Annotated in this window: 49 protein-coding genes (1 of these 49 running past the window's edge); 25 read left to right on the top strand and 24 right to left on the bottom strand. The window is 62.6% G+C overall.

Annotated features, from left to right (window positions below; all coding sequences use genetic code 11):
• Nucleotides 1-92: 92 nt before the first annotated feature.
• Complete coding sequence (locus tag MKZ87_RS08545) at nt 93-1,304, bottom strand: MFS transporter (protein WP_085697662.1); 1,212 nt, start codon at nt 1,302-1,304, stop codon at nt 93-95.
• Between the two features lie 319 nt (nt 1,305-1,623).
• Between MKZ87_RS08545 and MKZ87_RS08550 the strand changes: the two genes are divergently transcribed.
• Nucleotides 1,624-3,729 carry a mechanosensitive ion channel family protein gene (locus MKZ87_RS08550; RefSeq protein WP_234206049.1) on the top strand — a complete coding sequence of 702 codons (2,106 nt, stop codon included), beginning with the start codon at nt 1,624-1,626 and terminating at the stop codon, nt 3,727-3,729.
• Here the strand turns inward: MKZ87_RS08550 and MKZ87_RS08555 are convergent.
• Nucleotides 3,723-8,018: a DEAD/DEAH box helicase gene (locus tag MKZ87_RS08555; protein ID WP_085705111.1), complete on the bottom strand. Its 4,296-nt coding sequence runs from the start codon at nt 8,016-8,018 to the stop codon at nt 3,723-3,725. The genes MKZ87_RS08550 and MKZ87_RS08555 overlap by 7 nt on opposite strands.
• A gap of 178 nt (nt 8,019-8,196) precedes the next feature.
• Here MKZ87_RS08555 and MKZ87_RS08560 point away from each other — a divergent pair, with 178 nt between their 5' ends.
• Together MKZ87_RS08560 and MKZ87_RS08565 are read left to right on the top strand one after the other, a co-directional pair.
• Nucleotides 8,197-9,081, top strand: a complete 885-nt coding sequence (locus MKZ87_RS08560; protein WP_085697659.1) for a sugar nucleotide-binding protein — start codon at nt 8,197-8,199, stop codon at nt 9,079-9,081.
• On the top strand, nt 9,074-10,003 hold the full coding sequence (locus MKZ87_RS08565; protein WP_085697658.1) for an NAD-dependent epimerase/dehydratase family protein: 930 nt from the start codon (nt 9,074-9,076) through the stop codon (nt 10,001-10,003). The genes MKZ87_RS08560 and MKZ87_RS08565 overlap by 8 nt, the downstream gene beginning before the upstream one ends.
• Before the next feature lie 177 nt (nt 10,004-10,180).
• Here MKZ87_RS08565 and MKZ87_RS08570 read toward each other — a convergent pair whose 3' ends face one another.
• The 5 genes from MKZ87_RS08570 to MKZ87_RS08590 form a co-directional block, all read right to left on the bottom strand.
• On the bottom strand, nt 10,181-10,879 hold the full coding sequence (locus MKZ87_RS08570) for an OmpW/AlkL family protein (RefSeq protein ID WP_085697657.1): 699 nt from the start codon (nt 10,877-10,879) through the stop codon (nt 10,181-10,183).
• Between the two features lie 222 nt (nt 10,880-11,101).
• Nucleotides 11,102-11,620, bottom strand: coding sequence for a DUF3299 domain-containing protein (locus MKZ87_RS08575; RefSeq protein WP_085705132.1), 519 nt, complete (start codon nt 11,618-11,620; stop codon nt 11,102-11,104).
• Nucleotides 11,621-11,631: 11 nt separating this feature from the next.
• The gene (locus MKZ87_RS08580) at nt 11,632-12,897 is read right to left on the bottom strand and encodes an ABC transporter permease (protein ID WP_085697656.1); all 1,266 of its coding nucleotides are present in this window, start codon (nt 12,895-12,897) and stop codon (nt 11,632-11,634) included.
• Between the two features lies 1 nt (nt 12,898).
• A complete protein-coding gene (locus tag MKZ87_RS08585; RefSeq protein ID WP_085705109.1) occupies nt 12,899-13,609 on the bottom strand; it encodes an ABC transporter ATP-binding protein in 711 nt (236 codons plus the stop codon).
• Between the two features lie 14 nt (nt 13,610-13,623).
• Nucleotides 13,624-14,220, bottom strand: a complete 597-nt coding sequence (locus MKZ87_RS08590; RefSeq protein WP_085705107.1) for a DUF2796 domain-containing protein — start codon at nt 14,218-14,220, stop codon at nt 13,624-13,626.
• A gap of 134 nt (nt 14,221-14,354) precedes the next feature.
• Between MKZ87_RS08590 and MKZ87_RS08595 the strand changes: the two genes are divergently transcribed.
• Nucleotides 14,355-14,711 (top strand): hypothetical protein, encoded by a 357-nt coding sequence (locus MKZ87_RS08595; protein ID WP_234206046.1) that lies wholly within the window; start codon nt 14,355-14,357, stop codon nt 14,709-14,711.
• A 4-nt stretch (nt 14,712-14,715) separates the two neighbouring features.
• On the opposite strand, the gene trxA is transcribed toward MKZ87_RS08595, so the two are convergent.
• From trxA to MKZ87_RS08610, 3 genes are read right to left on the bottom strand one after another with little or no spacing between them, the layout of a single operon-like run.
• The gene (gene trxA, locus MKZ87_RS08600) at nt 14,716-15,588 is read right to left on the bottom strand and encodes a thioredoxin (RefSeq protein WP_085697653.1); all 873 of its coding nucleotides are present in this window, start codon (nt 15,586-15,588) and stop codon (nt 14,716-14,718) included.
• 39 nt (nt 15,589-15,627) lie between these two features.
• Nucleotides 15,628-16,284 carry a class I SAM-dependent methyltransferase gene (locus tag MKZ87_RS08605; RefSeq protein ID WP_085705102.1) on the bottom strand — a complete coding sequence of 219 codons (657 nt, stop codon included), beginning with the start codon at nt 16,282-16,284 and terminating at the stop codon, nt 15,628-15,630.
• Complete coding sequence (locus MKZ87_RS08610) at nt 16,281-16,745, bottom strand: YbaY family lipoprotein (protein ID WP_007955577.1); 465 nt, start codon at nt 16,743-16,745, stop codon at nt 16,281-16,283. The genes MKZ87_RS08605 and MKZ87_RS08610 overlap by 4 nt, the downstream gene beginning before the upstream one ends.
• A 128-nt stretch (nt 16,746-16,873) precedes the next feature.
• On the opposite strand from MKZ87_RS08610, the gene nrdR reads away from it, so the two are divergent.
• The 12 genes from nrdR (at nt 16,874) to MKZ87_RS08670 (ending at nt 25,564) form a co-directional block, all read left to right on the top strand.
• Nucleotides 16,874-17,338 (top strand): transcriptional regulator NrdR, encoded by a 465-nt coding sequence (gene nrdR / locus MKZ87_RS08615; RefSeq protein WP_007906838.1) that lies wholly within the window; start codon nt 16,874-16,876, stop codon nt 17,336-17,338.
• Complete coding sequence (gene ribD / locus MKZ87_RS08620) at nt 17,335-18,453, top strand: bifunctional diaminohydroxyphosphoribosylaminopyrimidine deaminase/5-amino-6-(5-phosphoribosylamino)uracil reductase RibD (protein WP_227233667.1); 1,119 nt, start codon at nt 17,335-17,337, stop codon at nt 18,451-18,453. The genes nrdR and ribD overlap by 4 nt, the downstream gene beginning before the upstream one ends.
• 62 nt (nt 18,454-18,515) lie before the next feature.
• Complete coding sequence (locus MKZ87_RS08625; RefSeq protein WP_085697650.1) at nt 18,516-19,178, top strand: riboflavin synthase; 663 nt, start codon at nt 18,516-18,518, stop codon at nt 19,176-19,178.
• A gap of 16 nt (nt 19,179-19,194) precedes the next feature.
• Nucleotides 19,195-20,286 (top strand): bifunctional 3,4-dihydroxy-2-butanone-4-phosphate synthase/GTP cyclohydrolase II, encoded by a 1,092-nt coding sequence (gene ribBA, locus MKZ87_RS08630; protein ID WP_085697649.1) that lies wholly within the window; start codon nt 19,195-19,197, stop codon nt 20,284-20,286.
• 91 nt (nt 20,287-20,377) lie between these two features.
• Complete coding sequence (gene ribE / locus MKZ87_RS08635) at nt 20,378-20,854, top strand: 6,7-dimethyl-8-ribityllumazine synthase (protein ID WP_003228649.1); 477 nt, start codon at nt 20,378-20,380, stop codon at nt 20,852-20,854.
• Nucleotides 20,851-21,351: a transcription antitermination factor NusB gene (nusB, locus tag MKZ87_RS08640; protein ID WP_007955566.1), complete on the top strand. Its 501-nt coding sequence runs from the start codon at nt 20,851-20,853 to the stop codon at nt 21,349-21,351. The genes ribE and nusB overlap by 4 nt, the downstream gene beginning before the upstream one ends.
• Before the next feature lie 27 nt (nt 21,352-21,378).
• Nucleotides 21,379-22,344, top strand: coding sequence for a thiamine-phosphate kinase (thiL, locus tag MKZ87_RS08645; RefSeq protein ID WP_085705098.1), 966 nt, complete (start codon nt 21,379-21,381; stop codon nt 22,342-22,344).
• Nucleotides 22,341-22,844, top strand: a complete 504-nt coding sequence (locus MKZ87_RS08650) for a phosphatidylglycerophosphatase A (protein ID WP_085697647.1) — start codon at nt 22,341-22,343, stop codon at nt 22,842-22,844. The genes thiL and MKZ87_RS08650 overlap by 4 nt, the downstream gene beginning before the upstream one ends.
• Before the next feature lie 28 nt (nt 22,845-22,872).
• Nucleotides 22,873-23,598, top strand: coding sequence for a substrate-binding periplasmic protein (locus MKZ87_RS08655; protein ID WP_085705096.1), 726 nt, complete (start codon nt 22,873-22,875; stop codon nt 23,596-23,598).
• Nucleotides 23,599-23,730: 132 nt separating this feature from the next.
• Nucleotides 23,731-24,348, top strand: coding sequence for a GTP cyclohydrolase II (gene ribA / locus MKZ87_RS08660; protein WP_007955551.1), 618 nt, complete (start codon nt 23,731-23,733; stop codon nt 24,346-24,348).
• A complete protein-coding gene (locus MKZ87_RS08665) occupies nt 24,345-24,764 on the top strand; it encodes an MFS transporter (RefSeq protein WP_085697645.1) in 420 nt (139 codons plus the stop codon). The genes ribA and MKZ87_RS08665 overlap by 4 nt, the downstream gene beginning before the upstream one ends.
• On the top strand, nt 24,764-25,564 hold the full coding sequence (locus MKZ87_RS08670) for a cobalamin-binding protein (RefSeq protein WP_085705094.1): 801 nt from the start codon (nt 24,764-24,766) through the stop codon (nt 25,562-25,564). Before MKZ87_RS08665 ends, MKZ87_RS08670 begins: the two co-directional genes overlap by 1 nt.
• Before the next feature lie 124 nt (nt 25,565-25,688).
• On the opposite strand, the gene MKZ87_RS08675 is transcribed toward MKZ87_RS08670, so the two are convergent.
• The 5 genes from MKZ87_RS08675 to MKZ87_RS08695 all read right to left on the bottom strand — a co-directional run bounded on the left by MKZ87_RS08675 (nt 25,689) and on the right by MKZ87_RS08695 (nt 32,087).
• Entirely contained in the window at nt 25,689-27,572 is a 1,884-nt protein-coding gene (locus MKZ87_RS08675) for a TonB-dependent receptor domain-containing protein (RefSeq protein ID WP_085705092.1), read from the bottom strand.
• Between the two features lie 164 nt (nt 27,573-27,736).
• Nucleotides 27,737-29,635, bottom strand: a complete 1,899-nt coding sequence (gene dxs, locus MKZ87_RS08680; protein ID WP_085703087.1) for a 1-deoxy-D-xylulose-5-phosphate synthase — start codon at nt 29,633-29,635, stop codon at nt 27,737-27,739.
• A gap of 91 nt (nt 29,636-29,726) precedes the next feature.
• Nucleotides 29,727-30,614 (bottom strand): (2E,6E)-farnesyl diphosphate synthase, encoded by an 888-nt coding sequence (gene ispA, locus MKZ87_RS08685; protein WP_085703088.1) that lies wholly within the window; start codon nt 30,612-30,614, stop codon nt 29,727-29,729.
• Nucleotides 30,611-30,853: an exodeoxyribonuclease VII small subunit gene (locus MKZ87_RS08690; RefSeq protein ID WP_007894317.1), complete on the bottom strand. Its 243-nt coding sequence runs from the start codon at nt 30,851-30,853 to the stop codon at nt 30,611-30,613. Before MKZ87_RS08690 ends, ispA begins: the two co-directional genes overlap by 4 nt.
• An 88-nt stretch (nt 30,854-30,941) precedes the next feature.
• Nucleotides 30,942-32,087 (bottom strand): Fic family protein, encoded by a 1,146-nt coding sequence (locus tag MKZ87_RS08695; protein ID WP_266200621.1) that lies wholly within the window; start codon nt 32,085-32,087, stop codon nt 30,942-30,944.
• Nucleotides 32,088-32,364: 277 nt separating this feature from the next.
• On the opposite strand from MKZ87_RS08695, the gene MKZ87_RS08700 reads away from it, so the two are divergent.
• Genes MKZ87_RS08700 through MKZ87_RS08725 form a run of 6 tightly spaced genes read left to right on the top strand, consistent with a single transcriptional unit; the run spans nt 32,365 to nt 42,554 of the window.
• Nucleotides 32,365-33,156: a YfaP family protein gene (locus tag MKZ87_RS08700; protein ID WP_234206043.1), complete on the top strand. Its 792-nt coding sequence runs from the start codon at nt 32,365-32,367 to the stop codon at nt 33,154-33,156.
• A gap of 51 nt (nt 33,157-33,207) precedes the next feature.
• Nucleotides 33,208-34,920 (top strand): DUF2138 domain-containing protein, encoded by a 1,713-nt coding sequence (locus MKZ87_RS08705; RefSeq protein ID WP_234206041.1) that lies wholly within the window; start codon nt 33,208-33,210, stop codon nt 34,918-34,920.
• A complete protein-coding gene (locus tag MKZ87_RS08710; RefSeq protein WP_234206040.1) occupies nt 34,890-35,555 on the top strand; it encodes a DUF1175 domain-containing protein in 666 nt (221 codons plus the stop codon). Before MKZ87_RS08705 ends, MKZ87_RS08710 begins: the two co-directional genes overlap by 31 nt.
• Nucleotides 35,552-40,117, top strand: a complete 4,566-nt coding sequence (locus MKZ87_RS08715; RefSeq protein WP_234206038.1) for an alpha-2-macroglobulin family protein — start codon at nt 35,552-35,554, stop codon at nt 40,115-40,117. Before MKZ87_RS08710 ends, MKZ87_RS08715 begins: the two co-directional genes overlap by 4 nt.
• A 1-nt stretch (nt 40,118) precedes the next feature.
• The gene (locus MKZ87_RS08720; protein WP_085703094.1) at nt 40,119-41,738 is read left to right on the top strand and encodes a DUF2300 domain-containing protein; all 1,620 of its coding nucleotides are present in this window, start codon (nt 40,119-40,121) and stop codon (nt 41,736-41,738) included.
• A gap of 3 nt (nt 41,739-41,741) precedes the next feature.
• Complete coding sequence (locus MKZ87_RS08725; RefSeq protein ID WP_085697634.1) at nt 41,742-42,554, top strand: YfaP family protein; 813 nt, start codon at nt 41,742-41,744, stop codon at nt 42,552-42,554.
• Nucleotides 42,555-43,225: 671 nt separating this feature from the next.
• On the opposite strand, the gene MKZ87_RS08730 is transcribed toward MKZ87_RS08725, so the two are convergent.
• From MKZ87_RS08730 to MKZ87_RS08770, 9 genes are all read right to left on the bottom strand, one after another.
• Nucleotides 43,226-43,966, bottom strand: a complete 741-nt coding sequence (locus tag MKZ87_RS08730) for a S24 family peptidase (protein WP_085697633.1) — start codon at nt 43,964-43,966, stop codon at nt 43,226-43,228.
• A gap of 221 nt (nt 43,967-44,187) precedes the next feature.
• Complete coding sequence (gene ppa / locus MKZ87_RS08735; protein ID WP_007933577.1) at nt 44,188-44,715, bottom strand: inorganic diphosphatase; 528 nt, start codon at nt 44,713-44,715, stop codon at nt 44,188-44,190.
• A gap of 114 nt (nt 44,716-44,829) precedes the next feature.
• Nucleotides 44,830-45,642, bottom strand: coding sequence for a zinc-dependent peptidase (locus MKZ87_RS08740; RefSeq protein ID WP_085703095.1), 813 nt, complete (start codon nt 45,640-45,642; stop codon nt 44,830-44,832).
• Nucleotides 45,643-45,646: 4 nt separating this feature from the next.
• The gene (locus MKZ87_RS08745; RefSeq protein WP_085697631.1) at nt 45,647-46,297 is read right to left on the bottom strand and encodes a DedA family protein; all 651 of its coding nucleotides are present in this window, start codon (nt 46,295-46,297) and stop codon (nt 45,647-45,649) included.
• Nucleotides 46,298-46,524: 227 nt separating this feature from the next.
• The gene (locus MKZ87_RS08750) at nt 46,525-46,986 is read right to left on the bottom strand and encodes a GNAT family N-acetyltransferase (protein WP_007958617.1); all 462 of its coding nucleotides are present in this window, start codon (nt 46,984-46,986) and stop codon (nt 46,525-46,527) included.
• A gap of 116 nt (nt 46,987-47,102) precedes the next feature.
• Entirely contained in the window at nt 47,103-47,936 is an 834-nt protein-coding gene (gene eutC / locus MKZ87_RS08755; RefSeq protein WP_371917917.1) for an ethanolamine ammonia-lyase subunit EutC, read from the bottom strand.
• Nucleotides 47,933-49,327 carry an ethanolamine ammonia-lyase subunit EutB gene (locus tag MKZ87_RS08760; protein WP_234206034.1) on the bottom strand — a complete coding sequence of 465 codons (1,395 nt, stop codon included), beginning with the start codon at nt 49,325-49,327 and terminating at the stop codon, nt 47,933-47,935. The genes eutC and MKZ87_RS08760 overlap by 4 nt, the downstream gene beginning before the upstream one ends.
• Nucleotides 49,328-49,407: 80 nt before the next feature.
• The gene (gene eat / locus MKZ87_RS08765) at nt 49,408-50,778 is read right to left on the bottom strand and encodes an ethanolamine permease (protein WP_085703097.1); all 1,371 of its coding nucleotides are present in this window, start codon (nt 50,776-50,778) and stop codon (nt 49,408-49,410) included.
• 297 nt (nt 50,779-51,075) lie between these two features.
• Nucleotides 51,076-52,596: an aldehyde dehydrogenase family protein gene (locus MKZ87_RS08770; protein ID WP_085703098.1), complete on the bottom strand. Its 1,521-nt coding sequence runs from the start codon at nt 52,594-52,596 to the stop codon at nt 51,076-51,078.
• 299 nt (nt 52,597-52,895) lie between these two features.
• Between MKZ87_RS08770 and MKZ87_RS08775 the strand changes: the two genes are divergently transcribed.
• From MKZ87_RS08775 to ubiX, 3 genes are all read left to right on the top strand, one after another.
• The gene (locus MKZ87_RS08775) at nt 52,896-54,812 is read left to right on the top strand and encodes a sigma-54-dependent Fis family transcriptional regulator (protein ID WP_266200630.1); all 1,917 of its coding nucleotides are present in this window, start codon (nt 52,896-52,898) and stop codon (nt 54,810-54,812) included.
• Nucleotides 54,813-55,004: 192 nt separating this feature from the next.
• Entirely contained in the window at nt 55,005-56,354 is a 1,350-nt protein-coding gene (gene mpl / locus MKZ87_RS08780; RefSeq protein ID WP_227233645.1) for a UDP-N-acetylmuramate:L-alanyl-gamma-D-glutamyl-meso-diaminopimelate ligase, read from the top strand.
• Nucleotides 56,351-56,739: the 5' portion of a flavin prenyltransferase UbiX gene (gene ubiX, locus MKZ87_RS08785; protein WP_266200632.1), read on the top strand. 259 nt of this gene lie beyond the right edge of the window; only the first 389 of its 648 coding nucleotides appear in the window; it begins with the start codon at nt 56,351-56,353; its stop codon lies beyond the right edge, outside the window. The genes mpl and ubiX overlap by 4 nt, the downstream gene beginning before the upstream one ends.

The following is a 56,739-nucleotide window of genomic DNA, read 5'->3' on the forward strand; positions in this document are numbered from 1 at the left end:
GTCGAAAGTCCCCATACGGCCTCTGTCTGTGGATGACTGTGGGCGGTTCGGGAAAGTTTCGACGGGATTACGGACGGTCGGGCTGTGCCGGATCAGTGCCCGGTGACGATCCGGGCCGAGCCTTCGGCAGGTTCGGCGTACACCGGGCCCAGGCGATCGAGGCGTCCGCTCAACGCCGTCAGAGCCAATGCCACCAGCACCACCAGGCCGCCGATCCACGCCGTATGGATCAGGCCGATGTGTTCGACGATCAAGCCGCCACCCCACGCACCGCCGGCAATTCCGAGGTTGAACGCGGCGATGTTCAGGCCCGATGCCACATCCACTGCGTGCGGTGTGTGATGTTCAGCCTGACGCACCACATACACCTGCAAGCCCGGCACGTTGCCGAAGGCGACTGCGCCCCAGACGAGCACGGTGGCCAGCGCCAGCCAGGGATTGCCGGCGGTGAAGGTGAGCGCGAACAGCACGGCGGCGAGCAGGGCAAAGATGATTTTCAGCGCGCTGATCGGCCCGCGTTTGTCCGCCAGTTTGCCGCCCCAGATGTTGCCGACCGCCACCGACACGCCATACACCAGCAACACCAGGCTGACGGTGCTGGCGCTGAAACCGGAGATGTCCTGAAGGATCGGCGCCAGGAACGTGAAGGCGATGAACGAGCCGCCGTAACCGATGGCGGTCATGGCGTACACCAGCAACAGGCGCGGTTGCTTGAGCACCTGCAATTGCTGCAACAGTGATGCGGGTTTGCTGTGGGCGATGTTGTTCGGCACATACAGCAGGCTGCCAATGAACGCGATGACGCCAAGTGCCGATACCGCGAGGAAGGTTTCACGCCAGCCGAAATGCTGACCGATGAACGTGCCCAGCGGCACGCCGGTGACCAGCGCCACGGTCAGGCCGGTGAACATGATCGCGATCGCACTGGCGGCTTTTTCCTTGGGGACCAGGCTGGTGGCGATGGTCGAACCGATGGAGAAGAACACGCCGTGGGCCAGACCGGTGACGATCCGCGCCAGCACCAGCGATTCATAACTCGGCGCCAGCCAGGCCAGCAGATTGCCGAGGGTGAACAGCACCATCAGCGACAGCAGCAACAGTTTGCGCGGGACCTTGCCGGTGAGGGCGGTCAGCACCGGCGCACCGATGGCTACGCCCAGAGCGTAGAGACTGACCAGCAGACCGGCGGACGGCAGACTGACGCCGAGATCGGCGCCGATGGTGGGAAGCAGGCCAACGATGACGAACTCGGTCGTCCCGATGGCGAAAGCGCTGAGAGTCAGCGCGAGCAGGGCAATGGGCATGACGGCACTCCGGTGGGGGATTGAATGGAGCGCAGTGTCGGGGTTTGGTGGGGGTGGAAAAATACAGGGAGGGGCATTTGATATTTGCGTGCGACGCAAATATCCCCCCTAAAGGTGTTCGTTTCCACGCTCTACGTGGGAATGCCTCCGTGGACGCTCTGCGTCCGCTCTTTGAGACGCGGAGCGCCTCTCGCTGTATTTCCACGCGGAGCTTGGGGACGATCAGTGAAGGGGAGTGGGCGGGGGAACGATCAAAACCGAACTTGCCGGGCCAAAACCGATCAGTTCTTTACAGGTTCAACCAAGGGAGCTCTGCGTTTTGACCAGGTTCAGGATCGCGATTCTATTGGGGACATTGCTGTTGTTCGGCGGCAATGCAGTGCAAGCCGCCAGCCTGCCGGGTGTTCCGGCGACCAGTGAAGAGCCGGCCAAACCGGAACCGATCGTGCAGGGCGGACTGCTCGGCGCCATCAGTTCCAGCATCGACGACGTGCAGGACAAACTCGATCTCAACGAGCATCTGGTCGACGCCTGGCGCCTGCGCGCCGACCGGGCGGCAGATGAAGTCGACAGGCTAGTCAATCAACCTTCGAACCGCTCCGGCTGGGGCGTGGCGGGAGATTTCCTGATGCTCTCCGGCGTTTGGCTGGGCACGTTTGCCGTATTGACGGTGCTCGGCAGCCTGCTGGCCAAGCGTCTGCAGGAAGGGCGTTGGTTGCGCACCCGGCAACGCAGTCAGGACCTGCTCGGTTACCTGTTGCCCTACACGTTGCCCGCGCTGATCTGCCTGCCGTTGACCCTGTACGTCAGCCATTTTCTGTCGGCCTCGATCGGCCGGGCGCTGGCGCTGTGTCTAGCCTATGCCACCAGCAGCGGGATATTTTCCACGTCGATGCTGTTGTGCGTGGTGATGATGTTCAACGTCGGCCACAAACGTCGCGCCGTGCAGATCATCCGCGACTACTGCCCGAAGCCGCTGTTCCTGATCGGCTTTCTCGCCGCATTGAGTGACGCGCTCACCAGCCCGCAGATCGCCCGGCAACTGGGCGGCAACATCACCAGCAGCATCGCGGTGTTCACCGGTCTGCTGGCATCGATCATCTTCGGTCTGCTGGTGATTCGCCTGCGTCGGCCGGTGGCGCACCTGATCCGCAATCGCTCGCTGGCCCAGCGCTTGAAACAGCCGTCGCTGCAGGAGTCGCTGCGGATTTTTTCCGGGCTCTGGTACTGGCCGATCGTGCTGATGGTGCTGGTCTCGGCGGTCAATCTGATCGGCATCGGCGAGGACAACCAGAAAGCCCTGCGCTGCGCGTTGTTCACCACCGTGCTGTTGATCGGGACGGTGTTTCTCAGCACCGTCCTCCAGCATCTGTTCAAGTCGCGCAAGGCCGAGGCGATCCAGCGTAGCAGCGCCTACAAGGAACGCTTTCTCAGCCTGTTGCACGCCTTGCTGCGGATCGTCATCGCGATTGTGTTCATCGACATTCTCGGGCGGATCTGGGGTGTGTCGCTGCTCGACTTCGCGCAGAGCAGCACGGTCGGTCGGGCGATCAGCAATGCTCTGAGCAGCATCGGCCTGATCTTCCTCGTGACGTGGCTGCTGTGGGTGGTGCTCGACACGGCGATTCAGGAAGCGCTGAAACCACCGGTCAGCAAGCGCTCGGCGCGCCAGCCCAGCACCCGGGTGAAAACCATCCTGCCGCTGCTGCGCAACGCGATCAAAATCATCCTGGTGGTGATCTGCGCGATCACCACCATGGCCAATCTCGGGATCAACGTCGCGCCACTGCTGGCCGGCGCCGGGGTGGTCGGCCTGGCTATCGGTTTCGGCTCGCAGCAACTGGTGCAGGACGTCATCACCGGGTTGTTCATCATCATCGAAGACACCCTGTCGATCGGCGATTGGGTGGTGCTCGATTCCGGGCACGCCGGCACGGTCGAAGGCCTGACCATTCGCACCCTGCGCCTGCGCGACGGCAAGGGCTTCGTGCATTCGGTGCCGTTCGGTCAGATCAAGGCGGTGACCAATCAATCGAGGCAGTTTGCGTTCGCGTTTTTCTCGGTGCAGTTCACCTATGACACCGATGTCGACAAGGCCATCGAACTGATCCGCGAGGCGGGGGATTCGATCCGCGAAGACCCGTTCCTCAAGTACAACCTGCAAGGGCCGCTGGATGTGTTCGGCGTGGACAAAATGGACCTGAACGGCGTGGTGCTGACTGCGCAATTCCGCACGGTGTCGGGCGGGCAATACGCGGTAAGCCGCGCCTTCAACCAGCGTCTGAAAAAGCTTGTGGATAACAGCCCGTGGGTGCATTTCGCGCAGACTTATCCACAGCAGGTTTTGTTGCCCAATCGCCAGGAGGAAGAGGCGGCTGCGGCGCATTCATCGGTGGTGTTGCCGGAGCAGGCGCGGACTCAGTGACGGGTCAGCTTGTTGCGGATTTCGCTCATGGCGGCGAAGTCCAGCTCCACCCAGAACTGCTGCTTGCCCGCGACCTCGGCAGCGACCGGCAACCCGTCGCGATACACCAGCCGATTGCTCGCCAGCGCCGGCACTTTCGCCCCCGGCAGCAAGGTGCCGGCGAGGTTCAGCGGATCGACGCCGCACACCGCGACCAGGCTGCCGTCATGTGGGCGACGGCGGACTTCGCGCAGCAGGGGAATCGCCTCGGGCAGGGCGAATTGCTCGCCCGCCAGACCGCTGACAAACCGCCCGCCACGAATCTCGCCCCGTGCTTCCAGTCGATGGAATGTACGCAGCAGTTCGCGCCAGCTCGGCAACCAGTCGGCCTCGCGCTCCAGCAGGCGCCAGAACACCACGCCATAGCGCCGCAACAAGGTCATGGCGACGTGCTCGAGGGTTTCGGGCGACGCTGTTTGACGGTTTTCCACAACCGGCCCGCGACGCAGTAGCGCCCAGCGTCCGGCATCGTCCATGCCACCGACAAACGCCCCACGCCCGCGTCGACTGCTGCGCTGCTGGCGCTTGCTCGCCGGGGTGATCAGTGCCCGCAACCCGGCAAAACTGTCGGCATTCACCAGACCGGCGCCGACCAGTTCCTGCAAGGCGATTTCCAGTTCGGTGCGCAGCAGGTGCGCTTCATGAATCAGCTCATCGAAGAACAGCGCGCCGTGCTGGCTCAGCGCGTCGAAAACCTTTCGGGTCTTGGGCGACAGTTCGCTGAGCGGCGTCTGTTCGGCCAGTGCACTCCACAAGCCGACCTGACTGCGCGGCAGCAACACGATTGGTGTGCTGCGCAATGCCGTGCCGCTGATGTTTTGCCGGGCGCTGAGGCGCGTCCATACCAGTTTGCCGCTGCGGCACAGATCGTCCAGCCAGCTCGGTGAATAGTCCTTGAGCCGCGCCGGAAGGAGGTCGCTATCCCACGCCGATGCGGCAGCCGGATAGCCTTCGAACTGACCGACAATCGCCGGCAACACGGTGCTGCCCTGACCCCGAGTGGACGCGGATAAATGCTGCCAGTCGAACAGAAACCGCGTGAAATCCTGCAACGCCACCGGCTCGATTTCCCGGCGCAGACGCTTGACCGTGTAGCGGTGAATGCGTGCCAGCAGGTGTCGTTCGCACCACTCCTCAACGGTCGATCCCGGCGTGAAATGGCCCCGCAGCACATAACCCTCGTGCTCCAGTTGAGCGAGGGCTTGATGAACAGAGGCCGGCATCAAGGCCAGCGGCTTGGCAATCGCCGCCAGTGGTAAAGGACCGAATGCGCCGAGCCGCGCGCGGATCACTTCGACCAGTGCGTCATCGGCCGTCCATGCTTTGTCGAAACCGGGTAATGCGGGGAGTGCCGATTGCGCCTGTGGATAAAGCGCTTGCAGACACGTCAGGCGTTCTCTCGCCAGCCACAGTGAATGCTTGGGATTGATCTGCAACTGGCAGGCTCGCCCGGTATCGGCCAGAGCATTCAGCCAACCGCGCCACGGCGGATTGGCCTCGACTTCGCGGTCGCTGATGCAGGCCAGGCTCATCAATGTTTCGTGCATTTCATCGGCGCTGTCTGGCGTCGGCCACGCCTCTTCGCGCACGGCTTCGATCGCATCGGCGTCCAGTGCGCCGAGGTCATCGGTGGATTGCGGATCGCTCCAGCGGCGGTTGAGCACGGCCTGGGTGCGACGTTCTTCCAGCGGCGCATCGTCGAGAAAGGTGTAGGGCCGGGCGCTGAGGATTTCCGCCGCCAGCGGCGAGGGCGCCGGCAGGTCGCGGGCGATCAGACGCACTTCGCCGCGCTCCATGCGCCGCAGGAGTTCGAGCCAGCCTTCACTGTCCATCGCTTCATGCAGGCAATCGTCGAGGGTCTGTTCCACCAGCGGATGCGCGGGGATTTCCCGTTCGCCGGCGAGGTTTTCCAGGCAGGCGATCTGATCGGGAAACACGCTGGCGATCAGGTCTTCGCTTTTCATCCGCTGCAATTGCGGCGCGACTTTGCGCCCGCCCGTGTAGCGCGGCAGGGCCAGCGCCACCCCGGCATTCCAGCGCCAGCGCACACCGAACAGCGGCGCATCCAGTACCGCCTGAATCAGGATGTGCTCGGCGCTGTTGCTGTGCAGGTAACGCCAGACCTCGTCGAGTTCGAAACTGTGGCTGGTGGATAGCGACAGCACGATCGCGTCTTCGCTGGCGGCGGCCTGCAATTCGAAGTTGAAGGTGCGGCAGAAGCGCTTGCGCAAGGCCAGGCCCCAGGCGCGATTGATACGGCTGCCGAACGGCGAATGGATGATCAGTTGGGTGCCGCCGGACTCGTCGAAAAACCGTTCCATCAGCAGCGTGTCTCGCGACGGTAAGGCGCCGAGGGCGAGGCGGGCACGGGCCAGGTAATCGACCAGCTGTTCGGCGCTGGCCAGGTTCAGGCCGAGGGTGTCGATCAGCCAGTCGAGGGCCGGTTGCAGATTGCCGGGGCTGGCGCTGAGCAATTGATCGAGCTGCGCGTGCAGGCGCGCCACGGCCGCCGACAATTCATCGCTGCGCCCCGGTGCTTCGCCGAGCCAGAACGGAATGGTCGGCGGCTGACCCTGGGCGTCCTCGACCCGTACCTTGCCGGTTTCCACCCGCAGGATGCGATAGGAGGCGTTGCCGAGCTGGAACACGTCGCCGGCGATGCTCTCCACGGCGAAGTCTTCGTTGACGCTGCCGATGTTCAGGCTCTGGGGTTCGAGCAATACGCTGTAGTCGGCGTTGTCGGGGATGGTGCCGCCGCTGGTGACGGCGGTCAGCCGGGCGCCGCGTCGTCCGCGCAGGGTTCGGCTGACGGCGTCGTGGTGCAGGTAGGCGCTGCGCATGCCCTGACGGCCGTTGTAGCCCTCGGCGAGCATCGCCAGCAGCGCCTGATAATGTTTTTCGTCGAGGCGGGCGTAGGGCTCGGCCCGGCGCAACAGCGCAAGCAAATCGTCCTCGGCCCATTCCTGGCAACTGACCTCGGCGATGATCTGCTGCGCCAGCACATCCAGCGGCGCTTCGGGGATGTGCAGCGTATCGAGTTCACCCCGGCGCACGCAGTCGAGCAGGGCGGCGCACTCGATCAAATCGTCACGGGTGGTGGCAAACAGGCGGCCCTTGGGCGTGCCGCCGACCTGGTGTCCGGAGCGGCCAACTCGCTGCAGAAAACCGGCAATCGAACGTGGCGAGGCGATCTGGCAGACAAGGTCGACTTCGCCGATGTCGATCCCCAGTTCCAGCGACGCGGTGGCGATCAGCACTTGCAGCTCGCCGCGCTTGAGCCGCTGTTCCGCATCGAGGCGAAACTCCTTGGCCAGACTGCCGTGGTGCGCGGCCACCGCCCGTTTGCCGAGGCGTTCGCTGAGGTGCCGGCTCAGGCGTTCGGCCAGGCGCCGGGTGTTGACGAAAATCAGCGTGGTGCGGTGTTCGCGGGCCAGCGTGGCGAGGCGGTCGTAGACCCGTTCCCAGACATCATTGGCCATCACTGCCGACAACGGCACCGGCGGCACTTCGATGCCCAAGTCCCGTGGGCGGGCGTGGCCGATGTCGATGATTTCGCAGGGGCGCTCATGACCGACCAGAAACCGCGCCACCGCATCGATCGGTTTTTGCGTGGCTGACAGGCCGATGCGGGTCAGCGGTTCGGCGCACAGGGCCTGCAAGCGTTCGAGGCTCAAGGCCAGGTGGCTGCCTCGTTTACCGGCAGCGATGGCATGGATTTCATCGACGATCACCGTGCGCGTGGTGCCGAGCATCTTTCGCCCCGAATCCGAACCCAGCAGCACGTAGAGCGATTCCGGGGTGGTCACCAGAATGTGCGGCGCGCTCTTGCGCATGGCGGCGCGCTCTTTCTGCGGGGTGTCGCCGGTGCGCACGGCGGTGGTGATTTCCAGCGGCGGCAGATCCATTTGGCGCAACTGCTCGGTTATCCCGGCCAGCGGGTTCTGCAGGTTGATGCGGATGTCGTTGGACAGCGCCTTGAGCGGCGAAACGTAGACCACCAGGGTTTCGTCCGGCAGACCGTCCGGGGTTTCCAGACCACGGTGGACCAGATCGTCGAGCACGGCGAGGAACGCGGTGAGGGTCTTGCCGGAGCCGGTGGGCGCGGCGATCAGCGTCGAGCGGCGCTGGCGGATCAACGGCCATGCGCGGGCCTGGGCGGCCGTCACCGTCGGGAAGGTGCTGCTGAACCAGGCGCTGACGGCGGGGTGAAAGCCTGCCAGCGCCGCGTCCGTGGGAAGGGGCAAATTCATGGTTTCAGTTATGCGGGTGGGCGGGCGAAGTTGCAAGTACCGCTCGGGATCTACACTTTACGGGTGACGGTTGCGCACTAAACCCGCAAAATGCAACGATTCCGGCAATTATCGACGACGCTGCCACAGGCATCGTCGCCAAAGCCATCGTTCCAATCAGACTGGGCCTGCTGACTCTATGCGAATGCGCCTTATGTTACTGGGCGGCGGAAATGCCCTTGGGCAGGCGCTGATTCGCCTCGGTGCAGAGGAAGACATCGGTTTCCTCGCCCCCCGCCCGCCCGAAGACGGCTGGGATGCCGCGAGCCTGACCCAATTGCTCGACGACACCCGTCCCGATGCATTGATCAACCTTGCCTACTATTTCGACTGGTTCCAGGCCGAGACCGTCAGCGAAACCCGTCTGGCCGGGCAGGAACGCGCCATCGAGCGACTGGCCGAACTGTGCCAGCACCACAACATTGTGCTGGTGCAGCCTTCCAGCTATCGGGTGTTCGACGGTTCCCGCGCCACCGCCTACAGCGAAAAGGACGAGCCGGTGCCGTTGGGCCTGCGCGGTCAGGCGTTGTGGCGAATCGAGCAAAGCGTACGGGCCACTTGCCCGCAACACGTGCTGCTGCGCTTCGGCTGGCTGCTCGACGACAGCCCGGAAGGCATCCTCGGGCGCTTCCTGGCCCGGGCCGAACAGCCGGAAGAATTGCTGCTGGCCGATGACCGTCGTGGCAATCCGACCCCGGTCGACGATGCGGCCCGAGTGATCATCTCGGTGCTCAAACAACTCGATTGCGCCGCGCCGCTGTGGGGCACTTACCACTACGCCGGCCACGAGGCGACCACACCGCTGGCGCTGGGCCAGGCGATTCTCACCGAAGCGCGCAGCCTGCACCCGCTGGCCATCGAATCCCCGACCGCCCAGGCCCACGCCGCGCGTCCGGACGCTGCCGAAGAGCCGCAACACGCGGTGCTCGCCTGCAAGAAAATTCTGCACACCTTCGGGATCAAGCCGCGCGCCTGGCGTGCCGCGCTCCCGGGCTTACTGGATAGGTTTTATCGTCATGGCTGAAGGCCCTGTTTTAATCACCGGCGGTGCCGGTTTCATCGGCTCGCACCTGACTGACGCGCTGCTTGCCAAGGGCCATTCGGTGCGGATCCTCGATGATCTGTCGACCGGCAAGCGCAGCAATCTGCCGCTGGACAATCCCAGGGTCGAGCTGATCGTCGGCGACGTCGCCGATGCGGCGCTGGTCGCCAGGGCGATGGAAGGTTGCAGCGCAGTCGCGCACCTGGCTGCCGTGGCATCGGTGCAGGCGTCGGTGGATGATCCGGTGAAGACTCATCAGAGCAATTTCATCGGCACGCTGAACGTCTGCGAAGCCATGCGCGAGGCCGGCGTCAAACGTGTGCTGTATGCCTCCAGCGCAGCGGTCTACGGCAACAATGGCGAAGGCGAGTCGATTGACGAAGACACGCCCAAGGCGCCGTTGACGCCTTACGCGTCGGACAAACTGGCCGGCGAGCAGTACTTCGATTTCTACCGCCGTCAGCACGGTCTGGAACCGGCAATCTTCCGCTTCTTCAACATCTTCGGTCCGCGCCAGGATCCGTCCTCGCCGTACTCCGGGGTGATCAGCATCTTCAGCGAGCGCGCGCAGAAAGGCCTGCCGATCACCGTATTCGGCGATGGCGAGCAGACCCGGGATTTCATGTACGTCGAAGACCTGGTCGATGTGCTGGTGCAGGCAATCGAAAAGCCGCAAGTGGATGTCGGTGCGGTGAACGTCGGCTGGAATCAGGCGACCAATCTCAAGCAGATGCTGGCCGCGCTCGAAGCGGTGGTCGGCGAGTTGCCGCCCGTCAGCTACGGCCCGGCGCGCTCCGGTGACATCCGCCATTCGCGGGCGAACAACCGCCGGTTGCTTGAGCGATTCAACTGCCCGACACCAACGCCGATGAACGTCGGCCTGGCCCGTCTGCTCGGCCGCTGAGCTTCTTGCAGACATGAAAAAGGCGCCTTTTGACAGGCGCCTTTTTCACGGCCGGAATTCGGGTTTCAAACCTGTTTCCTGTAGCGAGGGAGCTTGCTCCCCGGTCGATGGCGTAACATCGCCGTCAGTTCTGAGCTGCCCGCCACCAAGCCTCATTCACCACCACGTGAACGTTCTTCAGAACTTGTAGCCTAGACCAACCATGTAGATGAAGGGATCAACGTCCACATTCACCCGTGCACGGGTGCCCGGAGCCACGGCGTTGTTCTCGACGGTGGCGCGGGTGTCGATGTCGATGTAGCGCACCTGGGCGTTGAGCATGATGTTGTCAGTCAGCATGTAGTCGGCGCCGACCTGCCAGGCCAAGCCCCAGGAGTTTTTCGCCTTGAAGTTGCTGAAGCCGTTGGACTGGGCTTCGCTGCCGACGTGCTCGTCGTAGATCCAGGTGTAGTTGATGCCGCCGCCGATGTACGGCTGGAAGGCCGACTTCGCATCCAGCGGGTAGTAGACGACGCTCAGGGTTGGCGGCAGGTGTTTCAGGGTCCCGAGCTTGCCATTGGCGGCCGGCAGGGCAGTGCCCTTGATCTTCACGTCATGCTCGAAGGGCGATGCGGCCAACAGCTCGATACCGATGTTGTTGGTCAGCATGTAGGCGAAGTTCAGACCCAGTTGGGTGTCGCTGCTCATGGTCGCCTTGCCGCCCAGGTTGGCGCCGCTCAGTGGACCCTGATCGACCTTGACGCTGGAGCTGTCGGCCTTCGGGTTGACGGTGATCGCACCGGCGCGAACGATGATGTCGCCGGCTTCGTGGGCGTGGGCGAGCGGGGCTGCGAGCGCGAGGGCAAACAGCGAGGCGCTGAGCAAGGACTTGTTCATGGAAGCTCCCAAAGGACGTTAAAAATGTTTGATGTCCTATGGTACGAATCCGTCTGATACGGTCTTTTGACTCAGCTCAATGAAACAGTGATGGGCGTTTTTTTTGTGGAACCTTTGCCGACCCCTTCGCGAGCAAGCTCGCTCCCACATTAGAGCTCGGTCAACTGTGGGAGCGAGCTTGCTCGCGAAGACAATGGGCCAAACAGTACAGAATGACCGGATTTACTCCGGCAGCTCATAGACGTAAATCTTGTCCGCATCCATCTGATAGCCGGCATCCGCCAGCTCGCTGGTGGACGGTTTGACCTGCAACGGCCCTTCGACCCAGTACGGCTGATACAGCTCATCGAGCTTCACGCCGAGTTCGCTTTTCACGTGCACGATCTGGTTCGACGGCGGTGGCGGCACGTGGATGCAGGCGCCGAAATACGGCACCAGCAGGAAGTCCGTGGTGCGACCTTCTTCGCTGACTTCCAGCGGCACGATGTAGCCCGGCAGGCGAATGTTCTGGCCGTCGAGGCTTTGCACTACCGGGGCGTTGGGCATGTCCTGTTTCGCCGCTGGCGCGGACTCGGCCGACAGCGCATCGCCCATCTTCGACAGGTCATGCAGCGGCGTCATGTTCGGCACTTCGGGCGCCGCGTCCGGCGGGATCATCTCCGACCAGGTCAGGTCTTTCGGTGCCGCCGCCCAGACGGGCAGGGCAACCAGCATCAGCAGCGCAAGGGCGGCGCGGGGCATGGTGAACATCCTCATAAACGGATCGACAGGCCATCGGCCAAGGATTGGCGATACGCGCGCCAGGCCGGCACGCTGCCCATCAGCAGCGCGGCAGCCAGAATGCCACCGAGCAGCGTCCATTCATACTCGCTTGGCCAGGCCAGCGGCAGATACAAGCCGTAATTGGCCTGCACATAACCCTGAGCGGCGGCGATGCCGAGGTACAGCAACGCCAGCCCGGCGATCACCCCGGTCAGCGCCAGAGCGAACGCTTCCAGCACCAAAAGGCTCGCGATATGCCACGGTCGCGCGCCCACCGAGCGCAGAATCGCCATTTCGCGGCGACGTTCGTTGAGGCTGGTGAGAATCGCCGTGAGCATGCCGATCAACCCGGTCAGCACCACGAACAGCGAGACCACGAACAACGCTTTTTCGGCGGTGCTCATCAGGCTCCACAATTCCTGCAAGGCCACGCCCGGCAGGATCGCCAGCATCGGCTCGCCACGGAATTCGTTGATTTCCCGTTGCAGCGCGAAGGTGGAGATCTTGCTGTTGAGGCCGAGCATGAACGCGGTGATTGCTTGCGGCGTCAGGTCCATGTTGCGTGCCTGATCGGCGCTGATCCGACCGTTACCACGGGCCGGCACGCCGTTGTGCCAGTCGATGTGGATAGCCTCCATGCCACCGAGGCTGATGTGCAACGTGCGATCCACCGGGGTGCCGGTGCGCTTGAGAATCCCGACCACGGTGAACGGCTTGTCGTCGTGCTTGACCAGGCTGATCGCCGCCACGCCGTGGGCCAGCACCAGCTTGTCGCCGAGCTTGTAATGCAGGGCCTCGGCCACTTCGGCACCGAGCACCACTTCGAACGGATCGGTGGCGAAGGCGCGGCCGTCGGCCAGTTCCAGGTGTTGCTGGCGACCGTACTGGTAATGCTCGAAATAGGCTTGGGTGGTGCCCATCACCCGGTAACCGCGATGGGAATCGCCGAGGGACATCGGGATCGCCCACTTCACCTTCGGGTTGCTGGCGAAGTGTTCGAAGCTGTCCCAGCGGATGTTGTTGGTGGCGTTGCCGATGCGAAATACCGAGTACAGAAGCAAGTTCACCGACCCCGAGCGGGCGCCGACGATCAGGTCGGTGCCGCTGATGGTGCTGGCGAAACTGGCCTTGGCTTCGGTGCGCACCCGCTCGACGGCCAGCAGCAGGCAGACGGAAAGCGCGATGGCGAAAGCAGTGAGCAGAGCGGTGAAACGCCGGTTGGCGAGGCTGGCCATGGCCAGACGGAACAGATACATCTCAGACCTCGGCAGACGTGGCGGCGCGATTGAGTTCGGCCAGGGACAGATGACGGTCGAACAGCGGCGCCAGGCTCTGGTCGTGGCTGACGAACAACAGACTTGATCCCGCTTCGCGGCACTCGGCGAACAGCAGGCGAATGAAGTTTTCCCGGGCGTCGTAATCCAGCGCCGAGGTCGGTTCGTCGGCGATCACCAGTTCCGGCTGACCGATCAACGCTCGGGCCGCGGCGACCCGCTGTTGCTGACCGATCGACAGCGAATCGGCGCGGCGGCTCAGGATGCTTTCGTCCTTCAGGCCCAAGTGGGCGAGCAGGGTGGCGGCAGCCTGATCGACGCTGCCGTGGCGCTGCTTCGCACGCTCGGCACGCAGCCTTGAGAAGTGGCACGGCAGCTCGACGTTCTCGCGCACCGAGAGAAACGGCAGCAGGTTGAACTGCTGGAAAATGTAGCCGGTGTGATCGACGCGAAAACGATCGCGGGCGCCGGCACCCAGTTCGGTCAGCTCTTGGCCGAGCAGCCGAATGCTGCCGCGACCGGGTTTCTGCACCCCGCCGAGCAGGCCGAGCAGGGTGGTCTTGCCGCTGCCGCTGGGGCCCTTGAGGAACAGGGTTTCGCCGGCTTCCAGGCGAAATGCCGGGATATCCAGCAGCGGCGGGTGACCGGGCCAGTTGAAGCCCAGGTCAGACAGTTCGATGAGTGCTTGGGTCATGGCGCCGTTTCGTATCAGAACTTCAGGGCGGCGGCCTTGGCCGTCACTTCCGTGCCTTGCTGGCCGCTCGGGCCGATCAGTTGTACCTGAATTTTCTGGGTGGCCGGGAAGGTATTGAAAAGGTTTGCCAGATCGAGGGTTTTCAACGCACCCGGCGCTGCACAGCTGAACTGGTAGTGGGCGTGGATTTCACTGTGGTCATGATGATGCTCGTGACCATCCTTGCCGGCTTCTTCTTCGTCGTCGTGGTCGTCGGCATCCGGCTTGTCGCCGAACAGCGGGCTTTCCAGTTCCTGGCTGGTGACTTTGCAACCGGCGGCGGCCGGCAGACTGAACAGCGCCAGCGGTTTTTCCAGCTGCGCACGAGCGGCGGCGACTTTGGCCTTGTCGGCATCGCTGGTGGCGACGTGTTCAAAACCCACGAGGTTCATCGCCGGGCTTTCCAGCTCCAGCTCCAGGGTCTGGCCGTCGAGGGCGGCGTTCAGACGACCGACGCCATGTTCGTGGGCACCGAGGCTGCCGTGCTCATGGTCGTGATCATGCTCATCGGCGGCATGGGCGATGGCCAGCGGCAACAGGGCAAACGGCAAAGCGAGCAGCAGACGACGCATGGCGGTCTCCGGGAAGTAAAGTGAAGAGTTTGTTATGTAATCTTATAACGAAAGTGCGCAGAGTTTGCCCGCCCGCTTGGCGTTATACAAGTCCCATGGGAGCATGCAGGTCAGAAATGTGCGGGAGCGAAGTTATGGTGCGGATACGCGGAACCGTCGGTGCGTTGCCGGTGGATTTGACCCTGGAACTGGATGAAAGCGACTGGGCGCGGCTCGGTGCGCAGTTGGGTATGCCGGTGCAGGCCGCCCAGCCGCAAGCTGCTGCAGCGTCTGCGGCGAAACCGGTGAATCAGGATGACGCGTTGTGGCAGGTCGCCAGGGATTTGCTGCGCAAGGCCGGGCAACTCAGCGGGCCGGAGTTGCTGGATCAGCTCGAAGGACTGACCGGCAGCGCAGCGGCGGGCAAGCGCTTGCTGGTGCGCCTGCGTCATTCGGCCGATGTGAAAGTGCTGAGCGGCGGTGATACGCCGCTCTACAGCTGGATCGAATAAGCGCTTAGTACAGCGCGGCAAACACCTTGCGCCGGTAAGCGGTCACCAGTGGGTGATCGTTGCCCAGCAGCTCGAAGACTTGCAGCAAGGTCTTGTGCGGCAGACCTTCGCTGTAGCTGCGGTTGCGGATGAACAGCTTGAGCAGTGCGTCCAGCGCCGCTTCGTATTGCTGACGGGCCAGTTGCTGGATCGCCAGTTGATACACCGCTTCATCGTCCTGCGGGTTCTGCGCCAGACGGCTTTTCAGGTCGGCGGCATCCGGCAGGTCACGGGCCAGGCCGAGGAACTTGATCTGCGCCTTGGCACCGGCCAGTGCAGCCTTGTGTTCGTCGCTCTTGACCGCGTCGAGCACGGTTTGCGCCTCACCCAGTTCACCGCGTTCAGTCAGGCAGCGAGCGTAGAGAATCAGTGCCTTGGCGTTGGTGTTGTCTTCGCCCAGCAGCGTCACCAGTGTCGCTTCCGCGTCGGCGTAACGGCCTTCGTCAAACAGTGCCTGAGCCTGTTCGAACGGATCGGCGGCGGACGGTGCCGGCATCTGCACATGCGGTTCAAGCAGGGCGCGCACCGCGGATTCCGGTTGCGCACCGGCAAAGCCGTCCACCGGTTGGCCGTCCTTGAACAGCACCACGGTCGGCAGGCTGCGGATGCCGAAACGGGCGACGATGTCCTGCTCGATATCGCAATTGACCTTGGCCAGCAGCAACTCGCCCTGATAGCTCTCGGCGATGCCTTGCAACATCGGCATCAGCGCCTTGCATGGCGCACACCATTCGGCCCAGAAGTCCACCAGCACCGGTTTTTGAAAGGAGGCCTCGATCACCGACTGGTCGAAGTCGGCCGTCGTGGCGTCGAAGATGTACGGCGTTTGCTGACTCATGGGGTCTCTCGTGAAAGCGTGAATGGGGCAACTATACGGTCAGGCACGGGCCGCATGGTAGAGGCTGACATGGCGAAACTCTTCGGGCTCGGCCAGATCCGGCAGGGTCATGGCTTCGAGCATTTCGATGCGCCGGTACAGCGGATGCCGGAAATCCCGAACCCGCGAATCCGCCACCAGCGCTTCGCGGCCACGGCTCAGGAAGGCGTCGAGCAGCGGCAGGTTTTCCCTGTCATACAGAACGTCGGCCACCAGGATCAGATCGAAGCGATCCGCTTCGGCGAAGAAATCCGTGGAATAACTCATCTGCACATCATTGAGTTCGGCATTCGCCCGACAGGCGGCAATCGCCAGCGGATCCAGGTCGCAGGCCACGACTTCCAGTGCGCCGGCCTTCACCGCCGCGATCCCGGCGATCCCGGAACCAGCGCCGAAATCCAGCACCCGCTTGCCGCGAACCCACGAGGGAAACGCCGCCAGATACCGCGCCACTGCCAGACCACTGGCCCAGCAGAAACTCCAGTAGGGCGGTTCATGCAGGATGCGTTGGGTTTCTTCCTGACTGAATTCGCGCGCCATGTTGTCGCCGTCAATCAGCCACAGCCGCAAATCGGTGTCCGGCAACGCACAGGCCTTCAGTCGCGCGTCACCGAGCAATTGGCCCAGCGACCGTTGCAGGTCTTGCGGTGCATTCATGGTGCTTTGACAAATTGCAGTTGGCCCAGGGCCTGGGTGGTCGGCTGAGTGATGGTCTGCGACGGCAGGTGCAGGATCAACTGGCCGGACTGGCTGGCGCGGCCGCGCAATTCAACCCGCGCGCCGACCGGGAAAGCGTCGGGGTTGAAGCGCAGGTGGAACGGCAGAATCTGGTTGTTGCCGATCAGACTGGAACTGGCGAGCAATTGTTGCGGGCGATCCTTGGCGTCGATCACCAGCAGCGCCAGTTCGACTTCGGCGCCGGCCGGCACGCCTTGCAGGGTGCCGCTCAGTTCCCGTTGATACGCGGGCAGCGGGCCGAGGTCGGCGGCTTCCCGGGCTTTTTTCTGCGCCTGTTGCGGCGCCGGGCCCGGTGTTGGCGGCTGAGGCTTGGGCGCATCGCTGCCACAGGCCACCAGCAGGCTGAAAACACTGAGCAAAACGAGCGGTCGTAAGGACATTGGCGGCTCCAGCAAAATGAAATCCATGGATCAAACGATCATGGCAGTCTGTATACCGCAAAGCCTATGGCTTGTCTTGCCACCGGGATGCGCTACCATGGCCCTCCCTTTTTTTGTTGCCAGCCACCATGCACTGTCCCTTCTGCGGTGCCAACGACACCAAGGTCATCGACTCGCGTCTGGTCGCCGAGGGCGAACAGGTGCGCCGCCGGCGTGAATGCCTGGCCTGCGGCGAACGTTTCACGACGTTCGAGACGGCCGAACTGGTGTTGCCGCGCCTGATCAAAACCGACGGCAGCCGCCAACCGTTCGACGAAGAAAAACTCCGCGCCGGCATGCAACGCGCCCTGGAGAAACGTCCGGTGAGCGTCGAGCGCCTCGAATCCTCGCTGGTCCATATCAAACACAAGCTGCGCGCCACCGGCGAGCGCGAGGTCAAATCCCTCGTGGTCGGCGAACTGGTGATGGCCGAGCTGAAAAAGCTCGATGAAGTCGCCTACATCCGTTTCGCATCCGTGTACCGCCGCTTCCAGGACCTCAACGAATTCCGCGAAGAGATCGACCGCCTTGCCCGTGAACCGGTGAAAGAATGACCACCGCCGCCGAGCAGGCCATCCTCGACGCCCGCTTCATGGCCCGGGCCCTGGAACTGGCGCGCAAGGGGCATTACACGACTCATCCCAATCCACGGGTCGGCTGCGTGATCGTGCGCGACGGGCAGATTGTCGGCGAAGGCTGGCATGAACGCGCCGGCGAACCGCACGCCGAAGTCCACGCCCTGCGCGCCGCCGGTGAGCAGGCCCGGGGCGCGACCGCTTACGTCACCCTCGAACCTTGCAGCCACCACGGCCGCACGCCGCCGTGCGCCGATGCGCTGGTGAACGCCGGTGTTGGCCGGGTGGTCGCGGCAATGCGTGATCCGAATCCACAAGTCGCCGGACGCGGTCTGCAGCGTCTGGCCGATGCCGGTATCGCCACCGAAAGCGGCGTACTGGAAATTGAAGCGCGCAAGCTCAATCAAGGTTTTCTGAAACGCATGGAACACGGCTTGCCGTTTGTGCGGGTCAAGTTGGCCATGAGCCTCGACGGCCGCACGGCAATGGAAAGCGGCGAGAGCCAATGGATCACCGGCCCGGCCGCGCGTTCTGCAGTGCAGCGTTTGCGCGCCCAGGCCAGCGTGGTACTGACCGGTGCCGACACGGTGCTGGCCGATGGCGCACGCCTGACGGTGCGCGGCGACGAGCTGGGGCTGGATGACGAACAAACCGCGCTGGCCCTGAGCCGTCCGCCGCTGCGGGTGCTGATCGACGGGCGTCTGCGAGTGCCGCTGGATGCGCCGTTCTTCAAGGCCGGCCCGGCGCTGGTCGCCACCTGCGTGGCCATCGAAGAACAGTACGCCAACGGCCCGGAATGCCTGATCGTGCCGGGCGATGATGGTCAGGTCGATCTGCATCAGTTGCTGATCGAGCTGGCCAACCGAGGTGTCAACGAAGTCCTGGTCGAGGCCGGCCCGCGACTGGCCGGCGCATTTGCCCAGCTCGGTCTGGTCGATGAGTTCGTGATCTTCATCGCCGGCAAGTTCCTCGGCTCCACGGCGCGTCCGCTTCTGGACTGGCCGCTCGCTTATATGAAGGATGCGCCGGAGCTGAAAATCACTGAAATTCGCGCGGTTGGCGATGACTGGCGAGTCACTGCAATCCCTGTCTGATCAGCGAGCGTATAATTCCCGGCCATCGCGTTAGCGCTGGCTTCGTTCTCAAGGAGAACCCCATGTTTACCGGCATCATCGAATCCATCGGCAGTATCCGCGCACTGACCCCAAAGGGCGGTGATGTGCGGGTGCATGTCGAAACCGGCAAGCTCGACCTGAGCGACGTCAAACTCGGCGACAGCATCGCGGTCAACGGCGTGTGCCTGACCGCCGTGGAACTGCCGGGCAACGGCTTCGCTGCCGACGTCAGTCGCGAAACCCTCGACTGCACCGCCATGAATGACCTGAAAAGCGGCAGCCCGGTCAACCTGGAGAAAGCCCTGACCCCGACCACCCGTCTCGGCGGCCATCTGGTCAGCGGTCACGTCGACGGTGTCGGCGAAGTGGTCTCGCGCAGCGACAATGCCCGCGCCGTGGAATTTCGCATCCGCGCGCCGAAAGAGCTGGCCAGGTACATCGCCCACAAAGGCTCGATCACCGTCGACGGCACCAGCCTGACCGTGAACGCGGTCGATGGCGCCGAATTCCTGCTGACGATCATTCCGCACACCCTGAGCGAAACCATCATGGCGTCCTACAAGCCAGGTCGCCGGGTGAACCTGGAAGTCGACTTGCTGGCGCGTTATCTCGAGCGTCTGCTGTTGGGCGACAAGGCTGCAGAGCCAACGTCTGGCGGCATCACTGAAAGCTTTCTGGCCGCCAACGGCTACCTCAAATCCTGACTGAAGGGGGTGCCTTGTGGCGCTCAATAGCATCGAAGAACTGGTTGAAGACATCCGCCAAGGCAAGATGGTCATCCTCATGGATGACGAAGACCGCGAGAACGAAGGCGACCTGATCATGGCCGCCGAGTGCTGCAAGGCCGAGCACATCAACTTCATGGCCAAGTACGCCCGTGGCCTGATCTGCATGCCGATGAGCCGCGAGCGCTGCGAAACCCTGAAGCTGCCGCTGATGGCGCCACGCAACGGTTCCGGTTTCGGCACCAAGTTCACCGTCTCGATCGAAGCGGCCGAAGGCGTGACCACCGGTATCTCCGCCGCTGACCGCGCGCGCACCGTGCAAGCGGCGGCTGCGAAAGACGCCAAGGCTGAAGATATCGTCAGCCCGGGCCACATCTTCCCGCTGATGGCCCAGGCCGGTGGCACCCTGGCCCGAGCCGGTCACACTGAAGCGGCCTGCGACCTGGCACGCATGGCCGGTTTCGAGCCAAGCGGCGTGATCTGCGAAGTGATGAATGACGACGGCACCATGTCCCGTCGCGCCGAGCTGGAAGCCTTTGCTGCTGAGCACGACATCAAGATCGGTACCATCGCCGACCTGATTCACTACCGGATGATCCACGAACGTACCGTTCAGCGGATTGCCGAGCAGCCGCTGGACAGCGAACTGGGCCAATTCAACCTGGTGACCTATCGTGATTCCGTGGAAGGCGACGTGCACATGGCACTGACCCTGGGCACTGTTTGCGCCGAAGAACCGACCCTGGTTCGCGTGCACAACATGGACCCGCTGCGCGACCTGTTGATGGTCAAGCAACCGGGCCGCTGGAGCCTGCGCGCCGCCATGGCTGCGGTTGCCGAGGCCGGCAGCGGTGTGGTGTTGTTGCTGGGTCACCCGCTGGATGGCGACGTGTTGCTGGCGCACATCCGTGAAACCGGCGATCAGGCGACGGTGAAAAAACCGACCACCTACAGCATCGTCGGTGCCGGTTCGCAGATCCTGCGTGACCTCGGCGTGCGCAAAATGCGCCTGATGTCTGCGCCGATGAAGTTCAATGCGATATCCGGTTTCGATCTGGAAGTTGTAGAATACGTGCCCTCCGAATAATGACCGGTTGTTTCCGGCCCTGTATTCGCGGCAAATAAATCACTGAGGGACGCGAAACAGACGCGTCCCGGCTCTTTAAGAGATCTGACGAATGACCCTGAAGACCATCGAAGGTACCTTCATCGCCCCTAAAGGCCGCTACGCTTTGGTAGTGGGCCGCTTCAACAGCTTCGTGGTTGAAAGCCTGGTCAGCGGTGCAGTTGATGCCCTGGTTCGCCACGGCGTGAGCGAAAGCGACATCACCATCATCCGCGCACCTGGCGCCTTCGAAATCCCGCTGGTTGCGCAGAAAGTCGCCCAGAAAGGCGAGTTCGCAGCAATCATTGCCCTGGGCGCGGTCATTCGTGGCGGCACTCCGCACTTCGAATACGTGGCTGGCGAGTGCACCAAGGGCCTGGCCCAGGTGTCCATGGAATTCGGCGTACCGGTCGCTTTCGGCGTCCTGACCGTTGATTCCATCGAGCAAGCCATCGAACGTTCCGGCACCAAGGCCGGCAACAAAGGTGCTGAAGCTGCCCTGTCCGCTCTGGAAATGGTCAGCCTGCTGGCGCAGTTGGAGGCCAAGTGATTAGCGACGAAAGCGATCGTTTCAACCCGCGCGATCCGAAACCTGCGGATGCCGGCAAACCATCGAAAAGCGCCAAGCGCCGCGAAGCCCGTCAGCTCGCGACCCAGGCCCTGTATCAGTGGCACATGGCTCGGCAGTCGTTGAACGAGATCGAAGCGCAGTTCCGGGTCGATAACGATTTCACCGATGTCGACGGTGCCTACTTCCGCGAAATCCTGCACGGGGTTCCGCAGTTCAAGACCGAAATCGACAACGCGCTCACGCCTTGCCTGGACCTGGCGATCGAAGAGCTGGACCCGGTTGAACTGGCGGTTCTGCGCCTGTCCACCTGGGAACTGCTCAAGCGCGTTGACGTGCCGTACCGCGTTGTGATCAACGAAGGTATCGAACTGGCCAAGGTGTTCGGTTCGACCGACGGCCACAAGTTCGTCAACGGCGTGCTCGACAAGCTGGCTCCGCGCCTGCGTGAAGCTGAAGTGAAGGCGTTCAAGCGCTGATCGGCGCTTGAATACTTCTTCTCAGCCATGGGCGAGTTTGAGCTGATCCGCAATTTCTTCGCCGCCGCGCCTTGTGCGCAGGGCGGCGAAGGCGTTGCACTGGGGATCGGCGATGACTGCGCCTTGCTGGCAATTCCCTCCGGGGAACAGCTGGCGGTTTCCACCGATACGCTGGTGGCCGGCGTGCATTTCGCCGATCCCTGCGATCCGTTTCTGCTCGGTCAGCGCTCGCTGGCCGTGGCGGTCAGCGACCTTGCTGCCATGGGCGCCACGCCCGTTGCCTTTACCCTTGCCCTGACCTTGCCGACGGTGACCGCCGATTGGCTGCAAGCCTATGCCCGTGGTTTGAACCGCATGGCGCAGGGCTGCGGCGTGGCGCTGGTCGGCGGCGACACGACGCGCGGGCCGTTGAGCCTGACCGTCACGGTGTTCGGCCGCGTCCCGGCCGGCAAAGCGCTGACCCGCAGCGGCGCGCAGCCGGGCGATCTGCTGTGTGTCGGCGGCGAACTGGGCAATGCCGCCGGGGCCTTGCCGCTGGTGCTGGGGCAGCGAGACGCCGAACCCCATATTGCCCAACCGCTGCTCGATCATTACTGGTCGCCGCAACCGCAACTCGCCCTCGGCCAGGCCCTGCGTGGCAAGGCCACCTCGGCGCTGGACATCTCCGATGGCCTGCTCGCCGATTGCGGTCACATCGCACTGGCTTCGCAGGTGCGCCTCGAAGTCGAGTGTGAGCGTGTTCCATTGTCGGATGCGCTGGTGGCATTTCTCGGTCAGCGCGGCGCCGAACGCGCGGCGTTGAGCGGTGGCGACGATTATGTGCTGGCCTTCACCTTGCCGCCCGTCGAGTTGCCGGCGCTGCTGGCTGATGGCTGGCCGATCCATGTGATCGGCCGCGTGACGCAGGGCCAGGGCGTGGTGCTGCTGGACCGCGACGGGCACGACATCACCCCGCAAATCCGGGGCTATCAACATTTTCAGGAGTCACCGTGACAGATCACCCGAAACAGGTTCCGGCCGAATTCGTTCCGCCGTCGGTCTGGCGCAATCCCTGGCATTTCCTCGCGTTCGGCTTCGGCTCGGGCACCTTGCCCAAGGCGCCGGGCACCTGGGGCTCGTTAGTTGCGCTACCCTTTATCCCGTTGTGGCAGATGCTGCCCGACTGGGGTTACTGGCTGATGCTCGGAATCACCATGCTGTTCGGCTTCTGGCTGTGCGGCAAAGTGGCTGACGATCTGCGGGTGCACGACCACGAAGGCATCGTCTGGGACGAAATGGTCGGGATGTGGATCACCCTGTGGCTGGTGCCGGAAGGCTGGTACTGGTTGCTCGCCGGGTTCCTGGTGTTCCGCTTCTTCGACATTCTCAAGCCGTGGCCGATCCGCTGGATCGACCGGCACGTTCACGGCGGCGTCGGCATCATGCTCGACGATGTGCTGGCCGGCGTGTTCGCCTGGCTGGCGATGCAGGGCCTGGTGTGGCTTTTCGCCTGATTTCCAGGCGTGGATGAGGGACGCAGGGATGACTCGACGCTGGTTGGCGATAGTGGTTTTGACCTTGCTTGGCGCCGTGGCCCAGGCACAGGACGCACCGCCGTCGGTCATTCATCTGGCCAGTGAAGATTGGGAGGACTACACCGCCGCCGATGGCCATGGGCTGGGCTGGGATGTGTTGCGCAAAGTCTTCGAGCCGGCCGGCGTAACCCTGGACATCCGCACCGTGCCCTACACCCGTTCGGTCGGGCTGGTGCAATTGAAGGAAGTCGACGCACTGGTCGGTTCTTACCGCGGTGAAGCCGAGCAGGTCTTGTACCCGAAATGGAATTTCGATTCCGACCACATCTACGCGCTCGGCCTGGCCAGCAATCCGTCGCCAACCCAGGCGACGCTGGGCAAATACCGACTGGCCTGGGTACGCGGCTATCGCTACGAAACCTACCTGCCGAACGTCAAACGCTTCAACCAGATCGAGCGCCGCACCGGGATCCTGTCGATGCTCAAGCAGGGGCGGGCGGATTACTACATCGATGCGCTGACGGAAATCGAAGCGGTAGTCAGAAACGCCGCCGATCCTTCGCAATACCGTTATTCACATCTGGCGGAACTGCCGCTGTACCTCGGTTTCGCCGACACCCCGCAAGCCCGGGCGTTGATGTCGATCTACGACCAGCGCATCGAGCAACTGGTTAAAAGCGGCGAGCTGAAGCCGATCTTCGAGCGCTGGAAACAGCCGTATCCGTTCGAGTAAGGGCGATAACGAAGGGCCTGTAATCAAACTTTTTGATCGTTATGGCCGATAATTCAGCCTAAGCGCCTGTAGGAACGTGCTGTTACAATGCCGCCCAGCGAATCTCGGACTTTTCAGATCAGGAGCACACCGGTGCCTGTCGTTTTTGTCGCCGCTTCCAAGCTGCCCACTCCTTTTGCGCAATTCACCATGCACGGTTTTCTCGATGAAGCCACCGGCCGCGAGCACGTTGTGCTGAGCCTGGGTGAGATTGCCGACGGTGCCCCGGTACTCGGCCGTCTGCACTCCGAATGCCTGACCGGTGATGCCTTGTTCAGCCAGCGTTGCGACTGCGGTTCGCAACTCGAAGGCGCCCTCAAGGCCATCGCTCGCGAAGGTCGTGGCGTGTTGCTGTATCTGCGTCAGGAAGGGCGCGGCATCGGTCTTTTGAACAAGATCCGTGCCTACGAATTGCAGGACGGCGGCGCCGATACCGTTGAAGCCAACGAGCGCCTGGGCTTTGCCGCCGACCAGCGTGATTACGCCATGTGCCTGCCGATGCTCGAGCATCTGGGCGTCAAGTCCCTGCGCCTGATGACCAACAACCCGCGCAAGGTCAAAGCCTTGACCGACATGGGCATCGTCGTCGCCGAGCGCGTTCCGCTGCACACCGGTCATAACCCGCACAACAAACTCTATCTGGCGACCAAGGCCAGCAAGCTCGACCACATGATGGGCAACGAGCATCAGGGCGAGGTAGACCGGGCGTGACCCGCGGACAAGTGCGGCGCCGTCTGGCGATCGCCTGGTGGAAATACCTGGCGCTGGCGCTGGTGCCGCTGTTCGTGATCAACGGAGTGTTTGGCCAGGGCGAGGCGATTCTGCCGGTCCTGGCGATGCCTTTCTTTATCGCTGGCGTGGCCTCGATGTTTGTCAGCCTGAAGTTTTTCGGGCGCTACAAACATGCGCTGATCGCCACGCAAAAAGCCCTCGATACCCCTGAAGAACCCGCTGCCTGGATTGCCTTGGCAGCCTGCCTTCGCCGTGCATTTGTGGTCGCGGCGCTGCCGGCCTGGATCGGCGCGCTGGCGGTGTTCGTCGGCCTTGAAGCGGTGCCGCTGATGTTGCTGGCGCTGTCGACGGCGGTGCTGTTCTACCTCTACCGTATCCCGCGTCAACTCGCTTGATGCGGCGTCTCTGGCTGGCGGTTCTGCTGCTGGCCGTCAGCGGTGAAACGCTGGCCGCCCTGCGGGTGGTCAGCCTTGCGCCCTCCCTGTCGGAAATCGTGGTTGAACTGGATTCGGCCGACCTGCTGGTCGGGGTGCTGGATGCCGGTGAGCGGCCATCCGCGATCAAGGACGTGCCTTCGGTGGGCCGTTACGGCCAGCTCGACATGGAACGGCTGCTCAGCCTCAAGCCTGACTTGTTACTGTTGTGGCCCGGCAGTGTCGGCCCGGCCCAGCGCGATCAGCTCAAGCGCCTGAATATCCCGACTTTCGTTGCCGAACCCCGCAGTCTCGAACAGCTGGCCGCGCAGATTGAAGCCATCGCGACGCAGCTCGGTCGTCCTGTGCGTGGGGTCGAACGGGCCCGCGAGTTGCGGCAAAAACTCGATAAACTGCGCCAGCGCTACCGGCGGGAAGTGCCTCTGCGGGTGTTCTATCAAGTCTGGGACAAGCCGCTGTACACCATCGGCGGCGGGCAGATCATCAGCGATGCGCTTGAAGTGTGCGGTGCGCGCAACGTGTTCGGCGACTTGAGCCTGCCCGCGCCGCAGGTAAGCATCGAGGCGGTTTTACAGCGTGATCCCGAGGTGATTCTGGCCGGCGATCAGCCACAACTGAATGCGTGGAATGCCTGGCCGCAGGTGGCGGCGGTGAAGCACAGGCAGCTGCTGTTGGTCACCGACAAAGGTCTGGAGCGTCCGAGCGGGCAGATGATCGAAGCGACCGCCAAGCTTTGCCAACTGATCGCGCCAGACCGCTGAGACCGCAGCGCCTGCATTCGCGAGCAAGCTCGCTCCCACAAGTATCGGGCTGAACCTGTGGGGGCGAGCTTGCTCCGGGCGGCGATCCGACGATGAGGCCCGTCAAGGCAGCGAAAATCCCGGATCAGAGCTGCGGCGTCCAGGTCACGCCGAACATGAACGCCCGACCTTCCTCGCGATAGCCATACTGACTGCCGTCATGGCTGTACAGCGCCCGGCTGTAACCCTTGTCCAGCAGGTTATCGACCTTGAAATCCAGCTTGATCTCACGGTTCAGCGCCCAGCTGCTGCGCAGCCCGAGCAGCGCGTATCCGCCAAGCGGTTGTTGATTGTTGAGGTCGTCATAACTGCTGCTGACAGCCTGCCAACTGGCCCCGAGGCCGAGGCGGTCGAATTGCCGATCCAGATCCCAGCTCAAGGTGCGGCGGGCACGCCGCGCCAATGTGTGGCCGGTGTCGCGGTCGCGGGGATCGATGATCGCCACGCCCAGATTGCTCTGCCAGCCGAACAGCTGCTGTTTCAGCGCTGCTTCGAAGCCGTTGATCCGCGCCGAGGCGACGTTTTCCGGGCGTGAGTTGCTGCCGAAGATGATCGCGTCTTCCAGATCGGTCCGATACAGCGACGCTTCGAGGCGAGTGCTGTCGCTCAACTGGCTGCGCCATTGCAGTTCGTAGCTTTTCGAGGTTTCCGGTTTCAGGTCGGGATTGCTGAAGTCCGGGTAGTACAGGTCGTTGAAGGTCGGCGCACGGAAGCCTTCGCTGTAGCTGAGCAACAGGTCGTTGTCCGGGTTGACCGGCAACGTCAGCGTGCCGCTCCAGCTGTTCTGGCCGCCGAACTGCTGGTTGTCGTCACGGCGCAGGCCCAGTTCGGTGGAAAAACTGTCGGCCTGGAAGCGATGCTGGATGAACGCGGCGCGGTTCCAGCGACTGTCTTCGGCGAACTCGGTGCTGCTGTTGATCCGGTCTTCGTACCAGTCGCCGCCGAGGATCAGGCTGTTGCGTGAATCCAGCGTCAGGTCGTTCTGCCAGGTCACCGAGTCGCGGTAGGTGTTGAACACCGAGCGCTCGTCGCTGAGCTTGTCGAAAGACTTCTCGCGGTTTTCGCTGTGGCCAAGCTCCAGGCGCGACTTCCAGCGCTCATTGATCCGCGCGTCGATGTAGCTGCTGAAACTGCTGACGGCGAAATCGCTGTAGGGCTGCTGCTGGAGGGAGTCGAAGGTCACCGGGTCGAAGCGCCCGAACGGGTTGTCGAATTCGCTTTTGCCACGGTTATCCAGCAGGTTGGCGCCGACTTCGATGTCATCGGTCAGCGCATGGCTGAGGCTCAGGCTGAAGGATTTATTGCGGTAGGCATCGTGATCGCTGTCGCTGGGATACGAATCGTGGGTGCGGTCGAGGCCGGCGGTTTCATCGAGGCTGGCGCCGAGGTTGAAGCGGGTTTTCTCATCACCGCCGGAGAGGCCGACGCTGCGCTCCCAGGTCTGATTGCTGCCGAAGCCGACATGCATCCGCGGCTGCAGGCCCTGTTCGCCGCCGCGCCGGGTGAAGATCTGGATCACCCCGCCGATCGCGTCGCTGCCGTAAATGACCGAGCGCGATCCGCGCAGTACCTCGACACGCTCGATCTGTTCGATGTTGAGGTGTTGCAGGTTGCTGTCGCCGGAGGTGGCGTTGCCGATGCGCTGGCCGTCGACCAGCACCAGGCTCTGCGCCGATTGCGTGCCACGAATGTAGATTCCCGGCAGGCTGCCGCGTCCGCCGGTTTGCGCGACTTGTACGCCCGGTACCCGTTGCAGCAGATCGGTGACGCTGCTCGGTTGCAGGCGCTCGATGTCTTCGCGGGTGAACACGGTGTTGGCGGCGCTGCTGTCGTTGCGCGCCTCGACCTGGCGGTTGGCGCTGATCAGCACGTCCGGCAGCTTCAGGGCCTGATCGCGTTCGAAGGTGTCGGCCAGGGCGTTGGCGGTTGGCAGCAGCAGGAGGGGCAGGGCGAGGCGCGAGAGGTTCATCGGAGTCCGTTGGTACATAAAGCGAATTGAATTTTGAAAGCTGCACAAACCACTGTGGGAGCGAGCTTGCTCGCGAATGCGGTATGTCAGTCAAGAATGAGTCGACTGACTGTCCGTCTTCGCGAGCAAGCTCGCTCCCACAGGGTTGTTCACAGATCTGGCGATTAGCGGTTAAGCAGCTCCAGACGCTCACGCACCGCCACTTCGATCCCTGCCTCGTCCAGCCCGCACTCGGCCAGCATCTGCGCCGGCTTGGCGTGCTCGACGTAAACGTCCGGCAAGCCCAGGTGCAGCACCGACTTGAGGATGTTCTCGCGGGCGAGGAATTCGCTGACTGCGCCACCGGCGCCGCCCATGATCGCGTTCTCTTCGATGGTCACCAGCAGGTCGTGGCTGTTGGCGATTTCGCGCACCAGCGCTTCGTCCATCGGTTTGACAAAGCGCATGTCGACCACGGTCGCGTCCAGCGTCTCGCCAACCTTCAGGGCTTCGGCCATCTGCACGCCGAATACCAGCAGGGCGACTTTGCTGCCCCGGCGACGCACCACACCCTTGCCGATCTCGATCGGTTCGAGGTCTTTCTCGATGGTCGCGTTCGGGCCGGTGCCGCGTGGGTAACGCACCGCCGCCGGGCCGTTGTACAGGTGGCCGGTGGTGAGCATTTTGCGCAGCTCGTTTTCATCGCTCGGGGTCATGATGACCATGCCCGGGATGCAACGCAGGTAAGACAGGTCAAAACTGCCGGCGTGGGTCGGGCCGTCTTCGCCCACCAGGCCCGCGCGGTCGATGGCGAACAGCACGTCGAGGTTCTGCACCGCGACGTCATGCACCAACTGGTCGTAACCGCGTTGCAGGAACGTCGAGTAGATCGCCACCACCGGTTTCGCGCCTTCGCAGGCCATGCCGGCCGCGAGAGTCACGGCGTGTTGCTCGGCAATCGCCACGTCGAAGTAGCGCAGCGGGAAGCGTTCGCTGAACGCCACCAGATCCGAACCTTCCTTCATCGCCGGGGTGATGCCTACCAGACGCGGGTCGGCAGCAGCCATGTCGCACAGCCATTCACCGAACACGCCGGAATACTTCGGCCCGCTGGCCTTCTTCGGCGCAGCGGCCGGGGCGTCCAGCGGCTCGAGTTTGGTGATGGCGTGGTAACCGATCGGGTCGACTTCAGCCGGGGCGAAGCCTTTGCCCTTCTTGGTGACGATGTGCAGGAACTGCGGGCCTTTCAGATCGCGCATGTTGCGCAGGGTGGCGATCAGGGTCGGCAGGTCGTGGCCATCGATCGGGCCGATGTAGTTCCAGCCCAGTTCTTCGAACAGGGTGCCGGGAACCAGCATGCCTTTTGCGTATTCTTCGGTGCGACGGGCGATTTCCCAGGCCCCGGGCAGGCGCGACAGCACTTTTTTGCTGCCTTCACGCATGCTCGCGTAAGTGCGGCTGGAAAGGATCTTCGCCAGATAGTTCGACAGACCGCCGACGTTGCGCGAGATCGACATGTCGTTGTCGTTGAGGATCACCAGCATGTTGGCGTCGACTTCCGGCGCATGGTTCAGCGCCTCGAACGCCATGCCTGCGGTCAATGCGCCGTCGCCGATCACGGCAATCGCCTTGCGATCAATGTTCTGCAGGCGGGCGGCGATGGCCATGCCCAGCGCGGCGCTGATCGAGGTGCTGGAGTGACCGACGCCAAAGGTGTCGTACTCGCTCTCGGAGCGGCGCGGGAAGGCCGCGATGCCGTCCTTCTGGCGCAGGGTTTCCATGCGCTCGCGACGACCGGTGAGGATCTTGTGCGGATAGGCCTGATGACCAACGTCCCACACCAGACGGTCGTCCGGGGTGTCGAAGACGTAATGCAACGCGATGGTCAGCTCGATGACGCCCAGGCCGGCACCGAAATGCCCACCGGTCTGGCCGACCGTGTAGAGCAATTCCAGGCGCAACTCATCAGCCAGGGTTTCCAGCTCGGCTTCGCCTAACCGGCGCAGGCCGTCCGGCGTGTTCGCGCGGTCGAGCAGGGGCGTGGTCGGGCGCTTGCGGGGAATCTCATGAAACGTCGTGGGCATCAGGCGAATCGTTATAGGTATAAAAGATGCGGCAGTTTACCTGATGCATCGCCCCCTGCCCACGCGTTGGTCTTTTTTGGCTGATTAGCCTTCAGTTACGCCGATCGACGATATACCGGGCCAGATCGCGCAACGGCTCGGCAGCCGCGTCAAACGGTCGCAGTGCGTGCAGGGCCTGATCGCGCAGTTCCAGCGCGTAAGCCTTGGCGGCGTCGAGACCGAGCAGGGCCGGGTAGGTCGGCTTGTCGCGGGCGATGTCGGCACCCTGGCGTTTGCCGAGGGTTTCGGTATCGCTTTCGACGTCGAGGATGTCGTCCTGGACCTGGAACGCCAGACCGATGGCCTGTGCATAAGTCTGCAGCGACTTCAATTCATCCTTCTCGGCACGGCCGCTGGCCAGCGCGCCAAGTTTGACGCTGACTTCGATCAGCGCGCCGGTCTTGTGCCGGTGCATTTGTTCCAAAGCTTTCTGGTCGAGCTTGAGGCCGACCGAACCGAGATCGATGGCCTGACCGCCGACCATGCCGGCCGGGCCTGCCGCGTGCGCCAGCGCTGTGACCTGTTGCAGGCGGATGTCCGCGCTCAGGTCACTCAGGCGCGGGTCGAGCAGGGCGCCGAACGCCAGACTCTGCAAGCCGTCGCCGGCCAGAATCGCGCAGGCTTCGTCGAATTTCTTGTGAGTGGTCGGCTGGCCGCGACGCAGATCGTCGTCGTCCATCGCTGGCAAATCATCGTGTACCAGCGAATACGCATGGATCAGCTCAACCGCACACGCCGCGCCGTTGGCCTGTTCGGCCTTGCCGCCAAGGGCTTCGCATGCCGCGTAGGCCAGCAACGGACGCACGCGTTTGCCGCCGTTCATCACGCTGTAGCGCATGGCTTCATAGAGGCGCGCCAGTTCTGGCAACGGGGCATTGAACAGGGTTTCCAGTGCCGCATTGACCCGCGCCTGGCTGGTCGCCGAATACGCAGCAATCATTCTGGCTGATCCGCGTCGAATGGTTCCTCGGCGAGTTCGCCATCGCGCTCCAGCAATACCTGGACCTTCTGCTCGGCCTGGGCCAGCGCCGCCTGGCAGTCACGGGTCAGGCCGATGCCCTGCTCGAAGGCGGTCAGCGAGTCTTCCAGCGACAATTCACCGTTCTCCAGACGCTCCACCAGCGTTTGCAGGTCGGCGAGGGACTGTTCGAAATCCAGTGCAGCTTTTTTGCGGGCCATGGCGGCTAATTCCGGTTGACGTTAAACCGGCGCGACACTAGCAGATAGGGGGGGTATGGGCAAATGAGCGGGCCGACGGACAAGGGTGTCAGTCGGTCGATTCGTCCGGATATTGAATCTGATACCGAGTGCTGCGTCCGCCGCCCGGAAGACGTTGCAGGCAGCCCTTTTCCAGCAGTTCCGCCAAATGTCGGGTGGCCGTGGCTTTGGAGACCTTGGCCACACTCTGGTATTGCGCTGCACTGATACCGTGCTCGAAACCGCGCTCACCACCGTCGAGCAAACGATTGAGCACTTTGATCTGCTCCGCCGACAGCCCGGATTCCCGGTGCGCCTGCCAGAAGCGTGATTTTCCCAACACACTTTCAATCCGCGCGATGGCCTGTTGCAGACTGCGCAGCAAGGTTTGCAGGAACCATGTGAGCCAGTCGGTAATGTCCAGCGTGGCTTTCTGGCTCGATTCGAGAATCCGGTAATAGCCCTCACGATCATCGAGGATGCTGGCGGACATCGCATAAAAACGAATCGCCTGCGCTTCGCCCTGAGCCAGTGCCAGATCGGTGAGTGTGCGGGTCAGGCGCCCGTTGCCGTCGTCGAATGGATGCAAGGTGACGAACCAGAAATGTGCGATGCCAGCTCGCAAGAATGGATCGAGGCCTGCCTGTTGCCGACTGGCGTCGAACCACTTGAGAAAACTGTCGAGTTGCCGCTCAAGGCCTTGTCGCGGTGGCGCCTCGAAGTGCACGGTCGGACGCTCGATTCGTCCGGAAACCACCTGCATCGGCTCATCGCCGCGTAATGCGCCGACATTGATTGCACGCGAAAGGAAGCCACTCTCCGGTTCTGGAAACAGCCACGAATGCCATTCCAGCAATCGTTCCAGCGTCAGAGGTTCGGCAAAGCGCTGAGTGGCATCGAGCATCAGCTGTGCCAGTCCCTCGCTGCGCTTGCTGACGTTGTGGCCATCAGGCGATTCCAGCCCCAGGCGTCGTGCCAGTGAAGAACGCACGGATTCAACATTCAACTGTTCCCCCTCGATGGCCGAAGAGGTCACGATGTTTTGCAGCAACGCGTCCAGTTCAGTCTGAGCGCTCAGTGAATTGCCCACTGATCCCGCCATACCCATCAATTGTCCCTGCGCCTGAACGCATTCGCGCAACAGCGCAGTGAGACGCGCTGCCTGCCAGTTGAAGTCAGGCCAGTCGGGCTGCTGCCAGATCCAGTGAGTTGCCATGAAATGCCGTTCCTGAGTGCGTGAGCCGAATAGAAACGCTATTCGGCTCATTTGGTGAGCCGAATATGACGCCTATTCGGCTCATCGTCCACCCGAGGGCGTGATTCCCGCCGCATTTCAAGATGTATCCGATTGTTAAAAAACTGCCGAATCGCTAACCTTCGCGCCTTCTACGACCCGACAGTCACGGGTCTTTCAGACGAAACGCAGTTTTCAGCGCTGTGAAGTACCGAGGATCGGGTGCAAGGTTTCGTTCAGGCATGGCAGGAGGCATCACATGCGTTCACTTCTTTTGCTGCTGATCGGGTTGGCCTGCGCGCCCGCGCTGCTGGCGGCGCCGAGTGCGGAGCTGTCGGAGCCGGTGGGTGGCTGGCGTTATCACGGGCTGCTCGATCGCACGGAAAACCCGCAGGTCGCCTATCCGACGCCGCCCATTGATCGCGGCATCCAGCGCAATCGCACGATGATCGAGGGCCAGCTCAAGGCTATCGGGCATCTGCGTCCGCCCCACAGCCTGGCGGTGAACGGCAATCCACTGAATCTGTACACCGACGACCAGGGCCGTTTCGCCCGGCCGTATGCGTTCGGCGCCGGTTCCAACAGTGTCGAGGTGATCAGCGCTGACGGCCAGTCGCTCAAGCGCGTTCAATTCTACGAAGCCAACAATTTGCGCACGCCGGCGCGGATCCGCGTGGTACTGGGTTGGGACGATCCTAAAGCCGAACTCGACCTGCACGTCATTACGCCTGACGGCCAGCACGCCTTCTGGGCGCGTCCGGCGATGAGCAACGGCGGTGGCCTCGATCCGGACGGCATCGACGGCCCCGGCCCGGAAATGTTCACCATGACCGCGCCGCTGCACGGCACCTATCTGGTTTACGTCAACTATTGGGGCAACTTCGGTAACGGCGGCTATAACTTCGAGGAGGCCAGCAACCAGAACGAGGTCATCACCTCGCAAATCACGCTGGTACTCAACGAAAACACCGTCGACGAAAAACGCGAAACGTTCATCGTGCCCCTGCGGGCCATCGGTGATCTGCTGCTGGTCAAGACTTTCAACTATTAAGCATCCCGCACCACGGATGAACTGCCGAGCTTTGGGAACATGAGCGAGAAGATGAGCGAAAACACTGAGACCCCGGCCACCGATACGCCCGCCGCCAAACCTTCCCGGCGCTGGCCGTTGCTGGCGGTCGGGCTGTGCCTGGTGGCCGGCGTGGCGGGCGGGCTCGGCTGGCTGATGCACAAACCCAAGGCGCCGCCAGCGGAATTGGCCAGCGACAAGCTCGGCCTGAGCCGCCCGGACGCGCTGCTGGAAACCCGCTCCCTGAGCCAGTTGCCCAAGGATTTGCTGACGGTGCCGTTCCTCAAAGCCACGCTCACCGAGGATTTCGTCTTCTATTACGAAACCCACGCCGACCGTCTCGGGCTGATTGGCAGTCTGCGGCGGATCATCTACGAGCATGACCTGAAGCTGCAAGACAGCCTGATCGAGCAACTCTTCGATCAACCGGCGGACGTGGCGCTGTGGCGCGGCGCCGATGGTCGTTTGAAGGATTTCCTGCTGGTGATGGATCGCGGCGGTTTGGCCAAGTTGCTGGAGCCCTTGGCGAAAGTCGCGCTGGATGATTCGCAACTGAGCGTGTTCAGCACCCTGAAAGTCGGCGGCGACGAAGTGCCGCTGTATCAACTGACCTACAACGCCGGCAAATCCCTGTTGTTCGCCTCTCGCGGCGACAAACTGGTGGTGCTGTCCAACCCGGCCAAGTTCTACGACCCGGAAAGCGGTGCTTCCGAAGAGTCCGGCCATGTTTCGCCGCAGGCTTTGGCGGCGCTGCTCAACGGCGAAAAACTGTTCCCCGAAGCGTTCGGGCTACCGGTCAAGACGCCTGAAACCAAACAGCGCCTGTCGGTCAACTCCAGCGTCCTGGCCATGGGTTACCAGCGCTTCATCCCGAACTTCGCCGGCCTGCGTTTCGACATGGACGACAAGGGCTGGCACAGCTATCTCGCGATGGATGAACTGGACAACCAGCCGGACTTCGATTTCAAACCGGTCTGGCAAGCCATGCCGCTGGGCGCCAGTGCCTGCGTGACCTTGCCGGTCGCTGCCGAGCCGCAGAAACCGTTGCTGTTGAAGCTCGGTGCCGAAGAGGCAGTGGCGCAGAAACTCACCGAACACGTTGCCGGCGCGGCGGGCCTGTGCTGGTACGCCGATTCGCGGTTGTACACGCCGTTGCTGGTGGCCAGTCTGAACGACGAAGACAACGGCAAGCTCGACGCGGATATCGGCACATTGTTCGATTCGATGGTCGGCGCCTACGAAAGCAAGGTCGACGAGCACGCGTTCCCGGTGGTCGAAAGGCAGGAAGGCCAGAGCCACCTCTGGCAGCGTCAGGTCAGCTCCAACTTTGGCCCGTACGCGGCCAGGGATGCCGAGAACCCGGATGCAATCACCGGCCGTGCCTTCATGAAAGTCAGCCTGGCGCGCCACGGTTCGACACTGCTGTTTTCCCTCGACGACAAACTGGTCGACAAGGCCCTCGGCACCCTCGACAAGCGCTTCCCGCCGATGGCCGATGTGCTGCCGAAAGACGTGCTGATGCCGATCTATTTCGGCCCGGATTCAATGGCACAGCTGATCCAGCAGGAAACCCTCGACAGCCTGCCGCAGGACATGGAGCCGGTGTTCTACAACGCCGCGCAAACCTACCTGATCCCGAAACTGCGCACCCTCGGCGGCATGGGTAAATACGCTCTGACTCTGCCCGAGGGCAGCGAGCCTGACGGTCACTGGCAATGGTTGCCGCTGGAGTGGAAAGCGCTGTGACGACATTGATCCGCAGCCTCGGCTTGCTCGCGCTGTTACTGAGCGCGGGTGCCCGAGCGGTCGAAACGCCGGCACTCGATCCTGCGCAGTCCCAGGTTTTTCGCGCCTGGTTCGTGCGCATCGCTCAGGAGCAGTTGAGCAAAGGCCCGAGCCCGCGCTGGTATCAGCAGGACTGCGCCGGGCTGGTGCGGTTTGCCGCCAACGAAGCGCTGAAAGTCCATGACGACAAATGGCTGCGCAGCAATGGCGTGTCCAATCGCTACCTGCCGCCGGAGCTGGATCTGAGCGCCGATCAGCGCCAGCTCGCCCAGCAATGGCAGCAGGGCGGCGGCAAGGTCGGGCCCTACGTCAATGCAATCAAACTGATTCAGTTCAACAGCCATCTGATCGGCCGCGACGTGTCTCAGGCACGGCCCGGCGATCTGATGTTTTTCGATCAGGGCGACGACCAGCACCTGATGATCTGGATGGGCCGCTACATCGCCTATCACACCGGCACGACCACCCCAACCGACAACGGCATGCGTTCGGCAAGCCTGCAGCAACTCATGACATGGAAGGACACCCGATGGATACCCGACGCAGCCAACCCCAACTTCATCGGCGTCTATCGACTGAACTTTCTCTCCCAATGACCGGTGCCCGCATGCTGCGTTTACTGCCTTTTCTGTTGCTGTCAGTCCTGCCGTTTTCGGCCGTGAATGCCGAAGACTCCGTGGAGCCAAGCGGCTACACGCCGGTCTCCGGTGAAAGCTTTTTCCTGCTGGCCGACAGCAGTTTCGCCGCCGACGAACAGGCGGTGGTGCGCCTCGAAGCGCCGGGCCGTGACTACCGCCGTTTCCGTATGGAACCGTACGGCGGCGCCGACATTCGGGTGTACAAGATCGACAAGCCGCTGGACTTCCTCAAGCGCCAGAAAAACCTGCACCGCGTGGTCAGCGACGGCCAGTTCAAGGGCGAAGGCCTGTCGAACACCCTCGCGTACCTGTGGGACAACTGGTACCGCAAATCCCGTCGGGTGATGCAGCGTGCGTTCTCCTACGAGTCGCGTCAGCAAGTCACCGAAGAGGTGCCGGAGCTGAAGATGGGCAACGCCATCGCCGCGCCAACGCCGTACGACGCGCAGCCGCAGTTCGCCCTGATTCCGGGCCTGCCGGTGGTCAGCCAGTTCCGCTATCCGCTGTGGCAGGCCAAGCCGATCCAGCCGCCGACAGGCGTGAGTCTGGCCGGGTCTTCCAGCGAGTTCGTCAGCGTTGCGCCGGGCAACGTCTACATCCCGCTGGGCAATCTGAAACCGGGCCTGTATCTGGTCGAAGCGCTGATCGGCAAGTACCGCGCGACCACCATGGTTTTCGTTTCCAACACCGTCGCGGTGAGCAAGATTGCCGGTGATGAATTGCTGGTGTGGGCCGCGCGCAAACACGAAGGCAGCTCGGTGCCGAAGGTCAATGTGCTGTGGACCGACGGCCTCGGCGTGATGAGCAGCGGCGCTACCGACAACGACGGTTTGCTGCGCCTGAAACACGTCAGCCCGGAGCGTTCGTTCGTCATCGGCGAGGACGAAGAGGGCGGCGTATTCGTCTCGGAAAACTTCTATTACGACAGCGAAATCTACGACACCAAACTCTACGCCTTCACCGACCGGCCGCTGTATCGCCCGGGTGATTGGGTGTCGCTGAAAATCGTTGGCCGCGAATTCAAGAACGCCCGGGATTCGGTATTGCCGGGGGCGGCGGACGTCAATGTCAGCGTGCTTGATGCGACGGGCACCGAGTTGCAGCGTCTCGATCTGAAGCTCGATTCGAAGGCCGGCACTCAGGGCCGCTTCCAGTTGCCGGACAACGCCGTGGCCGGTGGTTACGAGCTGCGTTTCAACTACAAGGATCAGGCCTACAGCAGCGCGTTCCGGGTAGCGGAGTACATCAAGCCGCACTTCGAAATCTCGCTGAATCTGGCCAAGCAGGATTACCGAACCGGCGAACCGGTGAAGGGCAGCCTGGTGCTGCTGTACCCGGACGGCAAACCGGTGGCCAACGCCAAACTGACCCTGAGCCTGCGCGCCCAGCAACTGTCGATGGTCGACAACGAGCTGCAATACCTCGGGCAATTCCCGGTGGAGCTGACCAGCACCGAACTGACCACCGACAGCAAGGGCAATGCGACCCTTGACCTGCCGGCCGCCGACAAGCCGAGCCGCTACATGCTCACCGTGTTTGCCAGCGATGGCGCGGCGTACCGGGTCAAGACCACCAAAGAAATCCTCATCGACCGGGGCGCCGCGAGCTTCCGTCTGACTGCGCCACAGCGTTTCAGTGCGGTCGGTGACAAGGTCGCGTTCAGCTACGCCAATGAGGGCGGCAGTCAACAGGCGCAGGCCGTGGTGCCGAGCAGCTACAGCTGGGTGCGTCTGGAAGACCAGAGCACGGGCGAAGGCAAACTGGCGGCGAAAGACAAAGGCTTCAGCGTGACGTTTGATCGTCCGGGCACCTACAACCTGTCGCTGAAGGATCAGCACGGTCGAGTGCTTGGCGCGACCGGTCATTCGGTCACCGGTGACGGCGTCAAGGCTGTGCCGGGCACCGTGGAGATCGTCCTCGACAAGCCCGAGTACAAGGCCGGCGACGAAGCACTGGCGCTGATCACCTTCCCGGAGCCAGTCAGCGATGCGCTGCTGTCGCTGGAGCGCGACAAGGTTGAAGCTACCGCGCTGCTGGCCAAGGGCGGCGACTGGCTGAAACTGGAAAAGCTCAGCGACACCCAATACCGCGCGCGCATCCCGGTGAAGAACAACTTCGCGCCGAACCTGACATTCTCGGTGCTCTACACCAAGGGCGGTCAGTACAGCTTCCAGAACGCCGGGATCAAGGTCGTCGCCCCGCAGATCGACGTGGCGATCAAGACTGACAAAGAGACTTATCAACCGGGCGATACCGTGACGGTCGACCTGACCACGCAGTTCGCCGGCAAGGCTGTGCCGGCGCACCTGACGGTCAGCGTGGTCGATGAAATGGTCTACGCGCTGCAACCTGAGGTCGCGCCGACCATCGACCAGTTTTTCTATCACCCGCGCCGCAACAACGTGCGCACCAGCGCCAGCCTGTCGTTCATCAGCTACGACGTGGCGCTGCCGGGCAGCCCCGGTGCACCGGGCAAAGCCAACCGCAGCGAACGTGGGGTGAAAGTGCTGGAGCGGCCGCGCCGCGAAGACGTCGACACCGCTGCATGGCAGCCGGAATTGCTGACCGACGCCGACGGCAAGACCCGCTTCACTTTCAAGATGCCGGACTCGCTGACCCGCTGGCGCATCACCGCGCGGGCGATTGCCGATGACGGTCAGGTCGGACAGAAGAAGCAGTTCGTCCGCTCGGAAAAGCCGCTGTACCTGAAGTGGAGCGGGCCGAGCAAATTCCGCAAGGGCGATCAGCCGCAGCTTGGCGTGTTCGCCTTCAGTCAGGCCGAGAAACCGGTCAAGGCTGAACTGGTGACGCACTACGCGGGCGCCGAACAGCGCCTGCCGGTGACCCTCAACAACGGCATCAACTATCTGCCGCTGCCGGCCTTCGCATTGGCCACCGGCGAGTGGACCGCCGAGCTGGTGCAGGACGGCAAAACCGCCGATGCCCTTGCTGTGCGCCTGACGGCGACCGGCGAAGGCTGGCAAGTGACGCAGACCCAGAGCCTTGACGTGGCCAGCGGCGACACACCGTTGAGCCTGCCGGCAGACGCGACCGACATTCGCCTGCGTCTGGATGACAGCCCGCAGGCGCTGTTCCGCTCTGCCCTCGATGATCTGCTCAGCTATCCGTACGGCGGCGTCGAACAGACCGCCAGCCGTTTGCTGCCGCTGAGCATCGCTTATCCGTCGCTGGCGTCGAGCCCGCAGATCCGCGACCGCTTGCGCCTGATCATGCAGAACAGTCGTCTGCGCCTGGTACAAATGGCCGGGCCGTCGGCGAGCTTCACCTGGTGGGGCTTCGACGGCGAGCCGGATGCGTTCCTCACCGCTTACGCCTATTACGCCGACTGGAACGCCAGTCAGGTGCTGGAACTGACCTTGCCGCCGGAACACTGGCAGCGGGTGCTGGAGGTTTACGCCAAGCAGGCGCCGAACACGCCATTGCTGCAACGGGCGCTGATCCTGTCGTTCGCCAAGCAGATGCACTTGCCGGTCAACACGCTGCTCAGCGGCTTGATGGAGGATCTGGCCAGGGCCGGGGAAGGCAATGCCGAAACCCTGATGGACGACGGCGAAGACAGTCTGGTGATGGGCGATCCGGATTCGGCACTCGGTCTGGCGGCGGCGCGGGTCTTGACCGCATCGCTGGCCACCCAGTCGAAAGTCGCTTTGCCGGACGCGTTCAACCGTCAGCTGGGCGCTGCGCAACAGCGTTTGGCCGTCAGTTCGCAGCCGTTTGCCGAAGCGCTAAACCTGTCCCTGCAACCGTTCGATCAGGCTCGCGCGACAGCGTTGTTGCAACGCCTGCTGCCGCAGCAATCGACCCTCGAACGTGCGCTGGCGCTGACCTGGCTGCAACGCAGCATCGCCCAGGCGTCGCCGACCATCGCGCTGGCGCCGGGCGACGGCTGGAAGAAAAACCATGGCGCGACCGGTGAGATGTACTGGACGTGGCAGGGGGCTGCGCCGGTGCCGAGCGTGTTGACGGTGTCGGGCACTCAGGAGCGTCCGTTGCGTGCCACGTTGAGCTTCCAGACCCTGCAGCCGGCGGTCGATCCGATGGCGGTGACCATCACTCGTCGCCTGTCGCGCCTGGTGCCGGGTGACGAAGCGTTCACCTTCAAACTGGAGCCCGTCGGCAGCAAGCCGCTGTCGAGTGACAGTCTTTATCTGGACGAAGTGATCCTCACCAGCAAGGCACCGAAACCGCTGCGCTACGGCATGCTCGAAGTGCCGTTGCCGCCGGGCGCCGATGTCGAGCGCACCACGTGGGGCATCAAGTTGCAGGGCAAGGACGGCACCGAGCCGACTGCGCTGGAGAAAGCACGTTTCGAACCGGGCCAACTGGCCTACGCGGTGCCGGTGGATGCGCTGAGCGGTGAATTGCGTCTGCGGCATCTGGTGCGTTTTTCGCAGAAAGGCCAGTTCAACTTGCCGCCGGTGCGTTTCACTCAGGTCTACGCGCCGCAGCACCGGGCCCAGGAAGCGAAAGCGGCCCTCGGTCAGGTCACGGTCAACTGACATGACCCGGCCGCTGCTGTGGCTGCTGATGTGTGTGATTCCTGCGCTGGCGACGGCGCAGGATGAACCTTTGCGCGTGGCGTACAAGGGCGAATTGTTGTCGCTGAACACGGCGCAAATGACTGCTCGCGAGCCGTTGCCATCGTCGCTGGAGACGCCGCTGGGCAGTCTGTGGAAGGTGATCGTTTACGCGTGGCTGGTGGATACCGGCGCACGGGAACCGGCCTATGAATGCCGCGGGCAGTCGAAGGAAGAAGTCTATTGCTGCGCCGCGGGCGGCAAGATCGAGCGTGATCAGGCGCTGGTGAAATCCTGCGGGCTGTATTTCGAGCCGGCGCGGTTGGGCATAACCGCTGGCGACTGGAGAGCCTATTGGCAGACGCGACAGGCGCCGTCGTGGTTGCTGGATTTGCCATCGGTGCAACCGGCTACTCGGGTTTCCGTGGCTGACTTGTTGAAGGTTTTGTCTTGGCTGCCGGCTCAGGATCAGATGCGCCGTGTGCTGCTCGATGTCGTTTTGAATGCGGCGGATGGCAATGTCGTCGGTGAGCTTGGCGGACGTTTGCGGGTGAAGACCTGGAGCTGGCTCGGCGATCAGGATCCGCAATCACGTCAGGGCGGTTTCGCTGGCTGGACGGCAGATGGATCGCCGATCTGGGCCGGTGGCCGGGGCACCAGTCAGATGGTTCTGCGGCATTACGGTTCGGCGCTGGCGACGTTGTTGCTCGCATCATGGCCGGCGGAAGCGGGAAGTTGCGTTGAGGTCGGACTGTTCTCGCGTTATCCGGTTTCGCGGGTTCTGGCGGGTGAACGCGTTGCTGGCTCCGGCCCGTTGCAGGGCGATTACCGCGTCGAGTTCGCCAACGGCAATGCGCTGGATATCCACAGCGACGGCGAACTGTTTCTGCTCAACGACAAGCTGGTCGCCCGGCTGGATCGCGAAGAATACGTCGCCCGCGTGCTGGAGCGTGAAGCCAAACCCGAACCGGCCGAAGCCGCCAAAGCATTGGCCGTGGCAATCCGCACGTATCTGCTGCAAAACGCCGCACGCAACGGCGAATGTCTGAGCATCGACGACAGCAGCACCCGGCAACGTGTCGCCCCGCGTCCGGCCTCTGCCGAATCGCGCAATATCGCAGCATGGACGGCGGATCTGGTGCTGGCCGGCAGCACCGTCACCTATCACTCCGATCAACCCGGCCCCGACAAACTCGCCTGGCAGCAGGCCGTCGAACAAGCCAATGCCGGCCAGCGTTACGACGCGATCCTGCTGCATGCTTATCCGCGCGCGAGCCTCAGCCGTTGGGACAACCCGGTGGCGTCCTGCGAAGCGCTGCCCGCCGCGCAGGACTGGCTGCAAAAGCAGCGGCGCGGCTGGCGTCCGAAGCTGGAAGGTGAAACCGGCTACAGCGAAGTCAGCACATTCGCCGTCTGCAAACTCGCCTTCGGCCGGCCCTTCGTCGACCGCGAACGCCAGCGCATCTACGTGCGCGGCGTGCTGTCGTTGCAGGATCGCCTCGACCTGACTCACGAATACCTGCACCTGGCCTTTGAAGCACACCCCAACGGCCAGGATGAAACCTATATCGAAGGGCTCGCCCGTCACCTTTTGCTGGAATAGACCATGACACACCGTTATCCACAGGTCTTGCTGTTGCTTTGCGCGTTCGCCGCTGTTTCGCCGGTGATCGCCGCTGACGGCGTCAAACTCGACACCCCGGTCGGCGGCTGGCGCAGCGGCGCGCCTGAAGGCGAGGGCGAGAGCTTTCGCCAGGCGGTCAACTACCCGGCCTCCTCGGTGAACACCCCCCTCGGCCAGGCCAACACCGCGCGCATCAGCGGCGAAATCAAGGCCACCCCGAAAAACAAAGAGCCCGGCCGCCTGATCGTCAACGGCGTCAGCATGCCCCTGAAAATCGACGACAGCGGCCGCTTTGATCGCCCGTTCTCCTTCCCCAACGGCAGCAACAGCGTTGAAGTCCGCAGCCCCGACGGTCAGCAACGGCATCGTACGCAATTCCTCAACACCAGCGGCGGCGCCACTCCGGCGAAACTTCGGGTGTTGCTGGCGTGGGACAGTGATGGCACCGACCTCGATCTGCACCTGATCACACCCGACGGCGCACACATCTGGTACGGCGATCGCGTCGCCCCCAACGGCGCGGCCCTGGACGTCGACGTGACCACCGGTTACGGCCCGGAAATCTTCGCCATGCCGGCGCCGATCAAGGGGCAGTATCTGGTGTATGTGAATTACTTCGGCGGTGGCTATCGCGGGGATGATGAAGGTGGGGAAGAGGCGGTACAGCCGCTGACTACGGCGCAGGTGACGGTGATTACCGAGGAAGGGACACCCAGCGAGAAGATGGAGACGTTCCTGGTGCCGATGCGGGCGGTGGGGGAGTTGACGTTGGTGAAGGCGTTTAGTTATCCGTGAGGGGATTGTGCAACGGGCTGTTGCACAGTTGAATTGGGCAGCAGCTTATTGCCCGATTGCGGTACCAATTCTCGCGAAACTACGGCTTGGCTGGATTCGACGTTACAACTCATCCAGGCTTATCTTGACTCGCTGAGGAGCGACAAGACGTTCGTGGACTGCGGCGATAAGCGCCACATCCTCCTTGCAGCGTAACTGGGCTTTGATCAGTAACTGATCCCTATCTGAGAGTTGCGGCTTCTGACAGTCATCATTATGGATTTTTGAGGAGTCCGTGATGGAGCACCGTAATGAGTTTTGCCATTACGGTAACAAGGAAGATATTGGGGCATTAGATTTGGTTTTCTTGCGGGCATTAAAAAGCCGGCTTGTGGCCGGCTTCTCGGGGACTGGCTTGGTTTATTTTTGGTAAACCGCGCCAGCCTTCAAAACGTACATCCGGATCTTGCGTCCGGCTGTGGGACTTGGTCAGACAGTGGTCTGCCGCGTCAGGCGTCATCTGGGCCGCTTGGCGGGTCGATGCGCGAATGTGGGGCGCAGGATACTGAGTTTTGTTGGGGATTCCCAGTCTCAAGTGCGGATTAGAGCGATTTCTGCGGCAGGACGCGGGGATTTGTACCGTGTAGCCGGGCCTCTTTGCAGGCTAGCCAAGGGCCGGGAGTGACAGAGGGTCAGAGAAACGGCACCACCGGTCGCCGCTTGCCCAGCGTCGACCACCAGAACACCCACCCCAATACATGAATCCTCTGCTCCTCGATCTGCGCGGCGCGGAAGATTTCGTCCGGGTATTCGGCGCTGTTGTGGCTGCGCAGGCGCAGGGCGTTGCCGGGCATGCGGTGCAGGTATTTGATGCGCAGCATGCCGTCGTGCTCGATGGCGTAGATTTCGCCGTCCACCACCTGGGTGAGGCCGCGGTCGATGGCGAGGGTGGAGCCGTCTTCGATTTTCTCGGCCATGCTGTTGCCGATCATGTGGGTGCAGATGGCGTCGGAGTGGCGGATTTCCAGGGCTTCGAGGTGGCTGCGGGGCAGGCGGATGGTTTGGTCCGGGTCTTTGATGACGTGGGTCTTGTCGGAGCCAGGGGCAGTGGGGGCTTCCTTGTAGAGCGGCAATTCGATGTCGTTGGTTTCGAGCACCGTGTAGACGCCGCGAATGGCATGGGCATCGAGAATGTCGCCCGAGTCCGTATGCAGGTGCGGGGCCTCTTTCGGGCCTTCGCCGGTCTTCAGCCATTGGCTGTTGACGGACAGCAGGCGTGCGACCTCTTCCAGGCGGTACGCGGGTACGCCCCGGGTGTACCAGTTATGAACGTTTTGGGCTTCCGTGCCCCAGAACTTTGCGAATCCCGTGGTGGTGATGTTCGCAGCTTCCAGGAGTGCCTTGAATCTTGGACCGCTAGTGTTCTTTCTCATAAACGCGAGTCTACGGCCGGCCTAGAGCGGTTTGAATAAACCTTGCGTTCAAAATCAGGGCAAATTTTGCGACGGGATGTAAGACGTCATTGTGGGAAATTACACACACTAAAACTTTTCTGTAGGCCGCTATAAACAAGCTGTTTAAGCCCTGGGCGGCCAGGCACAAAAAACCCCGGATCAACCGGGGTTTTCTTCAAGCGTGTCGCAGGTCGCGAGGCTTAGCCTTTGTAGGCAGCAACCGACTTGGTGATCGCGGCGCGGGCGGCGTCTGCACCGTCCCAACCTTCGATTTTCACCCATTTGCCTTTTTCGAGATCTTTGTAGTTCGCGAAGAAGTGCTCGATCTGCTGGATCAGCAGGGCTGGCAGGTCGGTGTATTCCTTCACGTCCACGTACAGCTGGGACAGCTTGTCGTGCGGAACTGCGATGACTTTGGCATCGCCGCCGCCGTCGTCGGTCATGTTCAGGATGCCGACCGGACGGGCGCGGATTACCGAACCTGGAGCAACCGGGTAAGGGGTTACGACCAGTACGTCGAGGGGATCACCGTCGTCAGCCAGGGTGTTCGGGATGTAACCGTAGTTGGCCGGGTAGAACATCGGGGTGGCCATGAAACGGTCAACGAACAGGCAATCGCTGTCTTTGTCGATTTCGTATTTGATCGGCGCGTGGTTGGCCGGGATCTCGATCGCGACGTAGATGTCGTTCGGCAGGTCTTTGCCAGCCGGAATCTTGCTGTAGCTCATTGGGCGTTGCCCCCGTTAGTTGACCAAAAACACTTGGCCGGATTGACCAAAAAGTGGCGGCGATTATAGGCATATTCTGCCGTGGACGCCACGTACCGGAAGTCGTGCAGACCTTTACTCGTGAGCCTGATAGACCGGGTCGGTGGCCTGAAGTTGCTTCAGGCGGGCCAACGGATCCTGGCGGTAGAAAAGGCGCAACTGCGCATACACCTGTGGATAAGCCTCGTGCAGCAGATCCGGAGCGCTGAAGAAGTACTCGCTGGTGACGGCGAAGAATTCGGCCGGGTTCTCGGCGGCATACGGGTCGATGGCGGTTTCGGCATCGGGGTTGCGGTCGAGCTGGCGATTGAGGTCGTCGTATGCCGTCTGCATCACCTCGGCCCAGTCGCTGACCCGCATATCGGCGTGCAGCGGTGGCAGGCCGTTGGCGTCGCCGTTGAGCATGTCGAGTTTGTGTGCGAGTTCGTGGATCACCAGGTTGTAGCCTTCCCAGCCACCACTGGCCATCACGCCGGGCCAGGCGAGGATGATTGGCCCTTGTTGCCACGCTTCGCCGCTGTGTTCGCCGTCCCACTCATGCTCGACGCCGCTGGCATCGCGATGGCGTTGGGGGCTGAGGAAGTCGTCGGGGTAGAGGACGATCTCGTGGAAACCCTGATACCAGTTCAGGTCGCCGAGATGCAAAAGCGGCAATTGGGCCTGGGCGGCGAGCAGCAGGCGCTGTTCCTGATGCAGTTCGACGCCGGGCAGGGCGGTCAGGTGTTTGTCTTCGAGGAACAGCACGCTGGCTTCGCGCAGCCACTGGTCTTGCGCGGCAGTGATGCCATCGAGAAAGCTCAGGTGATGACGCACCCGCTGCCACATATCGTCGGCAATCGGGTGCTTGGCCAGAATGCGCCGGCGGCGCCAGGCGCTCAGCGACCACATCGGCTTAGTGCGATTGGGCTTTGGCGCCGCCGAAACGGCTGCGAATCACGCCGATGATCATCGGTACCAGCGACAGCAGGATGATGCCGACCACCAGCAGCGACAGGTTCTTCTTGATGAACGGCACGTTGCCGAAGAAGTAACCGAGCGTCACCAGGCCGCCGACCCACAGGACGGTGCCGAACACGCTGAAACCGAAGAAACGCGGGTAAGGCATCTTCGCGACACCGGCAACGAACGGTGCAAAGGTGCGGATGATCGGCAGGAAGCGCGCCAGGGTCACGGTTTTGCCGCCGTGCTTGTCGTAGAAATCGTGGGTCTGTTGCAGGTAATCGCGGCGGAAGATCTTCGAGTTCGGATTGCTGAACAGCTTTTCGCCCGCCGTTCGTCCGATCACGTAGTTGGTGCTGTCGCCCAGGATCGCCGCGAGCATCAGCAGCCCCGCCAGCAACACCGGGTCCATGCCACCACCCGCAGCCACGGCGCCGGCGATGAACAACAGGGAATCACCCGGCAGGAATGGCATCACCACCAGACCGGTCTCGCAGAAGATCACCAGAAACAGGATGGCGTAGATCCATGGCCCGTAATTATTCACCAGCAGGTCGAGGTAAACGTCGAGATGCAGGATAAGGTCGAGCGGGTTGAAATCCATGGAGGCACCTGTGGTGATGGCCTGACTCGGCAAGCCTGTGCGGATGACTTCGTGTAAGCCTACAAGCGGGTGTAGTTTTTCTTACAAGCCGGAAAGATCGGGATTATACGGGCTGAGGGGTGAAAAGCGTGTTGGTTTTGTAGCGGGGAATGTCGGTGTGAACAAATGTCGGGTTGGAATTTATTCCGGGGAGGGCGTTCGCTTCCTCCCCGCCGTACGCCCGGCGATCAGAGCTCGTCGCTGATCGGCAGCACGTAGTTCTTGAACTCGGTGTCTTCCTTGAACCCGATGGATTCGTAGGTTTTCTGCGCGACTTCGTTGTCGGCACTGGTGGAGACGCGCATGCGCACAGCCTGGGTTTCCTTGGCCATTTTCTTTGCGGTGCGGATCAGGTTGTCGGCCACCAGTTGGCGGCGGGCGTCTTCGGCGACGTAGATGTCGTTGAGGATCCACACGCGCTTGAGCGACAGGGAGGAAAAGCTCGGATAGAGCTGGCAGAAACCCATGAGTTTCTTGTCGTCGTCATCGGCCAGCGCCAGGTAGATCACCGATTCCTTGCGTCGCAGGCGCTTTTCGAGAAACGCCCGGGACGAGTCCGGATAGGGCAGGGAGCCGTAAAACTCGCGGTACTTAACGAACAACGGGGTCAGCAAATCCAGGTGTTCGAGGGTCGCTTGGATAATCCGCATGGTAGGTCTCGTCCTTCAAGTGGCTGTCTTCACGTGCTCTGACGGCGATGGGAAACCCGGGCGGCCGTGAATCGATCCTGCCTCAAACCTGCGCAGAAAGGCAATGCGGAAACGGTTCAGGCTGGGGGCGGATCGAGCAGGAAATTACTCTTCATGTCTGCACCGGCTTCCGATTCCAGCGTCTGAACCTGCGCCTCGTCCTTCAGATTGACGCCCGACAGCTGTCGCCGACAGGCTTCGCGCATCAGGTACAGCAGGCGATGCGCCGCCATACCGTAGCTGAGCCCTTCCAGCCGCACGTTGGAGATGCAATTGCGGTAAGCATCCGTGAGACCGACCTTTGGATTGTAGGTGAAATATAAACCCAGGCTGTCCGGCGAACTGAGGCCCGGACGCTCTCCGATCAGCATCACGACCATTTTGGCGCCCAGCAATTGGCCGATTTCATCGCCAATCGCCACCCGCCCTTGTTCCACCAGCACCACCGGCGCGGTCGACCATTGGTCGGCGCTCATCTGTTCCTCCAGTCGGGTCAGGAACGGCAGGGTATGCCGATGCACCGCCAGCGCCGAGAGACCGTCCGCCACAACGATTACCAGATCTACACCGCCCGGATGCGTCTGGGCGTAGTCGCGCAGGGTCTGGGCGGATTGATCGCTCAATTTTCGCCCCAGATCCGGGCGTTGCAGGTAGCTGTTGCGATCCACCGCCGCGCTGTGCAGCAGCAGACTTTCGCGCCGGCGTTCAGCCAGTTGGGCGCTGAGCCCGGCATGATCGAACGGCAAATGCACTGCGTCCCGGGCCTGCGCGTGGGCATATTGGAAATCCAGTTGTGCGCGGGTCGGCAGGCTGGTGCCGGTGCGACCGAGGGCGATGCGCGCCGGGGTCAGGCGACGCAGCTCCAGCCACGGGTTTTGCGGATCGACGGGCGGTTTTTCCATCTGACTCATCCCAGTTGCGCCAAGGCCTGGCGGAAAGCCGGCGGCAGGTTGTTGCCGAAGCGGACCTTGCCGTCCGCCTGGGTGAAGATGCCCATGTTCGCCAGCCACTGCTCGAACTCCGGTGCCGGCTTCAGGCCCAGGGTCTGACGCGCGTAGAGCGCGTCGTGGAACGAGGTGGTCTGGTAGTTGAGCATGATGTCGTCGGAGCCGGGAATGCCCATGATGAAGTTGATCCCGGCCACGCCCAGCAGGGTCAGCAGGGTGTCCATGTCGTCCTGGTCGGCTTCGGCGTGGTTGGTGTAGCAGATATCGCAGCCCATCGGCACGCCGAGCAACTTGCCGCAGAAGTGGTCTTCGAGGCCGGCGCGGATGATCTGTTTGCCGTTGTAGAGGTATTCCGGGCCGATGAATCCTACAACGGTGTTCACCAGGAACGGCTTGAAATGGCGCGCCACGGCGTAGGCCCTTGTCTCGCAGGTCTGCTGATCGACGCCGTGGTGGGCGTTGGCCGACAACGCGCTGCCCTGACCGGTCTCGAAATACATCAGGTTCTGCCCGAGGGTGCCTCGATTGAGGCTCAGGCCCGCTTCATAACCTTCTCGCAAAATGTTCAGGTTGATGCCGAAACTGGCGTTGGCCGCTTCGGTGCCGGCAATCGACTGAAACACCAGATCCAGCGGCACGCCACGGTTGATCGCTTCTATAGAAGTGGTGACGTGGGTCAGCACACAGGCCTGGGTCGGAATGTCGTAGCGCTGGATGATCGCGTCGAGCATTTCCAGCATCGCGCAGATCGAGGCGATGCTGTCGGTGGCCGGGTTGATGCCGATCATGGCGTCGCCGTTGCCGTACAGCAGGCCGTCAAGAATGCTCGCCGCGATGCCGGACGGTTCATCGGTCGGGTGATTGGGTTGCAGCCTTGTGGATAACCTTCCACGCAGGCCGAGGGTTCCGCGAAATTTGGTGACGACGCGGATCTTCTGCGCCACCAGTACCAGATCCTGCACGCGCATGATCTTCGACACGGCGGCGACCATTTCCGGCGTGAGGCCGGGTGCGAGTGCTCGCAGACTGGACTCGTCGGCCGCTTCGCTCAGAAGCCAGTCGCGAAAGCCGCCAACGGTGAGATGGCTGACGACCGCAAAGGCCTGTTTGTCATGGCTGTCGATGATCAGTCGGGTGACTTCATCGGATTCGTAGGGTATCAGCGCTTCCTGCAGGAAATGAGTCAGCGGGATATCGGCCAGTGCCATTTGCGCGGCCACCCTCTCGCCATCGTTGAGCGAGGCGACGCCGGCCAGAAAATCCCCGGAGCGCGCGGGGCTGGCCTTGGCCATCACGTCCTTGAGGCTGTCGAAGCGGTAGGTCTGGGCGCCGACGGTATGGGCAAATGCGGCCATTGGGCGCGTTCCTCCTGAATGAATGCTTTTAGTGCAGGCACCGAGCCTGAGGCCCGGTGCCGGTGCAATCCGGATAACGTTCAGACACTTTCGAGCATAGCGTCTGCCGGTGCTTCGGAGCGTTGTTTGGCGGTCAGCTGGAAATACAGGTAACCGGCGGCCATGAAACCGAGGAATACACAGCCGATCAGCGTGTTGAACCAGGCCATGGCCACCAGGCACACCAGCGCCAGGAACAGCGCGATGGCCGGCACCACCGGATAGCCCGGCGCGCGGAAGGTGCGCTCCAGATTCGGCTCGGTTTTGCGCAGTTTGAACAGGCTGAGCATGCTGATGATGTACATCACGATGGCGCCGAACACCGACATGGTGATCATCGCCGCCGTCAGGGTCATGCCTTGCAGATTGACCAGTCCGTCGCTGTAGATCGCCGCGATGCCGACCACGCCGCCGGCCAGGATCGCCCGGTGCGGGGTCTGGAAACGCGAGAGTTTCGCCAGGCCTTTCGGCAGGTAACCGGCCCGGGCCAGGGCGAAGAACTGCCGCGAGTAGCCGAGGATGATCCCGTGGAAACTCGCCACCAGCCCGAACAGACCGATCCACACCAGCATGTGCATCCAGGTCGAATTGTTGCCGACTACCGCTTTCATCGCCTGCGGCAGCGGGTCGTTGATGTTCGACAACTGGCGCCAGTCGCCGACGCCGCCGGCCATCACCATCACGCCGATGGCCAGGAACACCAGGGTCAGGATGCCGCTGACGTAGGCCCGTGGAATCGTGCGTTTCGGGTCCTTGGCTTCCTCGGCCGCCATGGCCGCGCCTTCGATGGCTAGGAAGAACCAGATTGCGAAGGGGATCGCCGCGAAAATGCCGGGAATCGAGCCCATCGTGAACTCATTGGCGCCAGACCAGCCATTCAGCACGAAGTTGCTGAAGCTGAAGCCCGGTGCCACCACGCCCATGAACACCAGCAGTTCGGCGACGGCGAGCACGGTAACCACCAGCTCGAAAGTCGCAGCGATGCTGACGCCGAGAATGTTCAACGTCATGAACACGAAATACGCACCGACTGCCGCGAGTTTGGGGTCGAGCCCCGGATATTGCACATTCAGATACGCGCCGATGGCCATGGCGATGGCCGGCGGGGCGAACACGAATTCGATCAGGGTGGCGATCCCGGCGATCAATCCGCCTTTCTCGCCGAACGCCCGGCGGCTGTAGGCAAACGGCCCGCCTGCATGGGGAATCGCGGTGGTCAGTTCGGTGAAGCTGAAGATGAAACAGGTGTACATGGTCGCGACCATCAGGGCCGTGACCAGGAAACCCAGGGTTCCCGCCGTGCCCCAGCCATAACTCCAGCCGAAGTATTCGCCGGAAATCACCAGGCCGACGGCAATGCCCCAGAGGTGCAGGGTGCCGAGTGTGGGTTTGAGCTGTGTGGTGGAAGTCATAAGTCCTCTCTGTCTTTTTTATTGTTCGATCTGTTGGACTTTCAGGTGTAGCGGTTGAGTGGGTGGATGCTGTTCACGCAGCGGCAGTGTTCATGCAAATCCTGAATGACAGGTACGCAAGGCCCGTGCCAGAGCGGCCAGGCCATTTGTGGTGTGTCAGTCAGGACGCTATCGCTGGCAAGCCGGCTCCCACCAGGATCTGCGCAAGCCCCAGCAGCACCAAAACCTGTGGGAGCTGGCTTGCCAGCGATGGCTGTTTAAGGGGCAACACAGGACTCCCTGTATTGCCCCGAGGTTTTAGAAGAAGCCCAGCGGGTTGATGTCGTAGCTCACCAGCAGGTTTTTGGTCTGTTGGTAATGGTCGAGCATCATCTTGTGGGTTTCACGGCCGACGCCGGACTTCTTGTACCCGCCGAACGCGGCATGCGCCGGGTACAGGTGGTAGCAGTTGGTCCACACGCGACCGGCCTTGATGGCGCGGCCCACGCGATAAGCGCGGTTGATGTCGCGGGTCCAGAGGCCGGCACCCAGGCCGAACTCGGTGTCGTTGGCAATTGCCAGGGCTTCGGCTTCGTCCTTGAAGGTGGTGATGCTCACCACCGGGCCGAAGATTTCTTCCTGGAACACACGCATTTTGTTGGTGCCCTTGAGCAGGGTTGGCTGGATGTAATAACCGGAGGCCAGGTTGCCTTCGAGTTTTTCCACCTTGCCGCCGGTCAGCAGTTCGGCCCCTTCGCCCTTGGCGATTTCCAGGTACGAAAGGATCTTGTCGAATTGCTGCTCGGACGCCTGGGCGCCGACCATGGTGTCGGTGTCGAGTGGGTCACCCCGTTTGATCTGGCTGACCTTTTTCATCACCGCTTCCATGAACTGCGGATAGATCGACTCCTGAACCAGTGCGCGGGACGGGCAGGTGCAGACTTCGCCCTGGTTGAAGAACGCCAGTACCAGACCTTCAGCGGCTTTTTCGATGAAGCTTGGCTCGGCCTGCATGATGTCTTCGAAGAAGATGTTCGGCGATTTGCCGCCCAGCTCAACGGTCGACGGAATGATGTTCTCGGCAGCGCATTTCATGATGTGCGAGCCGACCGGCGTCGAGCCGGTGAAGGCGATCTTGGCGATGCGCTTGCTGGTGGCCAGGGCTTCGCCGGCTTCTTTGCCGAACCCTTGCACCACGTTCAGCACGCCCGGCGGCAGCAGGTCGCCGATCAGCTCCAGCAGCACGCTGATGCCCAGCGGGGTTTGCTCGGCAGGCTTGAGTACCACGCAGTTGCCGGCGGCGAGGGCCGGGGCGAGTTTCCACGCGGCCATCAGAATCGGGAAGTTCCACGGGATGATCTGGCCGACCACGCCCAGTGGTTCATGGATGTGATAGGCCACGGTGTTGCCATCGATCTCGGCGGCGCTGCCTTCCTGGGCGCGCAGGCACCCGGCGAAATAGCGGAAATGGTCGGCCGCCAGCGGGATGTCGGCGTTGAGGGTTTCGCGGATGGCTTTGCCGTTATCCCAGGTTTCGGTGATCGCCAGGGTTTCGAGGTTCTGCTCGATGCGGTCGGCGATTTTCAGCAGGATCAGCGAACGTGCCTGGGCGGAAGTCGAGCCCCAGGCATCGGCGGCAGCGTGGGCGGCGTCCAGGGCTTTTTCGATGTCTTCGGCCGTGGAACGCGGGAATTCGGCAATCGGTTGGCCATTAACAGGCGAGGTGTTGGTGAAGTACTGACCTTTGACAGGCGCGACGAACTCGCCGCCGATGTAGTTACCGTACTTGCTCTTGAACGAGACTTTGGCGCCGTCAGTACCGGGGTGAGCGTAACGCATGATGTTCTCCTTGGCTGTTGTATTTATCAGAGAGACGCGCATGAGCGCTTGCTATAAGCGTAGAGCAAAGGTCGGGCCACTGCCGTGCAGGTCAGGCAAATCAAGGCCTTGCGCGATTCCCGTCGGACAAGTGGCAAGCGTCTGTGACGCTATCGGTACAGCTTGGGTGACAGTTTGTACCGCTTCTGGCACAACCCGTGACCGGGCAGTCTTGCCAGCATTGCAAAGACCGGTTGGCTGGAGGATGCTGGGCACCACTTCACGCATGGGCCGATGAGCCTCGGGGAGAATAATAAGAAATGCACGACAACCATTTGAGTCGCCATGCCCAACAGGTTCTCACCGTCACCCAGGGCAAACCGCACCTGCATGGTCCCGGTGCCGACCCGTCGATTGCCCGCTCGTGGCTGCGTTGTCTTGAGGACTATCACCTCGACCCGGCCCTGACCATGGCGCCGACCGTGCTCGAACACGGTCGTGTCCTTGAAAGCCGCGAACGGTTGCAACAGGTGTTGCAGATCGCCGGCAATGAAATGAGCAGCCTGCATCAACAGCTCTCCGGCGCCGGCCACGCGGTACTGCTGACCGACGCGCGCGGGGTGATCCTCAACTGCGTCACCGCCCCCGCCGAACGCAAGATCTTTGAACGCGCCGGCCTGTGGCTGGGCTCCGACTGGAGCGAGGCCTGCGAAGGCACCAACGGCATCGGCACCTGCCTGGTGGAGCGCCAGGCCCTGACCATTCATCAAGACGAACACTTTCGCGGCCGCCACACCGGCCTGACCTGCTCGGCGAGCCCGGTGTTCGACCCGCATGGCGAACTGCTGGCGGTGCTCGACGTTTCCTCGGCGCGACACGACGTCTCGCGCCAGAGCCAGTTCCACACCATGGCACTGGTCAATCTGTCGGCGAAGATGATCGAGAGCTGCTATTTCCTGCGCTGCTTCGATAACCAATGGTTGCTGCGTTTCCATCTCCAGGCCGAATCCGTCGGGCTGTTCAGCGAAGGGCTGCTGGCGTTTGACGGGGAAGGGCGGATCAGCGCGGTCAATCAGAGTGCATTGAACCTGCTCGGGCATATTCGCGGCGGCTTGCTCGGCAAACCGGTGGAGGCGTTTTTCGATTGTTCGCTGGATGAATTGCTCGGGCGCGCCAGTGCCAATGCCAGCGCCAGTTGGCCGTTGCGCACCCGTGACGGTCGGCATCTGTTTGCGGTGCTGCGCGGCGAAACCCGTCGGCCGTTGCCGGTCGCGCCGGCTCCCGCGCTTGTCCAGGCGCCGCGCCTTGCAGGTATTTGCCTCGGTGATGCGGCGTTGCAGGCAGATTTCCGCAAGTCGCTGCGAGTGTTCGAACGCGACGTGCCACTGCTGATCAACGGCGAAACCGGTTCCGGCAAAGAGGCATTCGCCAAGGCTGTGCATAACGCCAGTCAGCGCGCCGGCAAAGCGTTCGTCGCCCTCAACTGCGCGGCGATTCCCGAAAGCCTGATCGAGAGCGAACTGTTTGGGTATCGCGGGGGCAGTTTCACCGGCGCGCGCAAGGACGGCATGCGCGGCAAGCTGCAGCAGGCCGATGGCGGCACGCTGTTCCTTGATGAAATCGGCGACATGCCGCTGGCCTTGCAGACCCGACTGCTGCGAGTGCTCGAAGACCGGCAAGTGGTGCCGATCGGGGGCGAGCCGGAAGCGGTCAACGTGCGGATCATCAGCGCCACTCACCGCAATCTGCTGGAGCGGGTTGGCGACGGCAGTTTCCGTGAAGACCTTTACTACCGGCTCAACGGGCTGGAAGTCGCGTTGCCGCCGTTGCGCGAGCGCAGTGACAAGTCGCAGTTGCTGGATTTCCTGCTGGCCGAAGAGGCAGGCGGGGAAACGATCCTGATCGAAGAGCCGGCGCGTCAGGCATTACTCGGGTTCAACTGGCCGGGCAATGTGCGGCAGATGCGCAATGTGCTGCGCACGCTGGCGGCGTTGTGCGATGAAGGTCGGATCGGGCTCGATGATCTGCCCGCGATGTTCCGGCAGGTGCAGCCGCTCCTGGTCAAGGTCGATGAGTCGTCGTCCGAACATCCGCTGGAAGATGCCGAGCGGATGGCCTTGCTCAATGCCCTGGAGCACACCCGCTGGCACATGACCCACACGGCGCAGCAGTTGGGCGTCAGTCGCAATACGCTTTATAGAAAGCTGCGCAAGCACGGGATTGCCCGAACCGCCTGAATCTTCGTGCTGATCGTTCCCACGCTCTGCGTGGGAATGCCTCCCCGGACGCTCCGCGTCCGCTTTTGGACGAGAGCGTCCTGCGCTGCATTCCCACGCAGAGCGTGGGAACGATCATGTCGGGTGATCAGCTAAAGAGTGCCATTTCCCCCTCCCTGCGCTAACCTGCGGCCATGTTTTACGAGGTCGACTATGCACATTCATATTCTGGGTATCTGCGGGACTTTCATGGGCTCGATGGCGGTTCTGGCCAAAGAGCTGGGCCATCACGTGACCGGCTCCGATGCCAACGTCTATCCGCCGATGAGCACTCAGCTCGAAGCCCAGGGCATTGAGCTGACCCAGGGTTACGACCCGGCGCAGCTCGATCCGGCACCGGATCTGGTGGTGATCGGTAACGCCATGTCCCGCGGCAACCCGGCAGTGGAATATGTGCTGAACAAAGGCCTGCCGTACGTCTCCGGCCCGCAATGGCTGGCCGACCATGTGCTGCAAGGGCGCTGGGTGCTGGCGGTTGCCGGTACACACGGCAAGACCACCACCAGCAGCATGCTCGCCTGGGTGCTTGAACATGCCGGCATGAGCCCGGGCTTCCTGATCGGCGGCGTGCCGCAGAATTTCTCGGTGTCGGCGCGTCTGGGCGGCACGCCGTTCTTCGTGATCGAGGCCGACGAATACGACAGCGCGTTCTTCGACAAGCGTTCGAAGTTCGTCCACTACCGTCCGCGCACGGCGATCCTCAACAACCTTGAGTTCGATCACGCCGACATTTTCCCTGATTTGCCAGCCATCGAGCGGCAGTTCCACCATTTGGTGCGAACCATCCCCAGCGAAGGCCTGGTGATTCACCCGACCACCGAACCGGCCCTGCAGCGTGTGATCGAGATGGGCTGCTGGACCCCGGTGCAAACCACCGGTGCTGGCGGTCAGTGGCAGGTCAAGTTACTGAAAGACGACGGCTCGGCGTTCGAAGTGATGTTCGAAGGCGTGCCCCAAGGCGTGGTCGAGTGGGAATTGACCGGCCAGCACAACGTCGCCAACGCATTGGCCACTCTGGCGGCGGCGCGTCACGTCGGCGTTGTGCCGTCGATGGGCATCGCCGGGTTGAGCGCGTTCAAGAGCGTGAAGCGCCGGATGGAGAAAGTCGCGGAAGTACGGGGAATCACCATCTACGATGACTTCGCCCACCACCCGACCGCGATTGCCACCACCCTTGATGGCCTGCGCAAGCGCATCGGCGATGCACCGCTGATCGCGATCATCGAACCGCGCTCCAACTCGATGAAGCTCGGCGCCCACCGTGACGGTCTGCCGGACAGCGTGGTCGATGCCGATCAGGTGATCTGGTACGCCCCGGCCAACCTCGGCTGGGATCTGGCCGGCACCGCCGCGCTGTGCACGGTGCCGTCGATTGTCAGCGACTCGCTGGAAGGCATCATCGAGCGCGTGAAGAGCCAGGCCCAGCCCGGCACCCATGTGGTGATCATGAGCAACGGCGGCTTCGGCGGCCTGCATGGCAAACTCGCCGAGGCGCTGAAATGAGCACTTTTTCCCGTGACGGCGGCCCGGAACGCATCACGCTGGCGATGACCGGCGCGTCCGGCGCCCAGTACGGTTTGCGCCTGCTGGACTGTCTGGTGCGCGAGGATCGCGAGGTGCACTTCCTGATCTCCAAGGCCGCGCAACTGGTGATGGCCACCGAGACGGATGTGTCGCTGCCGGCCAAGCCGCAAATGATGCAGGCGTTCCTCACTGAATACACCGGCGCGGCCGCCGGACAGATTCGGGTCTACGGCAAGGAAGACTGGATGTCGCCGGTGGCCTCGGGCTCCGGCGCTCCGGCGGCGATGGTGGTGGTGCCGTGTTCGACCGGCACCTTGTCGGCCATCGCCACCGGCGCCTGCAACAACTTGATCGAACGGGCGGC

This window comes from Pseudomonas sp. MCal1, assembly GCF_026341415.1.
In the GTDB taxonomy this organism is placed as follows: domain Bacteria; phylum Pseudomonadota; class Gammaproteobacteria; order Pseudomonadales; family Pseudomonadaceae; genus Aquipseudomonas.

What these genes read in the sequence shown, in the direction of transcription:
- mpl (WP_227233645.1), top strand. Translation starts at nt 55,005, where the DNA reads ATGCACATTCATATTCTGGGTATCTGCGGGACTTTCATGGGCTCGATG.
- ribD (WP_227233667.1), top strand. Translation starts at nt 17,335, where the DNA reads ATGACCACCGCCGCCGAGCAGGCCATCCTCGACGCCCGCTTCATGGCC.
- MKZ87_RS08595 (WP_234206046.1), top strand. Translation starts at nt 14,355, where the DNA reads ATGGTGCGGATACGCGGAACCGTCGGTGCGTTGCCGGTGGATTTGACC.
- MKZ87_RS08610 (WP_007955577.1), bottom strand. Translation starts at nt 16,745, where the DNA reads ATGTCCTTACGACCGCTCGTTTTGCTCAGTGTTTTCAGCCTGCTGGTG.
- ribE (WP_003228649.1), top strand. Translation starts at nt 20,378, where the DNA reads ATGACCCTGAAGACCATCGAAGGTACCTTCATCGCCCCTAAAGGCCGC.
- MKZ87_RS08700 (WP_234206043.1), top strand. Translation starts at nt 32,365, where the DNA reads ATGCGTTCACTTCTTTTGCTGCTGATCGGGTTGGCCTGCGCGCCCGCG.
- MKZ87_RS08710 (WP_234206040.1), top strand. Translation starts at nt 34,890, where the DNA reads ATGGTTGCCGCTGGAGTGGAAAGCGCTGTGACGACATTGATCCGCAGC.
- MKZ87_RS08705 (WP_234206041.1), top strand. Translation starts at nt 33,208, where the DNA reads ATGAGCGAAAACACTGAGACCCCGGCCACCGATACGCCCGCCGCCAAA.
- MKZ87_RS08555 (WP_085705111.1), bottom strand. Translation starts at nt 8,018, where the DNA reads ATGAATTTGCCCCTTCCCACGGACGCGGCGCTGGCAGGCTTTCACCCC.
- MKZ87_RS08545 (WP_085697662.1), bottom strand. Translation starts at nt 1,304, where the DNA reads ATGCCCATTGCCCTGCTCGCGCTGACTCTCAGCGCTTTCGCCATCGGG.
- MKZ87_RS08655 (WP_085705096.1), top strand. Translation starts at nt 22,873, where the DNA reads ATGACTCGACGCTGGTTGGCGATAGTGGTTTTGACCTTGCTTGGCGCC.
- MKZ87_RS08570 (WP_085697657.1), bottom strand. Translation starts at nt 10,879, where the DNA reads ATGAACAAGTCCTTGCTCAGCGCCTCGCTGTTTGCCCTCGCGCTCGCA.
- thiL (WP_085705098.1), top strand. Translation starts at nt 21,379, where the DNA reads ATGGGCGAGTTTGAGCTGATCCGCAATTTCTTCGCCGCCGCGCCTTGT.
- MKZ87_RS08750 (WP_007958617.1), bottom strand. Translation starts at nt 46,986, where the DNA reads ATGCGGATTATCCAAGCGACCCTCGAACACCTGGATTTGCTGACCCCG.
- MKZ87_RS08670 (WP_085705094.1), top strand. Translation starts at nt 24,764, where the DNA reads ATGCGGCGTCTCTGGCTGGCGGTTCTGCTGCTGGCCGTCAGCGGTGAA.
- MKZ87_RS08560 (WP_085697659.1), top strand. Translation starts at nt 8,197, where the DNA reads ATGCGAATGCGCCTTATGTTACTGGGCGGCGGAAATGCCCTTGGGCAG.
- MKZ87_RS08675 (WP_085705092.1), bottom strand. Translation starts at nt 27,572, where the DNA reads ATGAACCTCTCGCGCCTCGCCCTGCCCCTCCTGCTGCTGCCAACCGCC.
- dxs (WP_085703087.1), bottom strand. Translation starts at nt 29,635, where the DNA reads ATGCCCACGACGTTTCATGAGATTCCCCGCAAGCGCCCGACCACGCCC.
- ispA (WP_085703088.1), bottom strand. Translation starts at nt 30,614, where the DNA reads ATGATTGCTGCGTATTCGGCGACCAGCCAGGCGCGGGTCAATGCGGCA.
- MKZ87_RS08730 (WP_085697633.1), bottom strand. Translation starts at nt 43,966, where the DNA reads ATGAGAAAGAACACTAGCGGTCCAAGATTCAAGGCACTCCTGGAAGCT.
- MKZ87_RS08720 (WP_085703094.1), top strand. Translation starts at nt 40,119, where the DNA reads ATGACCCGGCCGCTGCTGTGGCTGCTGATGTGTGTGATTCCTGCGCTG.
- MKZ87_RS08695 (WP_266200621.1), bottom strand. Translation starts at nt 32,087, where the DNA reads ATGGCAACTCACTGGATCTGGCAGCAGCCCGACTGGCCTGACTTCAAC.
- MKZ87_RS08740 (WP_085703095.1), bottom strand. Translation starts at nt 45,642, where the DNA reads ATGTGGTCGCTGAGCGCCTGGCGCCGCCGGCGCATTCTGGCCAAGCAC.
- MKZ87_RS08725 (WP_085697634.1), top strand. Translation starts at nt 41,742, where the DNA reads ATGACACACCGTTATCCACAGGTCTTGCTGTTGCTTTGCGCGTTCGCC.
- MKZ87_RS08770 (WP_085703098.1), bottom strand. Translation starts at nt 52,596, where the DNA reads ATGCGTTACGCTCACCCCGGTACTGACGGCGCCAAAGTCTCGTTCAAG.
- nrdR (WP_007906838.1), top strand. Translation starts at nt 16,874, where the DNA reads ATGCACTGTCCCTTCTGCGGTGCCAACGACACCAAGGTCATCGACTCG.
- ppa (WP_007933577.1), bottom strand. Translation starts at nt 44,715, where the DNA reads ATGAGCTACAGCAAGATTCCGGCTGGCAAAGACCTGCCGAACGACATC.
- MKZ87_RS08565 (WP_085697658.1), top strand. Translation starts at nt 9,074, where the DNA reads ATGGCTGAAGGCCCTGTTTTAATCACCGGCGGTGCCGGTTTCATCGGC.
- trxA (WP_085697653.1), bottom strand. Translation starts at nt 15,588, where the DNA reads ATGAGTCAGCAAACGCCGTACATCTTCGACGCCACGACGGCCGACTTC.
- MKZ87_RS08745 (WP_085697631.1), bottom strand. Translation starts at nt 46,297, where the DNA reads ATGGATTTCAACCCGCTCGACCTTATCCTGCATCTCGACGTTTACCTC.
- MKZ87_RS08575 (WP_085705132.1), bottom strand. Translation starts at nt 11,620, where the DNA reads ATGCCCCGCGCCGCCCTTGCGCTGCTGATGCTGGTTGCCCTGCCCGTC.
- MKZ87_RS08715 (WP_234206038.1), top strand. Translation starts at nt 35,552, where the DNA reads ATGACCGGTGCCCGCATGCTGCGTTTACTGCCTTTTCTGTTGCTGTCA.
- eutC (WP_371917917.1), bottom strand. Translation starts at nt 47,936, where the DNA reads ATGAGTCAGATGGAAAAACCGCCCGTCGATCCGCAAAACCCGTGGCTG.
- MKZ87_RS08605 (WP_085705102.1), bottom strand. Translation starts at nt 16,284, where the DNA reads ATGAATGCACCGCAAGACCTGCAACGGTCGCTGGGCCAATTGCTCGGT.
- MKZ87_RS08775 (WP_266200630.1), top strand. Translation starts at nt 52,896, where the DNA reads ATGCACGACAACCATTTGAGTCGCCATGCCCAACAGGTTCTCACCGTC.
- MKZ87_RS08585 (WP_085705109.1), bottom strand. Translation starts at nt 13,609, where the DNA reads ATGACCCAAGCACTCATCGAACTGTCTGACCTGGGCTTCAACTGGCCC.
- MKZ87_RS08625 (WP_085697650.1), top strand. Translation starts at nt 18,516, where the DNA reads ATGTTTACCGGCATCATCGAATCCATCGGCAGTATCCGCGCACTGACC.
- MKZ87_RS08760 (WP_234206034.1), bottom strand. Translation starts at nt 49,327, where the DNA reads ATGGCCGCATTTGCCCATACCGTCGGCGCCCAGACCTACCGCTTCGAC.
- MKZ87_RS08590 (WP_085705107.1), bottom strand. Translation starts at nt 14,220, where the DNA reads ATGCGTCGTCTGCTGCTCGCTTTGCCGTTTGCCCTGTTGCCGCTGGCC.
- MKZ87_RS08580 (WP_085697656.1), bottom strand. Translation starts at nt 12,897, where the DNA reads ATGTATCTGTTCCGTCTGGCCATGGCCAGCCTCGCCAACCGGCGTTTC.
- eat (WP_085703097.1), bottom strand. Translation starts at nt 50,778, where the DNA reads ATGACTTCCACCACACAGCTCAAACCCACACTCGGCACCCTGCACCTC.
- MKZ87_RS08690 (WP_007894317.1), bottom strand. Translation starts at nt 30,853, where the DNA reads ATGGCCCGCAAAAAAGCTGCACTGGATTTCGAACAGTCCCTCGCCGAC.